Here is a 57,671-nt window from a genome sequence, read left to right on the forward strand (position 1 = left end):
GACACAGGCAGCGGCCGTGGGTCCGGATCGCCGTAGGGATCGTGGTCGTCGTCGGGCTCGTGGGCCCGTTCGCCCTGCCCTTCCTGGCGACGCTGGGGGGCTGACCGCCGGAACCCCGTCGTTCTCGCACTTGAGGTTTCGCGGCGTGTCGCGGGCCTCAGGGATGGGGCGGGCGTGAAGGTGGTGTGAACGTGAATACCCGCGAGCCCTCGCGTGTTGGCACGCGAGGGCGCACGGGGGAATGATCGACCGGACGTCCCGCCGGAACGCACGCGAGCCCGCGATGAGCGCGCGAACCGATTCGGCTCGCCCAACGTCCCATCCGACCCAGAACGAACGCCGAGGACATGACCGACCTGCTCTACGTGAACGGTGGCAACCCGCTTCAGGGGACGATCACCGTACGAGGTGCCAAGAACTTCGTCTCGAAGGCGATGGTGGCCTCGCTGCTCGGCGAGACGCCCAGCGTCCTGCGCAACGTGCCCCAGATCCGCGACGTCGCGGTGGTCTCGGGCCTTCTCGAGCTGCATGGCGTGAACGTGAAGTACGACAGCGACGCCGGCATCCTCGACCTCGACCCGTCCAACGTGGAGTCCGCGCACGTGGCGGACATCGACGCACATGCCGGTTCGAGCCGTATCCCCATCCTGTTCTGCGGGCCGCTGCTGCACCGGCTGGGCGAGGCGTTCATCCCCGACCTGGGCGGCTGCCGCATCGGCGACCGGCCCATCAACTACCACCTGGACATCCTGCGTCAGTTCGGTGCCGTGGTGGACAAGCGCCCCAACGGCATCCACCTGCGCGCCCCGCGCCGCCTGCAGGGCACCAAGATCGAGCTGCCCTACCCGTCGGTGGGCGCCACGGAGCAGCTGCTCCTCACGGCCGTCCGCGCCGAGGGCATCACGGAGCTCACGAACGCAGCCATCGAGCCCGAGATCATGGACCTCATCGCGGTGCTCCAGAAGATGGGCGCGATCATCTCGGTGGACACCGACCGGGTGATCCGCATCGAGGGCGTCGACCGCCTCGACGGCTACGCCCACACCGCGCTCGGCGACCGCATCGAGACCGCCTCCTGGGCCTCCGCTGCCCTCGCCACCGGCGGCGACATCACCGTCAAGGGCGCCACCCAGCCCGAGATGATGACGTTCCTCAACACGTTCCGGAAGGTGGGTGGCCGGTTCGACGTGCAGGACGACGGGATCCGGTTCTGGCACCCCGGCGGCGACCTGCACTCGATCGTCCTCGAGACGGACGTGCACCCCGGCTTCATGACGGACTGGCAGCAGCCGCTCGTCGTGGCGCTCACGCAGGCCAAGGGCCTGTCGATCGTGCACGAGACGGTCTACGAGAACCGCTTCGGGTTCGCCGACGCGCTCCGCAAGATGGGCGCCACCATCCAGGTCTACAAGGAGTGCCTCGGCGGGCGGGACTGCCGCTTCGGCCAGCGCAACTTCCACCACTCGGCCGTCATCTCCGGCCCCACCCCGCTGGACGCCGCGGACATCGAGGTCCCGGACCTGCGCGGTGGCTTCTCGCACCTGATCGCCGCGCTCGCCGCCAACGGCCGGTCGACGGTGCGTGGCATCGGCCTCATCGACCGTGGCTACGAGAACTTCCAGGAGAAGCTGGTCGCCCTGGGCGCGGACGTCGATCGCGGCTGACGCGGGCCGTGCGGCGGCGTCGTGCACCGGGCGAGGTGCGCGACGCCGCCGACGGTAGGCTGTGGGCTCGTGCCCATCGCGAGACCCGACTCCCGCGCGTACCGAGCCGTCGCCTGGCTCGTACGCCACCTGATGTTCTCCCTGTGCCGGTACGACTGGCGCGGCGGCGAGCACCTCCAGCAGCCGGGCGGCGTCATCGCCGCCGGCAACCACGTGACGGAGCTGGACGCGCTCTCGTTCGCGCACTTCCTCTTCGACCAGGGCGTGGAGCCCCGGATCCTCGCGAAGAAGGCCCTGTTCGACTCCCCGATCGGCTTCGCGCTCCGCGCGACCCGCATGATCCCCGTGGACCGGGGCTCGGTGGGCGCTGCGAGGTCGCTCGAGGCGGCGGGCGAGCAGCTGCAGCGCGGCGACTGCGTGGCGATCCTCCCCGAAGGCACCCTCACCCGCGACCCCGACCTCTGGCCGATGGTGGGCAAGACGGGCCTCGCGCGCATCGCGCTGGCGACCCGGCTCCCCGTGGTCCCGATCGCGCAGTGGGGCGTCACCGAGATCATGCCTCGCTACGGCCACGTGCTGAAGCCGTTCCCCCGGAAGAAGGTGTGGGTGTGGGCCGGCCCGCCGGTGGACCTGTCCGACCTCTACGACCGGCCCACGGACACGGCCGTGCTGCGTGAGGCCACCACGCGGGTCATGGACGCCATCACGGCCCTCCTCGAGGAGATCCGCGGCGAGAAGGCGCCCGAGCACCGGTTCGACCTGCGGCTCCACCCCGAGTACGAAAAGAAGCAGACCGTCTACCCGCCGGTGGAGCGCCCGTGAGCGCCGCGACGGGCGCGGCGCCCGGCAGCGCCGCACCGGTCCGCGCCGCCGTCCTCGGGTCGGGATCGTGGGGCACCACCTTCGCGATGGTGCTGGCCGACGCCGGGTGCGACGTCACGCTCTGGGGTCGCGACGAGGCTGTGGCCCGGTCGGTCGGCGACGACCGCCGCAACGAGAAGTACCTGCCGGGCGTGGAGCTGCCGGTCATGGCCGGCACCACCGACGCCGCGGAGGCCCTGGCCGGCGCGTCGCTCGTGGTCGTGGCGATCCCCTCGCAGGTCTCGCGGGCCACGCTCGAGGGGCTGGCGCACCTCGTCGAGCCGGACGCCGTCGTGGTGTCGCTCATGAAGGGCGTCGAGCTCACCACCGACAAGCGGATGAGCCAGGTCGTGTCCGAGGCCCTCGGGGTCCCGGCGGAACGCGTCGCGGTCGTCTCCGGGCCGAACCTCGCGCCGGAGATCGCCGCCCGCCAGCCCACGGCGACGGTCGTGGCGTCGACGAGCGACGAGACCGCGCGCTTCGTCGCGACAGCGTGCGCCAACGGGTACTTCCGGCCCTACACGAACGACGACGTCGTCGGCGTGGAGCTGTGCGGCGCGGTGAAGAACATCATCGCCCTGGCTGTCGGCATGGCCCAGGGCCGTGGTTTCGGCTGGAACACCACCGCAACGCTCATCACGCGAGGCCTCGTCGAGATCACGCGGCTCGGGCTGGCGCTGGGCGCCGAGGTGGAGACGTTCTCCGGCCTGGCCGGGATGGGCGACCTGGTGGCCACCTGCGCGTCACCGCTGTCGCGCAACCACACGCTCGGCAAGCACCTGGGCCAGGGGCTCTCCCTGGAGGAGGCGCTCAAGGTCACCGGCGGCACGGCGGAGGGCGTCAAGTCGTCACAGTCGGTCCTCGAGCTGGCCGGCAAGCACGGCATCGACATGCCGATCACCGCGGGCGTGGTGGGCGTCCTCAGCGGCGCGCTGCCGCTGAGCGAGCTCGCGGTCGCCCTGCTCTCGCGCCCGCAGAAGTCCGAGGGAGTCTACTGACGCGCGCAGCCCCGGTGCGACCGCGCGAACGGCGCACCGGGGCTGCTGCGCGCGTCAGTGCTGGACGTCGATCACGACGCGCACCGGGTCCTCGAGGAGGAAGGCCCGGAACGGCTTCTCCTCGCCGTCGACCCCGATGAACGCGTTGGTGTACCCCTCGAACCAGAACCGGTACACGACCTCGTCGACGGCCACCAGGTCGTCGCCCGGCAGACGGTCGCCCGAGAACTCCTCGACCCCGCTGTCCGTCGGCATGGCGGTTCCCGAGATCGTCACCTGCAGGACGGAGTCGCCGGCCACCTCGACGGGATTGCCGCTGCCGTCGTCGACCGCCTGGTCGACGTACTCGACGCGCCAGCCCGGCACGCCCTCACCGGTGCCGTCGAGCTCGAACACGACCCGGTCGTAACCCTCGTGGCGGCCCGTGCGGACGTCCGTCACCGTGAGGAGGGCGGACCCCGCCGGCTCGCTCGTGTCCGGCTCGGTGTTCGCCGTGAACGGCGGCGCAGCGGCGTCGTCGGCGTCGTCCGTCCCGTCGTCGGCGGGGCTCGCGCTGGGTGAGCTGGTCGCGCTGCCCGACGGCGACGGGGTCGCCTCCGCGCTCGTCCCCGCAGGGCTCGGCGTAGGGGCGTCGTTGATCCCGCTGGTGCAGCCGGCGACGGCGAGGGCCGCCGTGGCGAGGATCGCGAGCGACGCGGCACGTGCGGAGCGAGTTCTCATGCGCCGATCCTAGGGACGGACCCGGCCTCCCACGCGGTACGCGCGCGCGTCGTTGCCGGAAAGCGGCCCAACCGACACCGAAACGCCACCTCCGAGCAAGCGCTCAGAGCAGGGTGCGCAAGGCCTGGTCGAGGTCGGCCCACAGGTCCTCGACGTCCTCCACCCCGACGGACAGGCGCAGCAGGTCCTCCGGCACGGTGAGCGACTCCGTCGGGAAGCGGCGGCGGCGCTCCAGGCTGGACTCGACGCCGCCGAGCGACGTGGCCGGCACCCACAGGTCGAGGGCGGCGACGACGCCGTCGGCCCCCGCGGGACCGCCGGTGGGGCGCAGGCCGATGATGGCGCCGAACCCGTTCATCTGCCGGGCCGCGCGCTCATGGCCCGGGTCGGCGGGCAGCGACGGGTGGCGCACCTCGACGACGGCAGGGTGGTCGGCGAGCCGGGCGGCGATCTCGGCGGCGTTGGACTGCGCCCGCTCGACCCGCAGGGCCAGGGTGCGCAGCCCGCGGAGGGCGAGCCAGACCTCGAACGGGCCGGCGATGGACCCGTGGAGCGTCCGGTAGGCGCGCAGCTCGGCCTCGATCGCGGGGTCGTTCGTCACGGCGGCGCCGAGCACGACGTCGGAGTGCCCGGCGAGGTACTTGGTCACCGAGTGGAAGACGACGTCGGCGCCGTGGGTGAGGGGCTGCTGGCCGAGCGGGGTCGCGAACGTGTTGTCGACGACGGAGCGGACGCCGCGCTCGCGTGCGGCGGCGAGGATCGCGGGCAGGTCCGCGACCTCGAGCATGGGGTTGGTCGGTGACTCGACCAGCACCACGTCGGCACCGTCGAGGGCAGCCACCACCTGGTCGGTGTCCGCGATGTCCACGCGGCGTACCTCGACCCCGTGGCGGGAGGCGAGGTCGTCGGCGTAGCCGAGGCTCACCTGATAGGCGTGGCGGGGCACCACGAGGACGCCACCGTCGGGCACCGCCGAGAGGACCGCGGCGACGGCCGCCATGCCGGACCCGAAGACGACGCCCGGTCGCTCGGCGCCCTCCAGCGCGGCGAGCGCGCGCTCGAACGGCTCCCAGGTCTCCGTGCCGCTCCGCGTGTAGAGCAGCTCGCCCGGGCCGACGACGCCCTGCGAGACGTACGTGGAGCTGAGCACGAGCGGCGGGTTGACGGGCCCTCCCTGCACCTTGGGCGGCCGGCCGGCCGTGACAGCGACGGTGGCGGGGGAGAGGGGCTCGTGCGTGGCGCTCATGCTGGCGAGGATACGTCGCCGGTCAGCCCCCGCGCTCTGCCGTCCTGAGGACCTTCAGCAGGGCCCGCTCGTCGGCGTCCATCCAGCGGGACGAGCGGACGGCGTCGGCCCCGGAGCGCTCGATCAGGCGGTCGAGCTCCTTGCGGTCGTCGGCCAGGATCGCCGGGTGGACATAGCTCTTGCGGCACACCGCCGGGGTGTTGTGCAGGTGCGCCGCCGCGAGCCGCACGGCCTCCACGCGCTGGGCGTCGTGCTCGCGCTGCGTCGCGGGCTCCTGGCGGCGGAGGTGCCCGAGGACGAGGGCGCTCGCGCCCCAGGTGCGGAACGTCTTGGCGGTGTAGTCGGCCGACGTCGCCTCGCTCAGGTACGCGTTGACGTCACCGGACCCGACCTTCCGCACCTCGTCGCCGTCCACGTACTGCAGCAGCTGCTGGCCGGGCAGCTCCCGGCACCTGCGGACGATGTTCGCCACCCGCCGGTCCTCGACGACGACGTCGTGCGGCGTGCCCGACTTCCCGTTGAAGCGGAACCGGACCTCCGACCCGTCCACGCTCGCGTGCCGGTTCCGGAGGGTCGTCAGCCCGTACGACTCGCCGGTCCGCACGTACTCGTCGTTGCCGACGCGGACCAGCGTGCTGTCGAGCAGCCACACGGTGGTGGCGACGACCTTCTCGAAGGAGAGGCGCGGTGACCGCAGGTCCTCGTCGACCCGCTTGCGGAGGTCCACGAGCGCCTCGCCGAAGCCCACCAGCTCGTGGAACTTGGCGGCGTCGCGGTGCTCGCGCCAGCGGGGGTGGTACAGGTACTGCTTGCGGTTCTTCACGTCCCGGCCCGTCGCCTGGACGTGGCCGGTGGTGTCCACGCAGATCCAGACGTCGGTCCACGCGGGCGGGATCACGAGCGAGCGAATCCGGGCGAGCACGTCGGGATCGGTGACGCGGCGACCCTCGTGGTCGACGTAGGCGAACCCGCGGCCCTGGCGCTTGCGGCGGATGCCGGGGTCGGCGTCGCAGCTGTGGGTCAGGCCGTCCGGGGTGGGCATCCTGGCCCCCTCACCGCGCCAGGAGGAACGTGCGCCGGTACGACGTCGGCGTCGTGCCCAGGGTCTCCTGCATGCGCAGGCGCAGCGACTGGGCGGTGCCGAAGCCTGCCCGCGCCGCGACCTGCTCGACCGGCAGGTCGGAGGTCTCCAGCAGGGTGCACGCGCGCTCGATCCGCCGGCGTGCCAGCCAGGCTCCCGGGCTCTCGCCCGTCTCCTCGCGGAACCGGCGCGTGAACGTCCGGACGCTCATGGCGCACCGGTCCGCCAGGTCACGCAGGGGGAGCGGCTGGTCGAGGTGGTTCAGGGCCCACGCCCGCGCGGCGGCGGTGCCCGCCTCGCCGACGGCGGGGACAGCGCGCCGCACGTACTGGGCCTGGCCACCCTCCCGGTGCGGTTGGACGACGGTGCGCCGGGCCACGTCGTCCGCGACCGCCGCGCCGTGGTCCCGGCGCACGATGTGCAGGCAGAGGTCCAGGCCGGAGGCCACGCCGGCCGAGGTGAGGACGTCGCCGTCGTCCACGTAGAGCACGTCGGGATCGAGGAGGACCTTGGGGAAGAAGCGGCGGAAGTCGTCGGCGTCGGCCCAGTGCGTCGAGGCCGGGCGGCCGTCGAGCAGGCCGGCCGCCGCGAGCACGAAGCTGCCGACGCAGATGGAGACCAGGCGGGTGCCTGGGCGCACGTGGCCCAGGGCGACCGCCGCGGCGTCGGAGAGGCGCCCCTCCCGGAGCTCGGGCCCGTCGTCGAGAGCGGCGGGGACGATGACCGTGTCCGCCTCGGCCAGCGCCTCCGCGCCGCGCTCCACCAGGATCGTGACGTCGGTGTCCGACGGGACCGGGCCGGGCGTGGGCGTGCACGTGACCACCTCGTACAGCGCGTGGCCCGCGGCGTCGCGGGCGCGGCCCAGGATGCGGTGGGGGATACCGAGCTCGAGCGGGATGAAGCCAGGCCGGACGAGGACGGCGACCTTATGCGGTACGGGCGCGGGACCGGTCATGGCCTGATCCTATCGAACGATGGCGTTCGGGCCACTGGTGGCCGCGGGACTGCTCCACCATGCTTCCAGTCATGACCGGACTCACCACCCCGACGTCCCCGGAGCCCGCGACCACAGGAGAGGCGGGCGCCCCGCCCGAGGCGACCGGGCGCCGTCGTCGGGCACCGTTGCTGCACCGCGCCTGGCTCGTGGCCGCTGTCGGGTTCGTGGCCCTCATGGGTGCCGCGGCCTTCGGGTCCGCGCCCGGGCTGCTCATCGAACCGCTGAACTCCGAGCTGGGCTGGTCGCGGGCGACCATCGGCCTGGGCGTGTCGGTGCAGCTCGCGCTGTACGGGCTCACCGCGCCGTTCGCCGCCGCGCTGATGGACCGCATCGGGATGCGGCGCGTGCTGGCCGGCGCGCTGCTCGTGATCGCCGGCGGGGCCCTGCTCACCGTGAACATGACCGAGCCGTGGCACTTCGTCCTGTGCTGGGGCGTCCTCGTCGGTGTCGGCACCGGGTGCATCGCGCCGTCGTTCACCGCGACGCTGACCAGCCGCTGGTTCGTGGAGCGGCGCGGCCTGGTGACGGGGATCCTGACGGCGGGGGCGGCGTCGGGCCAGCTCGTGTTCCTGCCGCTGCTGTCGTGGCTGATCGAGAACCACGGCTGGCGGCCCGCGAGCGTCACGGTGGCGCTCTCTGCCGCCGTCGTGCTCCCGCTGGTGCTGCTGTTCCTCCGCGACCACCCGGCCGACGTCGGGCTCGCGCCCTACGGCGGGGACTTCGTGGCGAAGCCCGCGCCCCTGCGCGGCGCCGCCCTGCGGACCGTGACGGTGCTCGCGCGCGCCGCCCGGACCGGGCCGTTCTGGCTGCTCGCCGGGGCGTTCGCCATCTGCGGGGCGTCGACGAACGGCCTGATCAAGACCCACTTCGTGCCCGCCGTCCATGACCACGGGATGTCCATGACGGCCGGCGCCACGCTGCTTGCGGTGATCGGTGTGTTCGACATCATCGGCACGATCTTCTCCGGCTGGCTCACCGACCGGTTCAACGCCCGCGTGCTCCTGGGTGTCTACTACGTGCTCCGGGGGCTGGCGCTCATGGCGCTGCCGTCCCTCATGTCGGCCGAGGTGGAGCCGCCGATGGTGCTCTTCATCGTGTTCTACGGGCTCGACTGGGTCGCCACCGTGCCACCTACGCTCGCCCTCTGCCGAGAGCTGTGGGGCGACGACGGGCCCATCGTGTTCGGCTGGGTCCTCGCCTCGCACCAGGTCGGTGCGGCCGTCGTGGCCTGGGCCGGCGGCCTCGTGCGCGACCTCACGGGGACGTACGACGCGGTGTGGTTCGGGGCAGGGGCGCTGTGCGCCGCCGCCGCGGCGATGTCGCTGGTGGTGCGGAAGGCGACGCCGGTGTGACGGTCATGACTTCTCGCTGCCGCGCACACTGCCGGTGAGCGTGTCCTCGCGGGACTCGAGGAAGCAGAGGATCTCGGGCGACTGCGCCCGCCAGTCCAGCGCGAACTCGTCGGGTGCGGCAAACCACACTCTGTAGCGGGAGTCCTCGGTCCGCGCGCCCGTGAACCGCTCGAGCTCCTCCGCGCAGATGCCTGCGGCGAGCGTGCTCATGGCCTCCGCGCCGGGGTGCTTCCCGCCAGGGACGTCCGCACGCTCGAGGTAGCGCTTGGCGTACGCCTCGCCGCCGTGGGGTGTCGCGCACGGCACCACGGGAAGGGTGGCCACCTCGCTCGGCAGTCCGACGACGAGGTAGCAGGTGCCGAGGTTCACCGCCCGTGGGTCGGTGTCGACCACGAGATCGCCGGGGTCCTTGTCGGCCTGGGGCGCGGGAGGGGCGCTCGTGGTGTCGTCGGGCAGGGCCTCGGGTCCGTCGGCGAGCTCGTCGCCCCGTCCGCGGAGCGAGCCGATGACGTCGTAGCCGAGGTCCAGGTCGCACGCGACGTCCCGGTGGCCCACCTCCCAGGAGGCCGAAGTGGGGGAGATCGGCCACAGCGACGTGACCTCGCTGGTGTAGGTAGCCCCGGTGAAGTCCTCGAACTCCGGGATGCAGCGATTCCAGGCCGCGTCCTGGACGTCGTCCTCGCCTTGCCACGGTCCGTCGGGCAGCTCTGTGACCGCGATGATCTCGCCGCGGTGCGGCTCGGCGCAGGGCACGACGTCGAGGGTGTAGACCTCGCCCTCGCCTACCGCGAGGTGGCAGTCGCCCGCGAGCAGGTCCTCCCACCCGATACCGAAGCCACGGCCCGCGGGCTGGACGGCCGTGCGGAGCGGTTCCCCCTCGTCGTCCGCGTGCGTGCCGAGGGCGACGGCAGCGGCCACAGCCCCTGCGAGCCCGAGTGCGACGGCCCCCGCGATCACGAGCCTGTGCGGCGTGTGGCGTGCCGGGGGGTTGTCCGGCAGGGCCGACTTGTCGTGCGTCACAGGGTCCTCCGGTGCGGGTGGATCGTCGAGCATTTCTACCAGAGAAGCGAGGTGTCTTTGACACGCGGACTCGGCGTTGGCAAGAGAAATGAGCGGGTGAAAATGTGAATTGTTGACTGATTGTCAGTACCTGGAAATGCCGGTCCGGGCCATTGTGTGTCGGCGTGGAAATGATTGCCTGGGGTCGGGTGAAGTCCTGTGTGACATTCCGTCGGTGATATCTGGCTACACCTTCTCGACCTGCAAGCTCGCAAATGGAAACCAGTGCCGGCGGTTTGTCAAATCATTCGCCGGATGTGAGGGCGTCGAACGCGTCTACACAACCTGGGGCGGGCCAGATAGGCGCCATGGGCATTCCCAGCACCAGTTCGCGCTCGCGATCGGCTGTGCCTGTGGAGAAATAAGCAGGGGGTGTCCCACGCATGATCAGACGTCATCGCGCGGTCGCCGCCGTTGTCACAGCCGGGTTGATATCCGGCATCGTGACAACGGTGGTTGCGCCGGCGCAGGCGGAGACCGTGACGCATACAGCGTCGGTCGCGCTGCAGTCCTTTCCCGCCGTCCATGATGTCGAGCTTCAGCAGTTCGACGACCTCGGCGGCACATTGATCCTCGACAGCATCACGCTGAGCGGCTGGGTCTCGGGCACCGTCACGGGTGGCCTCGAGAACCTCAGCACGTACGAGGACAAGACGCTGACCGCCTCGGTCGACGCGAGCATCACCATCGACGGCCAGCTGGCCGAGTACACGGCAGAGGCCCACGACGCCCAGACCTTCACGCTGGCGCCGGGCGAGCAGATCAACTACGAGATCTCGGACGAGGGCACCACCTCGGCGACGACGACCGACCCTGGGGTGCTCGCCTCGTTCGTCGGTGATGGCTTCATCACGTACCCGGTCACGAGCGTGATCGAGACGACCGTGTCCGGGCCGGCGCCGTACGTGTCGACAGGTGTCGCCGTCGGCGAGGCCGAGGTGACGGTCTCGTACGAGTACCACCCGGCCCCCACGCAGACCATCGCGATCTACGTCTACGAGTGTGTGGACGGTCAGCAGTCGACGACGCCGGTGGTCTCGACGGTGGCTGATGCCACGGCGGGGATCTCGCAGGCGGGTCCGTTGCTGCCGACGCAGGTCGCGGCCGGGGTGCACGAGACCACTGCTGTGGTGGGCCCGGAGTGGGAGTTCGTGGAGTGTGGTCAGGCGGGGGTGACCATCACCGATGGTCAGCACGCCTCGCAGCCGGGCACGGTCCCGGTGGGTGGCCACACGGATCTGTACTACTACGTGACCCAGGCCATCTGCTACTGCGACGTCACTGAGTACACCTACAAGCGGCCGCTGACCGTGCGCGTGTGGAAGGAGATCCAGGGCTGGGCCTACGAGAGCGGCCAGTGGGTCGACAAGGGAGATGACGGCTGGTACTCGCTGCCGGAGTCGTTCGGTGCGTTCCACGACTGGGACGTCACCCACCTCGACGAGGGTCCGGCCTGGCTCCCGCCCGGCGTCTACGCCGGGAACCCGACCGCGACGTACCGCTACAAGGTGTCGGAGGGCACCCCGCTGACCTGGGAGTACTCGAACGTGTGGTCCGAGACCCCGCCGACGGAACCCGACCCGGCCCCGAACGGCTTCGGCTGGGTCGTCGACCAGACCCGCACGATTCAGGTGGAGGTGCCATGCGTGTGATGCGAACAGCTTCGGCCCTGGTCGCCGTCGGGGTGCTGAGCATCGCCGGCATCGGCCCGGCCGCGGCGGAGACGACGCCGGAGGAGACCGCGACCTTCGACCTGGGCGACCTCGACCTGTCGGGCGAGGGAACCTTCCAGCAGTTCGACCCTGCACTGGGGACGCTGCAGTCGGTGGTGATCACCGCCGACGTCACCATGGACTTCGACGTCTGCCTGACGAACCTGAGCCAGGAGGCGAGCACCATCCCGGCGGGATCGGTGTCCGGCCTGGCGCCGGTCACGTTCGCAGGCGACATCGTGGCCACCGCCACCGGGGCGATGGACGTGCCCGGCGGCGAGCTCACCGCCAGCACGGGCGCCGACGCGTGCTCGGACTGGCTCGAGACCGGGACGGTGCCGACGGCGTCGGACTCGTTCTACTACACGGAGACCGATGTGTCGCCGTTCAGCGAGACGCTGACCGACCCGGCACAGCTCGCCCTCTACACCGGGACGGGCACCGTGCCCTTCTCGTACGAGGCGTCGTCCATGTCGGATCTCGCCCAGCCGTCGGAGTGGACGATCATCTTCCTCGCCGGCGGTTCGGGCAGCGCGACGATCTCGTACGTCTACGAGCCCGCGCCGGTCCCCACGCCGTCTCCCACGCCGTCGGCCTCGCCGACTCCCAGCGTGACGCCGGTCGCGGTGGCCCAGCCGACACCCCCGGCGGTCCCGCTGCCGGTCACGGGTGGTGACGTCGCAAAGGTGGTCCTCGTCGCAGGACTTCTCCTGGCAGGCGGCACGGCGGCCCTCGTGGTGGGCCGCAAGGTCCAGGCCCGCAAGGGCTGACCGACCCCTCGGCCGGTGGGGACGCCTCGAGCGCCCCACCGGCCGAGGCATCTGGTGCGGCACACGGACCGCCTCGCCGGCCAGGTGGAACGCCGGGGCGGCGGCGAAGTAGGCGGGAACGCCGACCAGCCCTCGCCCGGACAAGGCAGAAGTCCGCCCCGTTCGCGGGAGGAGCGATAAGCCCAGGCTTTCGGGCGTCGACCCGGATGTCGATTTGCTCAAGTCTGGGTGGTATGTCCCTTTCGAGTCCGGAGACCTGGATATCACTCGACCGCCGTCCCGGTGAGACCCTGCGTCACGCGCTGCGCAGGACGCTGTGCGACGCGATCCGATCGGGCGCCTTGCGGCCGGGCGTGCGGCTCCCGGCGTCGCGTGTCCTCGCCGCCCACCTGGGTGTCTCACGGGGGGTGGTCAGCGATGCCTACGAACAGCTTCGGTCCGAGCGCTTCCTGGAGGTGCAGGGCCGGTCCGCCCCCGTCGTCGCAGGCCTCCGGGTGCAGGGCCGGCCGGGCGTCTCCGACCAGTCCCGGGCGCGGCCGCGGTACGACCTCGCGCCCGCGGTGCCGGACGCCGAGCTGTTCCCCTCAAAGCAGTGGCTCGGTGCCTACGAGGCCGCTGTGCGCGGAGACGCCGCGGTGGGGTGGAACCCGCCCGACCCGTGCGGAGAGCCCATCCTGCGGATCGAGCTCGCCGACTATCTCGGGCGGACGCGGGGGGTGATCGCCGACCCCGAGCTGATCATCATCACGCCGAGCTCGGCCCGGGGCGTCGAGCTCCTCCTCGCAGCCCTCGCCCGACGAGGGGTCCGCTCCGTGGCGGTCGAGGACCCGTCGCACATGGAGCGCCGCGAGCAGATCCGGGCGGCCGGTCTGCGGGTGGTGCCCCAGCCCGTCGACGCCGAGGGAGTGGTCGTCGACGGGCTGGAGGCCGACGCCCTCCTCGTCACCTCGGCCCACCAGTTCCCGACCGGTCTCCAGCTGAGCGAGGATCGGCGGCGCGAGGTGGTCCGGTGGGCGCACTGCACCGGAGCCTGGCTCCTGGAGCAGGGCAGCGGCTCCGAGCTCTCGGGCGGGGCTACGCCCGGCCGGGCGCTCCAGCACCAGGCCCCGGGACGGGTGGTCCATCTCGGCGCGACGTGCCACACGCTGGCGCCGTTGATCAGCCTCGGCTGGATGACCGTGCCGAGGTCGTTGGTCCGGGACGTCCACGATGTCCTCGCCTCCGCCGAGGCCTCCGGCAGGCTCGAGCAGCTGGCGCTGGCGCGTCTGATCTCGACCGGGGACTACGACCGCCACCTCCGTCGCGCCCGGGCCGTCTATCGCCGACGGCGGGACGCCCTGGTCACGGCCCTGAACGACCAGCTCCTGGACCTGGGGCTCAGGTTCGACCTCGTGGGCACCGACGCCGTCATCCACCTCCCTCCGCAGGCCGACGACCAGGCGATCGCCCGGGCGGCGACACGCGCTCGACTGAGGGTCGCGGCGCTGTCGACCTTCTACGCGTCGTCCGCCTCGCCGAAGGGCCTGGTGGTCGGCTCGGCACGGCTGCGGGTGCCCACCGCGGCGGCGGCCGTCAGCCTCCTCTGCCGGATCATCGCCCCTCACCTGTGACCGGGCCGGCCGTCCCAGCGGCTTCGAGGACGGCATGCGCGGCGCGCACGAGTGCGTCCTTGTCCGCCTTGGCCGCGTCGAACCCTGCCCGGTCCGCGTCGATCATCTCCGTCTGGATCTCCACGTCGACCGCGTGCCAGACGCCGATCAGACCTGTGGCGACCTTGCACTCCACGTCAGCAGTGGCCACGGCCGGCTCTTCGGGAGCTGGCGTGCCTTCCGTGAACCTCGGGTCGTTCGGCGGGTCCCACGGGTCGTCGTACGTGTACCCCCGGTCTGCCATGCAGTCGGACCACGCAGCGAAGACGCGGACGACACGCGGGTCCTCCATGGCCTTCGTGACGCTCTGGATGTCGACGTCCCGCGCGAGCTGCGAGCTCCCGAGGTCGCCGCCGAGGGCCGTGATCGCTTCGCCGGCGCAGCCACCGTCGGGAACCGGCCCGCTGCCGGCCGCCGGGGAGCCGGCCGCAGGAGGCTCACCGGAGAGGATCGCCTCCTCGGCCGGCGACAGCTCCGAGGAGTCCGCCTGCCTCCCGCGCTCCTCCACGTGATAGCCGCCCCTCGCGGCGAGCCCCGGGTCGGCGATGCCGTACCGGCGCTCGGTGTGCGAGAACGGCCGACCGGTCGGGACCGGGAGGTCGACGTCGAGGCCGAACCGGTGCGAGCACCGGTTCACCAGGAACGAGAAGGCTGTGCTGATCTCCCGGTGCTCGTCGTCCGAGAGGAGGTACGGCATGACGGGGAGCTCGAGGTCGGCCGCCGTCGGACCCGAGGATGCGACCGGGGCGCATGCGGCCAGCGCCGCGAGACAGGCGACGAGGACCGCGGGACGACGGGACAGTCCCCGCACGCCCCACCATGGCCCGCCGTGCGCCCGGACCCGGCCGGCCGAGGCCGAGCCGGGTCCGGACGCACGCTGGTGGCTCAGAAGAACCACTTGAAGCTCGCGTTGTCGTTCCAGGTCCGGACGAGGTTGCCCGAGCCGTAGGGCGGGAACTCGTCGTAGACCCCGGTGTAGTTCTCGTTGTAGTACACGCGCAGCGTGCCGTAGTCGTGGTTGCGCACCGAGGCCGAGTTGTTCTTCACGTACTGGCCGGCCCCGGCACCCGGCGAGAGGAACCGCAGGGTGCTGAAGTCGACCCGGGGGGAGTACAGGTCGATCTTCGCCCCTCCGAAGTTGCTGTCCCAGTAGAAGCACGCCTCACGGTGCTCGCACACGCCGTTGAGCTCCACTGCCTGTGCGGGTACCGCGGCACCGATGCCCAGACCGGCGGCCACGGCCGCGACGGCCACGAGCCTCTTCATGATTCGCATAACAGACCCCTTGTTCCGTGGTGATGTGTTCCGACGAGTTGTGATCAACCCGCCGAACCGATCGTCACATCGGCACATCCCGGATAAAAGGTCCACGAGCGCCCGCAGAAATGAGGCCAGCGGGAGATGCGGGCGGGGCCTACTCCAGGGGCCCCAGCAGCGACTGCGCGATCGTCGCGTGCGCCGACTCGTCGTCGGACGGGTGGAAGATCCCCGCCAGGACGTCGCGGTAGAGCCGTCCCAGCTCGGAGCCGCTGAAGTACGTCGACCCGCCCGAGGACCGCACCGCCTGGTCCACCACCAACCGCGCCACCTCCGTGGCGCGGACCTTGAGCCCGGCCGTGGCCCGGAACCAGCCGGCGCCCCGGTCCTCGCCCGCGTCGATCGCCCCGGTGAGGGCGTCGAGCTGGAGCCAGATCCCGTCGAGGGCCAGCGCGGCGTCGGCGATGCGCCACCGGATGTCCGGGTCCTGCGACAGCCGCTTGCCCGTCTTCATGGACGACCGCCGCTCCGCTGCCTCGACGGCGAGCTCGAGCGCCCGGTCCGCGATCCCCGTGTAGACGGACGCGAGCAGCAGCTCGAACGACGTGAAGATCCCGACGACGTACGGGTCGAGCGTCGGGCCGGGCGCGAGCCGCCGCAGCACGCGCGACGCCGGGGCGTGCGCTCCCTCCAGCACCGTCGTGCGCGACTGCGACGCGCGCATGCCGATCGTGTCCCAGTCGTCGAGGATGTCGAACCCGCCGCCGTCGCGTGTGACGAACGCGTGGACCAGGCGCGGCCCGTCCTCCGACGTGTCGTCGCGCCCCAGCACGCCGAGGCGTGTCCACGCGGGCGAGTTCGACGTGAAGATCTTCTTGCCGTAGAACGCGTAGCCTCCGGAGCCGTCGGGCCGCGCCTCGGTGCGCGAGCCCAGCAGGACCAGATCGTTGCCCGACTCGGAGTACCCGAACCCGAACACCTCGCCCGCGGCCGCCTCCTCCAGCAGCCAGTCGAGCGACGAGTCGCCGCGAGCGTGCAGGTAGCGGGCCACTCCCGTCCAGACGTGGTGCATGTTGACGGCCAGCGCCGTGGCGGGGGCAGCCGCCGCGAGCCGCGCCTGCTCGCGTGCGACGTCGCGCAGCGTCAGCCCGGGGCCCCCGAGCTGCGCCGGCACGAGCGCGGCGAGATAGCCGGCGGCCTTCAGGTCCTCGAGGTCCTCGGTGAAGAAGGAGTTCTCCCGGTCGTATCCCGCGGCCCGGCCGCGAACGGTGTCCAGCAGGTCGTCGGTCAGGATCTGCGTCATGCTCCCGACGCTACGCCGCACCCGGTGGGGGTCGCGCGGTGTCGTGCGTCACGCCGTCCCGTGCAGGCGGCGGGCGCGTACGGCGGCGTAGAGCTCGGCCGCGTCGCGCGGGTGGTTCACGTCCCGACCGGTCAGCTCCGTCACCCGTGCGAGCCGGTTGAGGACCGTGTTCCGGTGGCAGTGGAGCTCCTTCGCGGCGCGGGTGGACGATCCTCCGGCGTCGAACCAGGCTTCCAGGGTGCGCACGAGCAGCTCCTCGTCGCGCGCGTCTCGGCCGCTCAACCCGGCGAGGACGGAGGCGGCGAGCTCGCCGGCCCGGGCGACGTCGGAGACCAGGAGCGCGTCCAGCGGCGCCGACCCGTACCGGACCGTTCCCGTGGCGTGGGGCGACAGGCACTGCAGCGCAGTGCGGGCCTGGTCGAGCGCCGCCGACGCCTGCGCCAGGGTGGTGAACGGCCTGCTCAGCCCCGCCCGGCCGTCGCGTACGCAGGCCTCCGCGGCGGCGGCCGCCTCCTCGGCGGTAGCCGCCGCAACGAGACCGAGTCGCTCTCCGCCGTGGTCCACCCAGCGTGCGGCCAGGCCCCGGGCGGCCACCTCGCTCGCCGAGAGCGCGGGCCCCTGCTGCCCGATGCCGGCCGCTCGCCCAGGTGCACGGGCCCGGCCCGTCGTCGGGCGCGGAACCGGACCTGTCCGGCGCGCCGGGTGGGTCCGGGGTCCAGGTCCTGGCCCGGGAGCGGGGCGCGGGCCGGCGTCCGCAGCCACCACGACGAACACGCCCCGCTCCGGCAGCCGCAGCGTGCGGCGCGCGGCCTCACGGTGCGGGTCGGACCCGTCGAGGATCCCGAGGAGCGCAGCCTCCCGGGCTGCGCGGACGCCCGCCGCGCGCTCGGCAGCGGCCCAGCGGTAGGCGTCGGTGGCCGCGCTCGAATAGCGGTCGATCGCCGCCCAGACCCGCGACGAGAGGCTGACCAGCGCCGACGGGTCCGGACTGAGCGTCGCGCGTGCGGTGAGCTCGTCCCAGAGGAGCATGCCGGCGACCCGGTAGGCGCGCAGCACGTTCTCCAGGGGAGCCCCGGCGAGGGCTGCGGCCTGCCCCGCCCGCCGAGCGGGCGCGAGCGACTCGGGGTCGCCCGCCAGGCCCGCGAGCAGCTCGACCAGGTTGGCCCGGGCGAGCCCGCGGACCTGGTCCGGCGTGATCGTCGGGTCACCGTCGAGGGCGCCGGGCGGCAGGGCGCCCTGGGTCACCAGATCCGTCAGCTGGTCGACCTGCTCGCGCAGGTCGTGCAGCGCCGGGCAGGTAGGGCGGGCCGGTTCCCGAACCGCAATGTCCGACATGGGGGGAGACTACCCACGAGGGACCGATTGTGCATTCGCACAGAAATTGTCAACCAACGGAGTGCCGGGGACCCTGGCGCTGAGACCACGTATCACGCCACACTGAGGGGCGGTGGCCCCCTCGCAGGGGGACGGGGCCGCTACCGTTCCGACGATCGAGGGAGATCTGCGATGAGCGTGACGGACGCCCGCGCCCTGACGAGCCACGAGCTCGACGACGCGATCGACCGGCTCGCCGTCGGGGCCGAGCGCTGGGCCCACCTGCCGCACGACGGCAGGGCCCGGCTGCTCCGTGAGGTCGGCGCCGCGGTGGCCGGCGTCGCCGAGCGATGGATGGCTGCGGCCTGCCGCGCCAAGTCGGTCCCGGTCGGTTCCGAGCTCGAGGGCGAGGAGTGGCTCACCGGGCCCTACGCCGCCCTCACCGCGGTGGCCGGCTACGCCAGGGCCTACGACGCCGTCGCGGCGGGCGGGTCGACGCTCGCGGGCTCGCGGCTGCAGGCGGCGCCCGGCGGGCGGGTCGCCGTCCGCGTCCTGCCCGAGAACGCCCAAGAAGGGCTGATGTTCCACGGCTTCCACGCCGAGGTCTGGATGCCGCCGGGTGTGACGGCGGAGCAGGTGCGGCGCGACGCCGGCCCGCCGGCCCCGACCTCGGCTGACCGCGGCGGAGTGTGCCTCGTCCTCGGCGCGGGCAACATCTCGTCGATCGCCCCGCTGGACGCCCTGTACGAGCTGGTGGCGCACGACCGGGCGTCGATCGTGAAGCTCAACCCCACGTTCACGGACCTCCTGCCCGTGTACGAGGAGGCGTTCGCGCCGCTCGTCGCCGCCGGGGTGCTGCGGTTCGTGACCGGTGGCGCCGAGACGGGCGCCCGGCTGACCGCGCACGACGGGATCGCGAAGGTGCACATCACCGGCTCCGTCCGGACCCACGACGCGATCGTGTGGGGTACGGGAGAGGAGGCACGACGTCGTCGGGCGGAGGACGACCCCCGGCTGACCGTGCCCATCACGAGCGAGCTGGGCGGCGTGGCGCCCGTCATCGTGGTGCCTGGCCGGTGGAGCCGGGCGGACCTGAGGTTCCAGGCGGAGCACGTCGCCACCATGCGGCTGCACAACGCGGGCCACAACTGCATCGCCGGGCAGGTGCTCGTCCTGTCCGCCGGCTGGCCGCAGAAGGACGCGTTCCTCGACGAGGTCCGGGCCGTGCTCGCGCGGCTGCCCGCCCGCGCCCCCTGGTACCCCGGGGCGGCTGCGACGATGGCCCGCGTGGCCGCTGACCACGCGGGCGCCGAGGAGGTCAACGGGCGGCTGCTCGTGCGGGTGGAGCCCGGCGACGCCGCGTGCGCCGACGAGTACTTCGCGCCCGTCCTGGCCTGGACCGAGCTGCCGGGGGAGGGCGCGTCGTACCTGCGCGCCGCCGTCGGCCTCGCCAACGACGGCCTCGCCGGCACCCTCGGCGCCAACATGATCGTGCGGCCGGCGGACCGGCGGGCCCTCGGCGCGGCCTTCGACCAGGCGGTCGCGGACCTCCGCTACGGCACCGTGGCGATCAACGCCTGGACGGGCATGGGCTTCCTCCTGCCCCGTGCCACCTGGGGTGCGTTCCCGGGGCACACCCGGGACGGCTCCGGCAGCGGGACCGGCGTGGTGCACAACGGCCACCTCCTGCGCGACCCGGAGCGGACCGTCCTCACCGGGCCGTTCCGGCCGTTCCCCCGGTCGGTCCTGCACGGCGAGCCGTCGCTCTTCCCCAAGCCGCCGTGGTTCGTCGGCGCCCGCAGCGGCGTCCGGACCGCGCGCGCCCTCACCGCCTACGCGGCGGCACCGTCGTGGGGCAGGCTGGCCACGGTGCTGGTGCACGCGTTCCGCGCCTGAGCCGCCCCGGCCGCCTGAGGGCCCCGCCGCCTGAGCCGCCCCCGCCGCCGGCGGGGCGCACCATCGAGGAGAGGAGACCAACGGTGGTCATCCGCAGCACATACCCCGACGTCGAGGTGCCGGACGTGTCGGTCCACGACTTCCTGTTCGCAGGCCTCACCGACGAGGACCTGGACCGGGTCGCCGTGGTGGACGGCCCCACGGGCGCCGCGACCACGTACCGCGCGCTCGTGGCGCAGGTCGACGCGATCGCCGGGGCGGTCGCCGCCCGCGGACTCGGCGTGGGCGACGTCGTGGCCCTGCACGCCCCCAACGTCCCGGCCTACGTGACCGTGTTCCACGGCCTCCTCCGGGCAGGCGTCACCGTCACCACCGTCAACGCCCTCTCGAGCGGCGAGGAGATCGCCCGGCAGCTCGCCGACTCCCGGGCCGTCCTGCTGCTCACCGTGTCGCCGCTCCTGGCCGGCGCGGCGGCGGGCGCGGCAGAGGCCGGCCTCGGTGACGAGCAGGTGATCGTCCTCGACGGCGCCGAGGGCTACGGCTCCCTCCCGGACCTGCTGGCCGAGCCGAACCAGCCGCCGTCGGTCACCTTCGACCCGGCGACGCACCTGGCCGTGCTGCCGTACTCGTCCGGGACCACCGGCCGGCCCAAGGGCGTGATGCTCACGCACCGCAACCTCGTGGCGAACGTGCTGCAGTGCGCGGCGATCGGCGTCGAGCGGGACGACGTGGTCCCCGCCGTGCTCCCGTTCTTCCACATCTACGGGATGACCGTGCTCCTCAACCTGGCCCTCTACAAGCGCGCGCGGCTGGTGACCCTCCCGCGCTTCGACCTCGCGCAGTACCTCGGCGTGGTCCAGGAGCACCGGGCCACGTTCCTGTTCGTGGCCCCGCCCATCGCCCTGGCGCTCGCCAAGCACCCGCTCGTCGGCGACCACGACCTGTCGTCGGTCAAGGCGGTGCTCTCGGGTGCGGCTCCCTTCGACGCCGCGCTCGGCGCAGCCGTCGAGGCACGGCTGGGCTGCCGGGTGCTGCAGGGCTACGGGATGTCCGAGATGAGCCCGGTGTCGCACGTCATCCCGATCGAGCGCGACGACATCTCGCCCGGCTCCATCGGGCTGCTCGTGCCGAGCATGGAGGCGCGGATCGTCGACCCGGCCACCGGTGCGGAGGTCGACCAGCCGGCCGAGGGCGTGTCCGCAGCCGGCGAGCTGCTCTGCCGGGGCCCGAACGTCATGGTGGGCTACCTCGGCAACGCGCAGGCCACGGCCGACACGATCGACCCGGACGGCTTCCTGCACACGGGCGACATCGTGACCGTCGACGCGGAGGGCGTGTTCCACGTCGTCGACCGCCTCAAGGAGCTCATCAAGTACAAGGGCTACCAGGTGCCGCCCGCCGAGCTGGAGGCGCTCCTCGTCTCGCACCCGTCCGTGGCGGACGCGGCGGTGATCGGCGTGCCCGACGACGAGGCCGGCGAGATCCCGAAGGCGTTCGTGGTTCCCGCTCCCGGCGCGTCCCCGACCGCCGAGGAGCTCATGGCCTTCGTCGCCGAGCACGTGGCGCCCTACAAGCGCGTGCGCCAGGTCGAGCTCATCGAGGTGGTGCCGAGGTCCGCGTCCGGGAAGATCCTGCGCAAGGACCTCAAGCGCTGATCGCCGGGGACGGGTCGGGTAGGGTCAGGCCGATGTCGCACCACAGCCCCAACCCTGAGCCCACGCCCGAGCCGGCCCCCGTGGCGGCCCTGCCGGACGGCCGAGCGCGCAAGCCGCGCGTCGTGATCCTGTTCGGCGGTCGCTCCGGCGAGCACGCCGTCTCCGTGGCGACGGCCGGTGGCGTGCTCGGCGCGATCGACCGCGACAAGTACGACGTGATCCCGGTCGGCATCACACGCCAGGGCCAGTGGGTCCTGGCAGAGGACACGCCCGGCCGCTGGGCCATCACCGACGGCCGCCTGCCCGAGGTGACCGCGGGTGGCGGCGAGGTCGTGCTCCCGCTGGCCGTCGGCGAGCGGGCGCTGCGCGTGCTCGCCCCGGGCCAGGTGCCCGAGGTGCTGGGCGACGTCGACGTCGTCTTCCCGCTCCTGCACGGCCCGTTCGGCGAGGACGGCACGCTGCAGGGCCTGCTCGAGCTCGCCGACGTGCACTACGTCGGCGCGGGCGTGCTCGCCTCCGCCGTGGGCATGGACAAGCACTTCATGAAGCTCGTCCTGGCCGGCCAGGGCCTGCCCGTCGGCCCGTACGCCGTGATCCGGCCGGGCGAGTGGGACACCCGCCGCGACGTGTGCGTCCAGACCGTCGAGACGCTCGGCCTGCCGCTGTTCGTCAAGCCGGCCCGTGCGGGCTCGTCGCTCGGCATCAGCCGGGTGGACGACCTTGCGGACCTGCCCGCGGCCGTCGAGGAGGCACGCAGGCACGATCCCAAGGTGATCGTCGAGGCGGGGATCACCGGCCGCGAGATCGAGTGCGCGGTGCTCGGCGGGCGGGCCGGCGCCCGGCCGCGGGCGTCGCTGCCCGGCGAGATCGTCGTCACCGGCGGCGAGCACACCTTCTACGACTACGAGGCGAAGTACCTCGACGAGGCGAACGTCCGGCTCTCCTGCCCGGCCGACCTGCCGGAGAACCTCATCAAGGAGATCCAGGAGGTCGCGGTCCGCACCTTCGAGGCCGTGGGCGCCGAAGGCCTGTCGCGGGTGGACGTGTTCGTCACCGACGACGATCAGGTGATCGTCAACGAGATCAACACGATGCCGGGCTTCACGCCGTTCTCGATGTACCCGCGCATGTGGCAGGCGTCGGGCATGACGTACGCCGAGCTCGTCGACGAGCTGGTCCAGCTGGCGCTGGACCGCCCCACGGGCCTGCGCTGACCGCCGGGTTCACCCGGTACAGGTGTCACGAGCGGGGTGCCGCGCGCTCTTGAGCGGCGACACCCCCGGCCCGGTCTCGACCGGGCCCTCGTCACGAGGAGACCTGTGCCTTCCATGCACCACCGGCCCGGCGCCCTGCGCCGGGCCGTCGCCCTGTCCGCCGCCCTCTCGACGGCGTTCCTGCTCGCCGCGTGCGACGACCTCAGCCCCACCGTCCCGGACGGGTTCGACCAGCCCGGCCCCAGCCCGTCGTCGGACCCCGCTCCGGCCGACGACGACCTCGGCCTCACCTGGGGGCCCGACGGCGTCGCGACGCTCGGCTCCGGCGCGGTGCTGGACCGCGCCACCGGCCACGTCGAGCTGCCCTCCGACCGCTACCTGGAGTCCTGGGAAGAGGTGCAGACGCTGGAGATGGCGCGCAACGCGGCGGTCGCGGCGTGCGCCCGGCTCTCCGGGCTGGACGTCCAGGCGGTGCGCTGGGAGATCGACCCGCTCTCCGGGTGAGCCAGCCGTTCGGTGCCTGGTCGCGCGAGGTGGCGGAGCAGTACGCGTTCGCCGTCGGCCCGGTCGACCCGTACCTGGCGGCCGGGGACGTGGGTGAGGAGGGGCTGCCGGTGGCGTTCGCCGGGGCGTCGGTGGGCCCGGACGGGTTCGCGCCCGACCCGGAGGACCAGGCGGTGATCGACGCGTGCTACCTGGAGGCCGACGCGCAACGGTTCGACCTCGTGACCGTGACCTCGGGCGGGACCGCGCAGTGGCGTGTCGAGCTCGAGCAGGTCTGGATCGGGTGGCAGACCTACCCGGAGGCCGAGGCGGTCGAGGCCGAGTACGCGTCCTGCCTCACGGACGTGGGCGCCGAGCCGAACCCCGACCTGTGGGGCGGCGCGTCGGGCATGGACCTCCGGTCGGCCTCGCAGCCCCAGATCGACCTCGCCCTGCTGGTGGTCGGCTGCAAGGAGCAGGTGCGCTACGTGCCCCGGCTCGCGGACGTCGTGGCCGCGCACCAGGCGCCCGTGCTGGAGACGTACGCCGCGGAGCTCGGCGCGTACCGGGCCGACGTCGACCTCGTGGTCGAGGCGGCACGCGAGGTGCTGGAGCTCAACGCGGACGTGATGGTCCAGGGCTGAACGAGCCTCAGGGCACGAGGTCCGGGGCGTCGGGGTTCCAGGCGATCTCCCAGCGGAACCCGTCCGGGTCGGCGAAGTAGCCGCTGTAGCCGCCCCAGGCGCGGTCCTGGGCGTCCCGGACCTCGGCGCCCGCCGCGCGCGCCGTGCTCAGCACGGCGTCCACGTCCTCCCGGGAGGCGACGTTGTGCGCGAGCGTGAGGGGCGGGACGCCGGTGCCGCGGGCGATCGGGCCCACCTCTTCCTCGAACGCCGCGGCGTCCCAGAGGGACAGCAGCAGGCGCTCGCCCACCTGGAACATGAGCACCTCGTCCGGCGCCTCGAAGCGCGGGCGCCAGCCCAGGCCGTCCACGTAGAAGCGGCGGGCGGCCTCGAGGTCGCGCACGGGCAGGGTCACGAAGCTGATGCGTTGGTCCATAGGTCCAGCGTGCCACCCGGCCCCGACGCTCGACCGCCGGGCCGGCGTCACCTCAGGTCGGGGCTGACCTCGAGGTTGAGGTAGGTCAGGATCGACACCATCATGTCGTCGAACAGCTCCACGTGGCCCTGGTACGCGAACTCCAGGTGCCCGTACGCGGCCATGCTGAGCAGGCCGACGACCTGCCGCCATCCGGTCGACATCAGGTAGGCCACGCCGAGCGGGAGGTCCGGGGACAGGGCGTCCCGGTGGCGCTCGATCGCGGGACGCAGGGCTGCCGGGACCTCGTCGTCCGTCGGGTACGGGAGGCCCGCCCGGACGTACTCCTCGAAGAGGCCCACGTACACGGTGCCGATCTCGAGCACGAAGAAGCGGTCCACGGCGGGGTCCAGCTCGTAGGCGCCCCGGAAGCCGGAGCCCATGAGGAGGTCGAACTCCGGGCGGTTCGCGGTGGTCCAGCGGAAGATCGCGCGCGTCGCTGCGTGGATCTTGGCGCTCAGGTCATCGGGGTCCTGGAGAGCGACGTCGTGCCGCATCGCCTGGAGGAGGTCGTCCATGGACGCCTCGTAGACGGCGCGGATGAGCTCACCACGCCCGTCGAAGTACCGGTACAGGGCGGGGGCGGTGACGCCGACCGCCTTGGCCACGGCCGCCATGGTCACGCCCTGGATGCCGCCGGTCTGGGAGAGGATCGCGCGTGCCTCACGAAGCACGTCCCGCTGCAGCTCCTGCTGGAGCCGATCGCGCCGCGACCCGACGGGTGCCGCAATGTCGGTCAACACGGTATTCCTTCCGTTGCGGTGCCCAGTCCGCCGGGGACCCCTGGCACGGTGTCGAAGAACCTTCGACAGGAAGATTCGCACGTTCGCGTCACGAGCAGTGCTTCTTGGCACTAACCTGCCGTACGGCCGGAGCCAGGTCCGAGACGAAGGACGAGGACCTGGCCTCGCTCACGGCGGGCGGCACCACGACCTCCACCGCGGGGTCGCGGCCGTAGGTGGTGAACCACCAGGTGCCCTCGCCGTCGGTCAGCACGATCCAGTCCACGACGGTGCCGTCGGCGGACTCGACCCGCTGGCAGTCCGCGGCGACGTCCGGCGGCGTGACGCCGCAGCGCATGGTCACGGCGGCGCCCGGCTCGCCCCACGCCGCCGTCGCCTGGGAGTTCGTCCGCACCTTGGGCAGGCCCTCGCCGAGGGTTTTCGGCACGGCGAGCATCACCTCGGCGCACACGGGGTCGGCCGCATCCTCGGCCACCTCGACGCCGATCGTCGGTGCGCAGCCGGCCAGCAGGGCGGTCAGGACCAGTGCTCCGGGGGCCGCCACTGCGGTACGTGCGAGTGCCACCCGGCAACGTTACCGGTCGCCGGGAACGCATAGGGTCGGAGCGTGACCGAACTCGTCCGCGACCTCACCGAGGAACAGCTCCTGGCCCTCATCTTCCCGCTGCTGCCCACGGGCGGCGCGACGGTGCTGGGGCCGGGGGACGACGCCGCCGTGGTCGCCGCCGCGGACGGGCGGTTCGTGGTCTCCACCGACGTGCTCGTCGAGGACCGGCACTTCCGCGCCCGGTGGTCGACGGGCTACGACGTCGGGCGGCGTGCCGCGGCGCAGAACCTGGCGGACATCGCCGCGATGGGGGCTCGCCCCACGGCACTGGTGGTGTCGCTCGTCGTCCCCGGCGCCACGCCGGTCGAATGGGTCACAGACCTCGCCCGTGGCCTGGCCGACGCGTGCGCGCCCGTCGGCGCAGGGGTGGTCGGAGGCGACCTCTCGGGCGGCGACGCGCTCGTCGTCGCGGTCACGGTGCACGGCGACCTGGAGGGCCGGTCACCGGTCCTGCGGTCCGGCGCCCGTGCCGGCGAGCTGGTCGCGTACGCCGGGGTGCGCGGGTGCTCGTCCGCCGGGCTCGCGCTGCTCGAGGCGGACCTCGCGGGCGGCGGGGCCTTCGAGGCTGCCGTCGCGGGGTACCTCCGGCCGGACCCGCCGCTCGCCGCGGGGCCTCAGGCTGCCGACGCCGGGGCCACCGCGATGCTCGACGTGTCGGACGGCCTGCTGCGGGACGCCGCCCGCGTCGCCCGCGCCTCCGGGGTGCGGATCGACCTCGACCCCGGCGCGTTCGCCGCCGACCGGGACGCCCTACGGCCGGCCGCGGAGGCGGTCGCCGCGGGCGCGGTCGAGAAGGTGCTCGACCAGTGGGTGTACGGCGGCGGAGAGGACCACGGCCTGCTCGCCACCTTCCCGGGCGACGCGGTGCTCCCGGCCGGGTGGTCCGTCGTCGGGCGCGTGCTCGACGACGCCCCGGGTGAGGTCACGGTGGGCGGCCTCGCGCCGGGCGTGGGGTCGGGCTGGGACCACTTCGGGGCGTAGCCCGGGCCTCAGCGAGCGGCGCGGCGGTAGCGGACCTGCGTCAGCGGCTGGCCCCCGATGGTGTCGAGGCGCTCGACGCCGTCCGGCTGGAACCCGTGGCGCCGGTAGAAGTGCTGTGCGCGCTCGTTCCCCTCGAGGATCCAGAGGGTCACGGGGGTGCCGGGCTTCACGTCCGCGAGGACGGACCGCATGAGGTCGCGGGCGACGCCGCTGCCCCACGCACGGGGGTGCAGGTAGATCGCGTAGATCTCCAGGTCGCCCGGTTCCGCGTCCTCGTCCCGTGAGGGGCCCACGCTGGTGAACCCGACGGTGCCCGACCCGTCCTCGGCGACGAGGACCTTCGCGCCGTTGGCGGTGAGGGCTTTCTGCCACTCACCTGCCCGGTCGTGCACGTCCAGGGACGCGAGGTAGGCGTCCGAGAGCAGCTCGGAGTACGCGCCGCGCCAGGAGGCGATATCTACCTGAGCGATCTTCTCGGCGTCTGCCGCCGTGGCCGGCCGGATGGTCACGTCGTCGATCTGGGCCGTCATGCCCTCACAGTGTCATGGCCCGTCGAGCCTCGGCAACACGCCGAGGCAACGATCCGGGAACAGCACGACGCCCGCAGGGTGACCCTGCGGGCGTCGTGAGAAAACTTGCGCGGCGGCCGGATCACCGGCCGCGCGGCGGCAGCGTCAGGCCGAGACCTTGCGCGTGACCTTGCCGGCCTTGAGGCACGAGGTGCACACGTTCACGCGCTTGGGCGTGCCGGCCACGATCGCGCGGACGCGCTGGATGTTCGGGTTCCAGCGGCGCTTCGTGCGGATGTGGGAGTGCGAGATGCTGTGCCCGAAGCCCGGGCCCTTGCCGCAGACGTCGCAGTTGGCAGCCACGGTGGTCTCCTGAGGTTGGTCGTGCACGTCCGTGCACGACTGCAGGACGTGAGTGGTCGAGGGGGCGCCCGGAGAAACTCTCCCGGGCAACCACGACAGCGTACCTGATGCGGCGACAGGCCCTCAAACGAGGGGCAAGGCTGGTGCATCACACCGTCGGGGCCAGCCTACCCGCGGTAGGAGGTGGGGCGGTCCGGCGAAGTACGGTGGAGGCCGACCGGACCGACCGCAGGAGGCCTCAGCGTGACCGACGTCACGGACAGCGCGCCGCACGTCCCGGCGCGGACACCCGCCGCGCCGTCGGCCGAGGCTCTCGATCCCCGGCTCGTCCGGGCCTGGGCAGGCCTGGCGGCGCGGTCGGTGGGGCGCGAGCGGGTCGCCCTGGACCGCGTCAACGTGTTCCCCGTGGCCGACGCCGACACCGGGACCAACCTCTACCTCACCCTCCGCGAGGGTGAGCGTGCGGTGCGCGCGGCCGCGCCGTCGGCCACGGGCACGCAGCTGCTCGGCGCGTTCGCGCGCGGGGCCCTGCTCGGGGCGCGCGGCAACTCCGGCGTGATCCTCAGCGAGTGGCTGCGGGGCCTCGCCGTCGCCGCGCGGCGCGGCGGCGGGCCCGCCGACCTGCTGGCCCAGGCCGCCCGGTCGGCGCGGGCCGCGGTGGCGGACCCGGCGGAGGGGACCATCCTCACGGCGGCGGACGAAGCGGCGGAGGGAGCGCGGGGAGCCCGCGTGGAGGGCGCGACGACCGGCGTGGCCGACGGGCCTGCGGCCCTGCTCGCCGCCGTCCGTGCGGGGGCCGACGCCGCGCGCGAGGCCGCCCGGGCCAGCGTCCGCACGCTCGACGCGCTGAGCCGCGCCGGGGTGCTCGACGCCGGGGCGTGCGGCCTCGTGCTCGTGCTGGACTCGCTGGTGGCGGTGGTGTCGGCGGGAGTGTCAGAGGCGGGCGGCACCATGGAGCCCGTGACGATCGGCATCGAGCTCGACCTGCCGCGCGCCGGGGAGCCCGGGCGCAGCGGGCTCGGTGCGCCCGTGGTCGTCGGGGCGGTCAGCGCGCCCGAGCCCTGGCTGACGTCCGCCGGCCACGAGCCGCTGGGCGCCGGGTCGCTGGAGCTCATGTTCGTGCTCACGCGGCCCGGCGCCACCGCCGAGGGCGTGGCCGAGGGCCTGCGGGCTCGGCTCGGCGAGGTCGGCGACTCCGTGGTCGTGGTGGGGGGCGACTCGGGCGGGGGAGACGCCGTCTGGCAGGGGCACGTCCACACGGACGACCTCGCAGCGGCCCTGGCGGTCGCCTCGGCCTTCCTGGCCGACGACGGCACGCTCGCCCAGGTCCACGTGCGCCACCTGGAGGCTGCGCCGCAGCACGAGTGGGGCGTCGTGGTCGCGACTGCCGCTCCGGCGCTCGCCGCCGAGCTCGCCCTGGCCGGCGCCGTGGTGCTGCTGACCGGAGGGTTCGGGGGCGCCGTCGAGCCGCTCAGCGCCGCCGACGTGCACCGCGCCGCGGCGAGCACCGGCGCCCGCCGTGCGCTCGTGCTGCCGGGGGACGCGCGGGCCGCCGCCGCGGACGCCGCCCGCAGCGCCACGTCCGGGGACACCGCCGACCTCGACGAGGTGGTGGTGCTCGACGCCGCCACGGACGTGCACGCGGTCGTCGCCCTCGCCGCGCTCGGGACGCTGCTGCCGGTCGACGACACGTACACCGCCGACGCCTCGGGGGTCGCCGCGGAGGTGCAGGAGGCGCTGGCCGGGCTCCGGGTCGTCGTCGTACCGGGGGCGGAGGCGGAGGGCGAGCTCGAGCGACTCCTGGCGAGCCTCCCGGACGCGGAGGTGGTCACGGCCCTGCTGGACGACGACGTCCCGCCCGGGCTGGCGGAGCGCCTCGCCGGTGTCGTGGCACGGCTCGCGCCCGACGCGGAGCTGGTGGCGCGGGCCACCGGGCGGCCGGGCGGGTCGGTGCAGCTGGGCGCGGAGGACGTGGACGGACCGCCGGACGAGGAGGAGTGAGCCGATGGCCGGAACGACCGCGCGGCGCGAGGACGAGAAGCTGTCCCGCGCCGTGGGACCCAGGAGCGCGAACGCGCTCGCCAAGCTGGGCCTGGAGACGGTGGGCGACCTGCTGGGGCACTACCCCCGCCGCTACGCCGACCCGGGACGGCTGACCGACCTGGGCTCCCTCGAGATCGGGGAGCACGCCACGGTGATGGCGCGCGTGGAGTGGGCGACGGTCCGCACCATGCGGGCCCGGAGCGGCGCGCTGCTGGAGGCCACGATCACGGACGGGCGGCACAAGCTCTCGCTGACCTTCTTCGGCAAGCACAAGGGCGGGCTGTACGGGTTCGAGCAGCGGCTCAAGCCTGGCTCGTCGGGCCTGTTCTCCGGCACGGTCGGCGTCTACAAGGGCGTGCGGCAGCTCGCCCACCCGGACTTCATCATGCTGGGGGAGCAGGACCTCGACAGCGACGAGGCGCTGCTGGAGCACGCGAGCAGGCCCATCCCGATCTATCCGGCGTCGGCGTCGATCTCGAGCTGGAAGATCCAGCAGGCGGCCCGCGTCGTCGTCGACACCCTGACGGACGACGACGTGGTGGACCCCCTCCCGGCCGAGGTGCGGTCCCGCCTGCGCCTGCCCGGCAGGGTGGCGGCACTGCGCATGGTGCACCGGCCCGAGTCGATGGAGGCGGTCCGGGTGGGGCAGCACCGGCTCCGGTTCGAGGAGGCGTTCGTGCTGCAGGCGGCGCTCGCCCAGCGACGGGCGCGTGCAGCCCAGGAGGACGCGACCGCCCGGCCGCACCGCGCGCCGGGGGCGCCCAGCATCCTCGCCGACTTCGACGCGTCCCTGCCGTTCGAGCTCACCGAGGGGCAGCGCTGGGTGGGCGAGGAGATCGCGGCGGAGCTGGCGTCGCCGCGGCCCATGCAGCGGCTGCTGCAGGGCGAGGTGGGTTCCGGCAAGACGGTCGTCGCTCTGCGCGCGATGCTCCAGGTGGTCGACGCGGGCGGGCAGGCGGCCCTCCTCGCCCCCACCGAGGTGCTGGCCGCGCAGCACGCGCGCACCCTGCGCATCCTGCTCGGGCCGCTCGCCGAGGGCGGGCTCCTCGGCGGCGCGGACCACGGCACCCGGATCGCCCTGCTGACGGGGTCGCTGGGCGCCGCGGCGCGCAAGAAGGCGCTGCTGCAGGCCGCGAGCGGCGAGGCCGGGATCGTCGTGGGGACGCACGCGCTCCTCGGCGAGCACGTGCAGTTCGCCGACCTGGGCCTCGTCGTGGTGGACGAGCAGCACCGGTTCGGCGTCGAGCAGCGGGACGCGCTCCGGGCCAAGGGGCGCGTGTCGCCGCACCTCCTCGTCATGACCGCGACGCCGATCCCGCGGACCGTCGCGATGACGGTCTTCGGCGACCTCGAGACGTCGTCGCTCACCCAGGTCCCCGCCGGCCGTGCGGGCGTCACCACGCACATGGTCCCCGCCGGGAACGTCGCCTGGGTGGACCGCACGTGGCAGCGGGTCCGCGAGGAGGTGGAGAAGGGGCACCGCGCCTACGTGGTGTGCCCGCGCATCCACCCCGACGAGGACCTGCCGGCGGGCGGAGCCGCCGCCGCGGCGGACTTCGACACCGTCCCCGAGTTCCTCGCGCTCGCCGGGCCGGGCGGCCGCGGTGGCGGGCCGGGCGGCGACGACGCCGGCGGGTCGGACCGCCCGCCCCTGCGGGCCGTGCTGGAGGTCGCGGACGAGCTGCGCGAGCGGCCCCAGCTCGCCGGGTTGCAGATCGGTGTGCTGCACGGGCAGCTGGCCCCGCCGGACAAGGACGCCGCCATGGCCCGGTTCTCCTCCGGCGAGACGCCGGTGCTCGTGGCCACCACCGTGGTCGAGGTCGGTGTCGACGTGCCGGAGGCCACCGTCATGGTGATCTTCGACGCCGACCGCTTCGGCATCTCGCAGCTCCACCAGCTGCGCGGCCGGGTGGGCCGCGGGGCCGACCCCGGGCTGTGCCTCCTCGTCTCCGACGCCGAGCCCGGCACGCCCGCCGCCGCCCGGCTCGAGGCGATGGTCCGCACCACCGACGGCTTCGAGCTGGCGAACCTCGACCTGGAGCAGCGGAGCGAGGGCGACGTGCTCGGCGCCGCCCAGTCGGGGCGGTCCAGCTCCCTGCGCCTCCTGCGCGTGGTCAAGGACGCCGACCTCATCGAGCTCGCCCGGCGTGAGGCCGGCCCGATCGTCGCCGCTGACCCCGACCTGACCGGGCTACCGGACCTGGCCGCCGCCATCGCCGCACAGCTGGACGAACAGCAGGAGGAGTTCCTGGAACGAGCCTGAGGCGTTCCCTGGGCGGGAGAGTTCCGCTAAGGTCCGGGCCCGTGAGCACCGACGCGAAGCACGTCCCGGCCGAGGCTCGGCCGCGCAAGTCGGCGTGGCAGCGTGGCCGGTTCCTCGCCTTCCTCGCCGTGGTGTCCGCGCTGCTGATCGTCCTCCACGAGCACATACCGAACCGCTGGGTGGGGCTCGGGAGCCTGGTGCAGACGTTCGCGCCGTGGCTCGGCCTGGCCGTGCCGATCCTCATCGTGCTCTCTCTCGTACGCCGCTCCGCCACGGCCGTCCTCTTCGTGCTCCTCCCGCTCGCGGCGTGGCTCTGGCAGTTCGGTCCCCAGCTGCTCCCCGAGGACCGGGTCACCTACGACCTCGTCGTGGTGCAGCACAACCTCAGCGACGAGAACGCGGACGTCGCCGGGACGCTCGCCGACCTGCTCGCCGAGGACCCGGACCTCATCGCGCTGGAGGAGGTCACGCCCGAGCTGCTGCCCGAGGTCGAGGCCGCGCTCACGACGGCCTACCCGCACCACGCCGTGCAGGGCACGGTCGGCCTGTGGTCGCGCCTGCCGCTGGCCGAGGCCACGCCGGTGGACCTCCGTCCCGCCGGCGTCGACGCCTCGTGGGACCGCGGGCTGCGCGTCGTGGCGCAGGCGCCGCAGGGACCGGTCGCGGTGTACGTGGCGCACCTGCCCTCGGCCCGTGTCGGGCTCCGGGGCCTCGACGCCGGCGCGCGGAACGCGAGCATCGGGCTTCTCGCCGCTGCGCTCGCTGCCGAGCCGGTCGGCACGGTGGTCCTCGCCGGCGACCTCAACTCCGAGCTGCGCGACCGCGCGCTCGACCCGGTCCTGGAGCACGTCGGCGGGTCGGTGCACGGGTTCGACCTGACGTTCCCCGCGCGCTTCCCCGTGGTCCGGGTCGACCAGGTGCTGACCCGTGAGGCCGAGGTGGTGCGCACCTGGACCCTCGGCCCCACGGGCAGCGACCACCGCCCGGTCGTGGCCTACGTGTCGCTGCCCGACCCGGCGTAGACCCGGGGCCGGGCGGAGCCCGCGTTAGGCTCGGGCCCGTGACGAGGATCGTGGCCGGCTCGGTCGGCGGGCGCACCATCGCGGTGCCGGCCAAGGGCACCCGCCCCACCAGCGACAGGGTGCGGGAGGCGATCTTCTCCCGGCTGGAGCACTTCGACGTGCTCGACGGCGCCCGCGTGCTCGACCTCTACGCCGGCTCCGGAGCGCTCGGCCTGGAGGCGGCGAGCCGCGGGGCGGCGTCGGTCACCCTTGTGGACAGCGCCCGTGGCGCCGCCGACGTCGCCCGCCGCAACGTCACCACCCTCGGGCTCACCGGGGTCCGCGTGGTCACCGACAGCGCGGAGCGCTACGCCGGGTCCCTGGTGCCCGACGGCGCCCGGGTCGCCCGGGTGGACCACGCCGGGCCGGAGAAGGTACACCCGGGCGAGCCGCCGGCGTCGGGCAGCCTGGACCTCGTGTTCCTCGACCCGCCCTACGACCTGGCCGAGACCGAGCTGACGGCGGTGCTCGCCCACCTGGCCGCGCCCGGGGTGCTCGCGCCCGGTGCCGTCGTGGTCGTGGAGCGCTCGACGCGCAGTCCCGAGCCCGCGTGGCCCGCCGGCCTCGGGCCGTTCGCGCGCAAGGACTACGGCGAGACCGCCGTGCACTACGCCGAGCCCGCTAGCGTGTGACGTCATGACCACCGTCGTCTGCCCCGGCTCGTTCGACCCCTTCACCCTCGGCCACCTCGATGTGCTCCGCCGCACACGCGCGATGTTCGACGACGTCGTGGTGGGCGTCGCGAAGAACGCCGGGAAGTCGGGCCTCCTCGACCCGGAGGTCCGCGCCGGGCTGGCGCGCGCGGCGCTCGCCGCCGACCCCGCCACCGCCGACGTCCGGGTCGCCCTCGTACCGGGCCTGCTCGTCGACTTCTGCCGGGACATCGGCGCCGTCGCCGTGGTGAAGGGACTGCGCGGCGGGGCGGACTTCGACTCGGAGGCCCCGATGGCGCTCATGAACCGGCACCTCACCGGCCTGGAGACGGTGTTCGTCGTCGGTGACCCGGCGTACGCGCACATCGCGTCGTCGCTGGTGAAGGACGTGGCCCGGTACGGCGGCCGGATCGAGGACCTGGTGCCCGCGGGCGTGGCGGAGGCCGTGCGCGCGGCGTTCGCGTAGCGGCCCGGCCCCCGGCTCACGTCACATCCCTCTCCTGTAGGGCAACCGTCGCGCGTGCCGTAGACTGGTGCGCTGGCCCGCACTTCGTCGCAGGGCCGCCTCCCTCACCGGACACACACCCTTTTTGGAGCCTGTCATCACCCTCCACCCGCGCTCGCCGCTCGTGCTCGACACGCACGAGCTGTCTCGGCGTCCCGGCAGCATGCGCACGGTCTCCCGGACCGTGCAGGCGCCGTCGGACCTGGGCACGGTCGTCATCGGCATCCCCGAGGGGACCGAGATCGCGCTCGACCTGCGCATGGAGGCCGTGATGGAAGGTGTCCTGGTGTCGGGTACGGTGAGCGGCGTGGCGGTGGGCGAGTGTGTCCGCTGCCTCGACACGATCACTGAACCTGTCACGGTGGACCTCACGGAGCTCTTCGCCTACCCGGAGCGCGCACGCGCCTCGGAGGCTGCGGGTGACGAGGAGGCGGAGGACGAGGAGTCGCTCCTCGAGGACGATCTCGCGGACCTGGAACCCCCGCTGAGGGATTCCGTCGTTACTGCGCTACCATTTCAACCGCTGTGCTCGCCGGACTGCCCGGGCTTGTGCTCCGAGTGCGGAGCGCGCCTGGCCGACGACCCCGGCCACCACCATGACGTTGTCGACCCTCGTTGGTCGGCGCTGCAAAGCATGCTCGGATCTACGAGCGTGTCGGACGAGACGAAAGAGAGCTAGCCGTGGCTGTTCCGAAGCGCAAGATGTCGCGCAGCAACACCCGTGCGCGTCGCTCGCAGTGGAAGACCACCGCAGCGACCCTCACCACCTGCCCCGCGTGCAAGGCCGACAAGCTGTCGCACACGGCCTGCCCCACGTGCGGCACCTACAAGGGTCGTCAGTACGCCCAGGCCGTGAAGCCCGTCTTCGCCGGCTGACGTGGTCAAGGACGGCGCACCGGCACGGCCGGAGCCGACCGCACTTCTCGAGAAGCTCGGGGTCCATCTGGATCCCGAGCTTCTCGTGCTCGCGCTGACGCACCGGTCGTTCGCGCACGAGGCGGGCGGGATCCCCACGAACGAGCGGCTCGAGTTCCTGGGCGACACGGTGCTGGGGCTGGTGGTCACGGAGGCGCTGTACCGGCGTCACCCCGACCTGTCCGAGGGCGACCTCGCGCGCATGCGGGCGGCCACCGTGTCGCAGCGCTCGCTCGCGCAGATCGCCCGGCGGCTGGACCTGGGCCGGTACGTGCTGCTGGGCAAGGGTGAGCTGCGCACGCGCGGCTTCGACAAGGACTCGATCCTGTCGGACACGGTGGAGGCCCTGATCGGCGCCACCTACCTCAGCCACGGCCTCGAGGTGTCGCGCGCCCTGGTGCACCGCCTCGCGGACCCGCAGCTGGCGGTCGCCGCGCGCCTCGGCGCCGGGCTCGACTGGAAGACGTCGCTGCAGGAGGCCGCTGCTGAGCGCGGCCTGCCCGCACCCGAGTACCTCGCCAACGCCGAGGGGCCGGAGCACGCCCGGATCTTCCACTCCCGCGTGGTGATCGACGGCATCAACTACGGCACCGGGTCGGGCACCGCCAAGAAGCACGCCGAGCAGGGCGCGGCCGAGGAGGCCTACCACGCGCTGCACGAGGCGTTCCCGCTCCCGGGCGACGACGTCGTCGCCCCCGCGGACCCCGTTCCCGGCGCCTCCGCCGAGAGCGCGAATGCCTGAGCTCCCCGAGGTCGAGACCGTCCGAGACGGTCTCGACCGGTTCGTGGTGGGAGCGGTGGTCCGGGAGGTCGAGGTCTTCCGCGACTACAGCGTCCGCCGGCACGACGGCGGAGCGGTCGCCCTCCGCGGTCAGCTCACCGGGCAGCGGCTCGCCGCCGCGGTGCGGCGAGGCAAGTTCCTGTGGCTCCCGCTCTCCGGCGCGGCGCCGGACGGGGGGCGGCCTGCGGCCGCGCTGCTCGCGCACCTCGGCATGTCCGGGCAGCTGCTGGTCCGGGCGGGGGAGCCCGCCGACGACTTCCAGCATCCCCACCTCCGCGTCCGGCTCCACCTGAACGGCGCGCCCTCCGGCGCCCGGTACCTCGACTTCGTGGACCAGCGCACGTTCGGCCACCTCAGCGTGGTGGACCTCCAGCCGGTGCCCGACGACGTCGCGGCGGGCCTGGGCAGCGACCTCGCCCTGATCCCGGGACCCGTCGCGCACATCGCCCGCGACCTGCTCGACCCGCACCTGGGGCGGGACGACCTCGTGGCGCGGGTGCGGCGTCGTCGGACCGGTGTCAAGCGGGCGCTGCTGGACCAGACCGTGGTGTCCGGCGTAGGCAATATCTACGCCGACGAGGCGCTGTGGCGCGCGAGGCTGCACTGGGCGCGGCCCACGGACAAGCTCCGGGTTGCCGACGTGCACCGCGTGCTCGACGCGGCCGAGGAGGTCATGCGCGAGGCGCTCGTCCAGGGTGGCACGAGCTTCGACGCGCTGTACGTGAACGTCAACGGCCAGTCGGGATACTTCGAGCGGTCGCTGAACGTCTATGGCCGGGCGGGCGAGCCGTGCCGCCGCTGTGAGGCGGTGATCCGCCGGGACGCGTTCATGAACCGGTCGTCGTTCACGTGCCCGGTGTGCCAGCCGGCCCCGCGGGGCCGGTAGGGCACGGGCTCTACCGCGCCACCACGTTGCGCAGGGCCTCCGCCCCGCCCGACCGCCAGGCCGTGAGCTGTTCCGCCAGGAACTGGGCTGCCCGGCGCGGCCGTCCGCCCGCCACGTGAGGTGTGAGGATCAGGTTCGGCGCGTCCCACAGCGGGGAGTCCGCGGGGAGCGGCTCGGTCTCCATGACGTCGAGCGCCGCGCCTGCGAGCCGCCCGGAACCCAGGGCGTCGAGGAGCGCCGCCTCGTCCACCGTGGCGCCGCGCCCCGCGTTCACGAACCGCGCGTGCGGCGGGAGGAGCGCCAGGGTGGCGGCGTCGAGGGCGTGGCGGGTGGCGTCCGTGGCGGGCAGCAGAGAGATCAGCACGTCGGTGCACGGCAGCACCTCCGGCAGGTCGGCGGCGGTCACCACCGGGACCCCGGCCCGCTCGCCCGCCGAGCCCGCGACCCCGGTGACCTCCGCGCCGAGCGCGGCCAGCAGCGGCGCGAGCCGCAGCGCGATGGACCCGAAGCCCCAGATCGTCACGCGGGCGCCGTCGAGCGTGTAGTGCGCCTCGGTGGCGGGGTCGGCCTGGGCGAACGCGATCGCCCGTTCCCACCGGTGCTCGCGCTGGGCGGTCAGCGCCACGTCGATCCGCCGCACGGTCGCGAGCACGAGGGCCAGGGCGTGCTCGGCGACGGTGTCGTCGTGCAGCGAGCGGCCCGACGCGATCACGACACCCGGGGCGAAGCCCGCGGCTAGGGCGACGTCGGGCCCAGCGGACAGCGTCTGCACCCAGCGCAGCCGGGTCAGGCGGCGCGCGGCGTCGGCCACGACCCGCGGCGGGCTGGACCACGTCACCAGCACGTCGGCGTCGACGTGCTCCTCGGGGACCGGGTCCTTCATCCCGTAGGCCACCACCGTGTCGGTGCCGCCCGGGCCGAAGGAGGCCCCGCCGTCGGGCAGACGGGCGGGGAAGTCGAGGTCGAACGGGACGTCCGGGACGAGGATCTTCACCCGCCGGACGTTACCTGACGCCCTGGGCCGCCCCAGCGGCCCAGGGCGTCAGGAGTGTCACGCGATCGGGTAATCGCGTGAGACCTGCGCTCCGCTGCGGGCGCGTGCCTCGTTCCTCGGCCCGCACCCTTCGCTGCGCTCCGGTCTCACGCGACCCGGACGATGATCGGGTTGTCCTGCCACATCTCGACGTACCGGACGGGCGTGCCGGGCTGGTTGGCCTCGACGACCATCCCGTTGCCGGCGTAGAGGGCGACGTGCCCGGAGGTCCACACGATGTCGCCGGGCCGGGCGTCGGCGAGCGACACCTGCGTGCCCGCGTACCGGAGCTCGGACGACGTGCGCGGCAGGCTCACGCCCAGCTGCCGGTACACGTACCAGATGAGCCCGGAGCAGTCGAAGCCGGTCGACGGCGACTCCTCACCCCAGGCGTAGGGCGTGCCGACGAGCTCCAGGGCCAGGTTGACGGCCTGCTGGCCCACCGCGGAGCTGGTGGTCGTGGCCGCTGCGACCACGGTCTGCGCGGCGGCGGCCTCGGCGGCTGCCGCGGCCTCTGCTGCGGCACGGGCCTCGGCGGCGGCGCGAGCCTCTGCCTCGGCGCGGGCACGTGCTTCCGCCTCGGCCTTCGCGCGGGCCTCGGCCTCCGCCTTGGCGCGGGCCTCGGCGATGCCGGCCTCGGTCTGGGCATAGGGCAGCACGGGGGCCGGAGCCTGCTCGACGGTGAAGGTCGACTCCGGGGCCACGGTCACCACGGGCACCAGCTGGAGGGTGGCGCCGGGGACCGTGCTGCGGTCCAGGCTGTGCTCCGTGATCCCGTTGGTGGCGGGAGCAGCGGTGGCCGTCGGTGCGAAGACCGACGCCAGCAGGCTCGAGGACACGACGGCGATCGCTCCCGTGCGGGCGGCGACGGACATGTTCTCGGCGGCAGCCTGGGTGAACGTGGACAGGGGGGTGACGGCCCGTCCGTCGGCCCGGTGGCGGGCACGGTTCGAACCGATCACGGACTGTTCGGGCATCTCGGTAAGAGTTGGCACGATGGGTCTCCTCGACGCCTGCGAGGTGAGCTGTCGGGTTCGGATGGGGAGTCACCCGGCCCCGCACTTTCGTGCAGGGCTTCACCCCAAGGACGCAGTAGCGTCCGGCTTACCTGGTTCCCCCGTCCCCGCCACGTCGTTGCTGGTCAGGACCGGTGGCGGGGCTCGGCGTCCGGTACTGGGCCCCGTCTGGAGGGCGAGGCGATGACGACCGTACCGGTCTTCCCCGGAAATGTCACGAAAGGATCACGGGCCGGAATTCGTGGGCCACGTGGCAGCATGTCGCCATGCAGGAGCACCTCGCCGCCCGGTACGACGTCGTCGTCGTCGGCGCGGGCCACAACGGCCTCGTCACCGCGGCCTACCTCGCCCGCTCCGGACGCTCCGTCCTCGTCCTCGAGCGCCTCGACCACGTGGGTGGCGCCTCCGTCTCGGCCCGCCCGTTCGCCGGCGTGGACGCGCGCCTCTCCCGGTACTCGTACCTGGTGTCGCTGCTGCCCCGGCAGATCATCGACGAGCTCGGCCTCGACGTGCGCCTCCTGCGACGGCGCTACTCGTCGTACACCCCGGTCGGCGAGGGCGGACTCCTCGTGGACACGGGGTCCGACGACGTCACGCGCGCCTCGTTCCGTCGCCTCACCGGCGGCGACGCGGACTTCGAGGCCTGGCGGCGGTTCTACGACCTGACCGGCTCCGTGGCCCGGCGCCTCTTCCCGACGGTCACGCAGCCGCTGCTGACGCGCGCCGAGGCGCGGGCGGCGGTCGGCGACGACGAGGCCTGGCGCGCCCTGTTCGAGGAGCCGCTGGGCGCCGTGCTGCGCCGCACGTTCGCGGACGACGTGGTGCGCGGCGTCGCCGCCACGGACGGCCTCATCGGCACGTTCGCCGACCTCGACGAGGACTCCCTGCGCCAGAACCGGTGCTTCCTCTACCACGTGATCGGCAACGGGACCGGCGACTGGGACGTGCCCGTGGGCGGCATGGGAGCGGTCAGCGGCGCCCTGCGCGACGCGGCGCTCGCGGCGGGAGCGACGATCCTCACCCAGGCCGACGTGACGGCGGTCGCACCGGGCGGCCGCGGGGGCCCCGGCGCGGGGGCTCCCGGTGCGGGGGACGCGGAGGTCGCGTGGACCGACGCCGACGGGAACGTCCGCGGCGTGGGCGCCGGCCACGTCCTCGCGGGCTGTGCTCCGGCGACGCTCGACCGGCTGCTCGCTGCGAGCGGCGCCGGGCCGGTGGCTGCCTCGGCGGCCGACGCCGACGGGGACGCGGTGCGCCCGGGTGCGGCCGTGCCGCCGTCGGGCACCGCTCCCGAAGGCGCTCAGCTCAAGGTCAACCTGCTGCTCACGCGGCTGCCGCGGCTGCGCGACGGGGTGGATCCCGTGGCGGCGTTCAGCGGCACGTTCCACGTCAACGAGTCGATGACGCAGCTGCAGGCCGCGTACGCACAGGCCGCCTCGGGCCAGATCCCGGACCTGCCCCCGTGCGAGATCTACTGCCACACGCTGACCGACCCGTCGATCCTCGGGCCGGAGCTGCGCGCCGCCGGGGCCCAGACCATCACCCTGTTCGGGCTGCATATGCCGGCGCGGCTGTTCCGGGACGACCCGGAAGGCACCCGGTCGCGGGCCCTGGCGGCGACCCTGCGGTCGCTGGACTCGGTCCTCGCGGAGCCGATCGAGGACTGCCTGGCGGTCGACGCCGACGGCGCGCCCTGCCTGGAGGTGCGCACCCCCGTGGACCTCGAGGGCGACGTGGGCCTGCCCGGCGGGCACATCTTCCACCGCGACCTCGCGTGGCCGTTCGCCGACGACCCCGCCGACGCCGGTCGCTGGGGCGTGGAGACCGATCACCCCCGCGTGCTGCTCGCGGGAGCCGGCGCACGGCGCGGCGGGGGAGTGAGCGGGATCCCGGGCCGCGCCGCGGCGATGGCGGTCCTCGAGACAGTGCCGAGGTAGTCACTCCGTCGGACGAGGTGACTACCTCGGCGAGAGGACGCTGCCCAGGTAGTCACTCCGTCCGGCTCGACGCGCCTTCCTGGGCCGCCGACCAGGCGTAGGCCTCGTCGTGGAGCAGCTCCTCGTGGGTGCCGCGCGCGCGAACCGTCGCGGGCTCGCCCGGGCCGAGCACCAGCACCTCGTCCACGTCCGCGAGCGGGGTGAGCCGGTGCGTGGCGACGAGCACCGCCCGCCCGGTCGAGCGCGCGTGCTCCGCGAGGGTCCGCACGAGCGCGTCCGCGGTGGCGGCGTCGAGATGCTCGGCCGGCTCGTCGACGAGGAGCACGCGGGCCGGGGCGAGGAGGGCGCGGGCCACCAGCAGCCTGCGGCGCTCGCCGCCCGAGATCGCGGCGGCGTCCGAGCCGAGGACCGTGCCCAGGCCGTCGGGCAGGGCGTCCAGCCACCCGCCGAGGCCCACGGCGAGCAGCGCCTCCCGGGCCTCGTCCGGCGTGACCTCGCCGCGGGCGACCCGGAGGTTCTCCAGCACCGTCGTGTCGAACACGTGCCCGTCCTCGGCGACCAGGAGGGCCGACGGCGACGCGACCGTCCCGGACACCGGCGGGATCAGGCCCGCTGCCGTGGCCAGCAGCGTGGTCTTGCCGACGCCCGACGGCCCGGCCAGGGCCACGACCGAACCCGGTCCCAGGGTGAGCGAGATCCCTGCGACGACGACCCGGTCGCCCCACCCGGCGGTGACGTCGGTGAGCTGGAGCAGGGGCGCGCCGTGATCGGGCTCGCCGTCATCGGGCCGCGCGTGATCGGTAGTTCGTCGCATGATCGGTAGTTCGAGCTGCCGATCATGCGACGAACTACCGATCACGTCGGAGCCGCCAGCGCCCAGCAGCGACAGCAGCCTCCCCGCCGCCGCCCGCGACCGGTGGAGCTGGACCGCCGCCGCCGGCAGCCCGGCCGTCGCCTCGAAGACCGCGAGGGGGGTCAGCACGACGACCGTCAGCTCCTCCGGCGTCAGGCGCCCCTCGAGCACCGCCGGGACCCCGAGCGCGATCGCCGCCACGACGGCGAGCCCCTGGGCGAGCGCCCCGATCAGGGCGGAGAGCCCGGTGGTGCGGGCGCCGGCGTCGGCGACGGAGGTGAGGCGGTCGTCGGCGCGCGCGAGGGCGGCGAGCCGGTCGTCGAACCGCCCGGCCACCCGCAGCGGGGCGGCGTCCTCCAGGAGCTCGAGCGTCAGCGCCGTCACCTCGCCCCGCGCGGCGGCGCCCTGCACCTCGACGGTCGCGGCGGCCCGCGCGGCGAGCCACGGCGCCGCGACCCCCGCGAGCAGGAGGCACGCGGCCAGGGTCGCCCCGGCCGCCGGCAGGAAGGCCCCGATCAGCACGACGGACGCCAGCCCGACCACGAGCGCCACCCCCGCGGGGACGAGCGCGCGGACCACCACGTCGCCCACGTCGTCGACGTCCGCCCCGAGCCGGGCGAGCAGGTCCCCACGGCGCACGGTCAGGGGAGCGCTGCTGCGGGCCAGGGCCTCGTACACGTTGGCGCGCAGCGCCGCCATGCCGCGCAGCGCCACGTCGTGCGACGCCAGGCGCTCGCAGTAGCGCAGCACCCCCCGCCCGATGCCGAACGCCCGCACCGACACCACCGCGACCGACAGCGTCAGCACCGGTGGCATCTGCGACGCCCGAGCGACGAGCCACGCGGCCGCAGCCGCCAGCCCGATGGCGCAGACGAGCGCCAGGGTCCCCAGCGCGATCGCCGCCGCGACCTTCCCGGGCCGCACCTCGAGCAGCGGCAGCACGCGTCGCAACGGGTCGCCGCTCCGGCGGAGGGCGCCCGACGCCGGACCCCGTGTCGCGCTCATGCCTCACCTCCGGCCGAGGGTGTGGTCATGGCGGGGGCTGGGGCCGACGACACGTCGACGACCTGGTCGGCCAGTGCCAGGAGCGACGCCCGGTGGGCCACCACCAGGACGGTGCGACCCTCGTCGCGCCAGGTCGACACCGTGTCCAGCACGGCCTGCTCGCCCCGCGCGTCGAGGTGCGCGGTGGGCTCGTCGAGGATGACGAGGGGCCGGGCGGCAGCGTCGTCCAGGAGCGCTGCGGTGAGTGCGACCCGCTGCCGCTGCCCGACGCTCAGCCCCACCCCGCCGAGCCCCACGACGGTGTCCCAGCCCAGCGGCAGGTCCGCCACGACGGTGTCGAGGCCGGTGCGTCGGGCGGCGGCCTCCAGGTCGGGGCCGACGCCGGAGCCCGCCGGGCCGCCCGCCGTGCCCGTGCCCCGAGGTGAGCCGTCCGCCCGGCCGGCCAGGACGACGTCGTGCACCGTGCCCGGCGGGAGCGTGGGGCGCTGGGGCACCCAGGTGAGCTGCGCCCACCAGGAGCCGAGGTCGACGTCGGCGAGGTCCACCGGGCCGGTGGCGTCGCGGGGCGCGAGCCGGATGCGCCCGCTGTGGGGCCGCAGGAGGCCGAGGAGAGCGAGGACCGTCGTGGACTTCCCGGCGCCGCTGGGCCCGCGCAGGGCGACGACGCGGCCGGTGCCGGGCGTGCCGTCGCCGAGCGGGATGCGAGCCGAGAGGCAGGCGGGGGCGAGCACGGCGCGGCCGCCGGCGCGGACGGAGACGTCGTCGAGGAGGATCGTTCCGCCCGCCGCCCGGACCGCCCCTTCCGAGGGCCTGGCGGCGACCAGACGTGCACCCACAGCGCGGAAGGCCTGGTCCGCGGCCGCGAGCCCGTCCGTGGACGCGTGGAACTCGGCGCCCACACGCCGCAGCGGCAGGTAGACCTCGGGCGCGAGCATGAGCACGGCGATGGCGGGCTCGAGCGGCATCGCCCCCTCCACGAGCCGGAGCCCCACGCCGACCGCCACGATCGCGACCGACAGCGTGGTCAGCAGCTCGAGCACCATCGAGGAGAGGAACGCGACGCGGAGCGTCCCCATCGTGGCGTGGCGGGAGGCCTCGCCGAGCTCCCGGACGCGGGCTCCCGGACCGAGCGCGCGGCCGAACGCGCGGAGCGTCGGCAGGCCCGCGACGAGGTCGAGCACCTGGGCGCCGAGCCGCTGCACGGTGGCCAGACGCCGCTCGGACGTGCCCGCCGTGAGGCGCCCGACCAGCACCATGAACAGCGGCACCAGGGGCAGCGTCACGACCACGACCAGCGCCGACACCCAGTCCAGCGTCCATACGACCACCACGAGAGCGGGCGTGAGAATCGCCGTGAGGACGAGCTGGGGAAGGTACCGCACGAGGTAGGGCTCGAGCGCGTCGAGGCCGCGCGTGGCGAGGGTCGCCACGTCGGCCTCGCGGCTGACGTCGGACCGCGGGGACCGCGTCGCCCAGGCCTTGACCACCGCGGCGCGCAGCTCGGCGACGGTCCGGGCGGCGGCGCGCAGGGCGTACCGGTCCTGCGCCCAGGCGACCCCGGCGCGGGCGCCCACCACGAGCAGCAGCGCGCCGAAGGGCCAGGCGACGACAGGCCCGGACGTGCCGGTCCCGGACACCACGGGGGTCAGGATCCGGGCGACCAGGAGCGCCTGGCCCACCACGAGCGTGGCCGAGAGCGTGCCGAGGACCACCGTCAGGACCAAGTAGGCGCGCGCGGCCGGGCTCTGCGCCAGACGAGGGTCGAAGGGCTTCACGAGCCCATCCTCGCGTGCGCGCTCAGAAGGCCGCGTCCCTGATCCGCTGCCAGGTGAGCCCGGCGGGCGCGGGGATGTGCTCCACGCTGAGCCGACGGCGGAACACCCAGTACGTCCACGCCTGGTAGGCGATGACGAGCGGCGTGAGGAAGGCGGCCACCCAGGTCATCACGGTGAGGGTGTACGGGGTGGAGGCCGCCTCCGCGACGGACAGCGACGCGCCGCCGTCCAGGCCCGGCATGACGTCCGGGAACATGGAGCCGAAGATGAGCACCGCCGTCGCCACGATCGACACCGCCGAGAGCGTGAAGGCCCAGCCCTCGCGGCCCGCCCCGTTGGTCACGACCACGCCCAGCAGCGCGGCGCCGGCCACGGCCACCGCCACCCAGGTCCAGCCCGTGGAGAAGGCGACCTGGGCCCAGACGGCCCAGCCGCCCGCCACGACGACGGCCGCTACGGACAGCCCACCGGCGAGCCGGCGGGCACGGTGCCGGATGTCGCCGTCGGTCTTGAGCGCAACGAACACCGTGCCGTGGAGCAGGAAGAGCACGAGCGTCGTGAGGCCGCCGAGGAGCGCGAAGGGGTTGAGCAGCGCCCAGAAGCCGCCGACGTACTGGTGCGCCTCGTCGAGGTGCACCCCGCGGACGAGGTTGGCGAACGCGACGCCCCACAGCACGGCGGGCAGCCACGACCCCACCTGGATCGCCACGTCGCAGCGGCGGGCCCAGGCGGCGTCGGCGATCTTGCCGCGGTACTCGAAGGCGACCCCGCGCACGATCAGGGCCACGAGGATCAGCAGTAGCGGGATGTAGAACCCCGAGAAGAGGGTGGCGTACCACTCGGGGAAGGCGGCGAAGGTGGCGCCGCCCGCGGTGATCAGCCACACCTCGTTGCCGTCCCACACCGGCCCGATCGTGTTGACCAGGAGCCGGCGCTCCTTCTCGCGCGCCGCGGCGTCGCCGCGGGGGAGCAGCGACGCGAGCATACCGACGCCGAAGTCGAAGCCCTCGAGCACGAGGTACCCGGTCCACAGGACCGCGATAAGGACGAACCAGACGATCGTGAGATCCATATCTCTTCCTGTCGAAGAACTGAAAGGCGAGCGGCAGCGGCCGAGCCCGGCGGCTCGGGATCAATAGGCGAAGGAGAGGGGACGGTCCGCGTCGTCGTCGGCCCGGGCCTCCGGCGAGTCGTCGTGGACGACGCGCGGCACGCCCTCGACCGCGTAGCGGTGCATGAGGCGGAACCAGACCACGGCGAGCCCGCCATAGAGCAGCGTGAAGACGATCATCGAGGCGAGCACCATCCCGGGGCTCACCACCGTCGAGACGCCTCGCTCGGTCAGGAGGCGCACCATGTCGATGCCGGTCGGGTTCGGCACGACGACCCACGGTTGCCGGCCCGTCTCGGTGAAGATCCAGCCGAACGACGACGCCAGGAACGGCGTGGGGATCGCGGCGATCCCGAGGCGGGCCAGCCAGGGGTTGCCGCTGACCCGCCCGCCCCGGGTGAACCAGAGCGCGGCGAGGGCGAGGGCCACCGAGCCGGCCGCGAAGCCGATCATGAGCCGGAAGCTCCAGTACGTGAGCGCGAGGTTCGGGGTGTAGACGACCGGGTCGCCCGCCGCGTCCGTGTCGCCGTAGCGCGCGGTGTACTCCTCCTGGACGTCCTCGACGCCCGGCAGGTAGCTCTCCTCGCCGGAGAAGTGCCCGGTGCCGAGGTAGCTGGACAGGCCGGGCACCTCGATGAGGTGCCGCACGCCCTCGCAGGAGTTGGTCAGGTCCCCGATCGTGAGGATCGAGAAGGCCGCGGCCTCGGTGCCTTCGCAGAGGGCCTCGGCCGACGCCATCTTGGCCGGCTGCTGCTCGAACATCAGCTTCGCCTGGAGGTCGCCCGAGGCGGCGACGCCGATCCCGGCCACGAGCATCGTGACCGTGCCGAGGATGACGGCGGGCCGGTAGACCGTGCGCGCCAGCTCGACGTTGTCGGGGGTGCGGGTGCGTACGAGGCGCACCATCCACCAGGCGGCGATGCCCGCGACGAACGTGCCCGCCGTGAGGAAGGCCGCGGTGACGGTGTGCGGGTAGGCCGCCCACAGGGTGTTGTTGCCGAGGATCGCCCAGATGGACTCCATCTCGGCGCGGCCGGTCTCCGGGTTGAACCGGGTGCCGACGGGGTGCTGCATCCACGAGTTGGCCGCGAGGATGAAGAAGGCCGACAGGTTGACCGCGACCGCGACGGCCCAGATGCAGGCCAGGTGCACGCGCTTGCTCAGCCGGTCCCAGCCGAAGATCCAGAGGCCGAGGAAGGTGGACTCGACGAAGAACGCGGCCAGGGCCTCCATGGCGAGCGGGGCGCCGAAGACGTCACCCACGAACCGGGAGTACTCGCTCCAGTTCATGCCGAACTGGAACTCCTGCACGATCCCGGTCACGACACCGAGCGCGAAGTTGATGAGGAAGAGCTTGCCGAAGAACTTGGTCAGCCGGAGCCAGCGCTCGTTCCCGGTGCGGACCCAGGCGGTCTGCATGATCGCCACGAGCGGTGCGAGGCCGATGGTGAGCGGCACGAAGACGAAGTGGTAGACGGTGACGATGGCGAACTGCCACCGGGCGAGGTCGAGGGCGTCCACAGGGGGCTCCGTTCTTCAGAGCCAGGGCTCTGCGGGTGCGGTCGAGATGCTTGTGAAGGCGTTCACAAGACGGTACCGGCGCTCGCGTGCTCGGCGCGCGCCTCAGCGGGTGACATCGACCACAACCGGACCCAGCGGCCCGCGGCGGCGGCTCCGGACCGGCGTGGCGCGCGGGGCGCGCCGGTGCTGCTCGCTCCTCGGGCGGGGGTGACCTGCTGTGCGATACTTGACGTAGCTGTGCTGGGCCCCACACCCCCGCACGGCCTGACGAGCCAGCAGCTCCGCGATCCGCACGCGGTGCCGCGACGAAGGACTGTGAAGGGGTCCGGTGTCGCAGGCGTCCGCGAAGACGTGGCAGAGGTGGCCGCAGCCGAGACTTCCGTCCCGGCACTCGCTGAGACGCGACGTGCCCCAGGGCGACCGACCGCCTGGCGGTCCGCGGGTGTGGGGCGGACCCTGGGTCACAGGAGAACAGCACGTGACGCCTCGCAGCACCACAGATTCAACCCTCGGGTCACAGAACGATCACGACGCTCCCGGCGGGAGCGCCGGGACGGGGCAGGGCGAGGAGGTGCAGGCCACGTCCGGCGGGCGTCCTACGCGCCGCCGAGCTGTCCGCCCCACCGCTGCGCCCGCTCCTGCCGTCGTGCCGATCGTGGTGGCCTCGCCCACCACGGACGCCCCGGCCGCCGGCGAGCAGGCTGCCCCCTCGGCGTTCGTCGTGACGTCCGCCGACGCGCCCGAGGCACCGCGCAAGCGGTCCCGGCGCGCCATGCGCGACACGGCCGCGCCGCCCGCAGTGGTCCCGCCTGCCACGACCGGTGACCTCACCACGCCGGTGGCCGACGACGAGCCCACGCCCGTCGAGGAGGTCGTCGAGCCCGGCGACCTGTCGCTCGACGACCGGTCCGCGGAGACCGACCCGGCCGAGGTCGAGGTCGAGGAGCCGGTCACGGCCGCGAAGGACCTGTTCGCCGGCCTCCGCCTTCCCGAGCGCGCGGTGGAGCAGCAGCAGGCCGCCCCCGCGGGCGGGATCCGGAGCCTGGACGACATCGTGCTGCCCGGCGGCCCCACCGCCCGCGCAGAGGCCCCCGCCGCGCCCGCCGAGGAGCCCGCGGCCGAGGAGCCCAAGGCTCCCCGTGCGCGTCGCCGCACCAAGGCCGAGCCCGCCGAGACCCCGGCTGTGACGGAGGACGTGGAGCCGGCGCCCAAGGCGCGCTCGCGCCGTCGCGCCACCACGGCCGCCACCACGCCGGCCCCGGAGGACCTCGGCATCGTGCTGCCTGAGGCGTCTGCGACACCCGCTCCGGCAGAGCAGGCCGAGCCGGCCTCGGTCGAGCCCGCGCCCGCCCCGGCGGCGGCCGCGGAGCCCGCCGCCGAGAAGCCTGCCCGCGCCCGCCGCACCACGCGGCGCCGCGGCGCCGACGAGGCCGACGCGCCGGCCCAGGCGTCCACCGCACCGGCTGCCGCCGCGGCGGAGGCCCCGGCCCGGGCGGAGTCGCCCGCCGGCACGACCGGCGGATCGCGCACGCCTCGCCTCGCCACGACGGCGCTGCTCTTCCAGGCGCCGGACCTGTCCGCCGCCCGCCGCCCGCGTCGCGCTCAGGCGCCCGCAGGCCCGCCGCGCCCCCACGAGGCCGAGCAGGAGGCCGCGGAGCCCGCGCGCGAGGCCCCGGCACAGCGTGAACCGGCACAGCGTGAGTCGGCACAGCGTGCGATGGCCGGCGCAGAGGCCGCGCCGGTTGCCGAGACCCGTCCGTCCGGCCGTCGTCGCCGCGCGGCGACCCGGCCCGCCGCGTCGCCGGACGCGCACGTGGCGCCCGTCGCCGAGCGCGCCGCCGAGCCCGCCGGGACCATGGCCGCCGAGCCGACCGCCGAGCCGGCAGCGACCGAACCGGCAGCCGCTGCTGCGACCACCGCCGCGCCGCACGAGGTCGTGCCTGCCGACGTCGACGAGACGTTCGCCACCGGCGCCGTGGAGCCCGTCACGGACGCGACCCCGCAGTTCCTCGCGGCCGAGCTCAGCGAGGACGACGCCGCGGCGGCCGAGGAGGTCGGGCTCATCGAGTCCGAGCTGCTCGCCGAGGGTGTCGAGCTCGCGGACCTCGCTCCTGAGGACTTCGAGGAGCTCGAGGAGGAGGACGAGGACGACCTGCGGCCGGTGCGCCGCCGTCGCCGCCGAGGTGGCCGTGGCCGCCGCGGTGGCCGGGTCCGCGACGGGTACGACGACGAGTCGGACGAGGACGCCGACGAGCGTGAGGAGTCCGACGAGCCCGGGTCCGCTGACGAGGAGGCGACGGCCGAGGACGAGGCCGCTCCGACGTCGGCCGACGAGGACGAGGACGAGGGCGACGACGAGAGCGGGAGCCGCCGTCGGCGCCGCCGTCGCCGCGGCACGCGCGGCGAGCGCGCGGAGGCGGCTGCGAGCCGCACCCGCGAGCGGGCCGTAGGCCCGGTCTCCGACGAGGTGACCGCGCTGAAGGGCTCCACGCGGCTCGAGGCCAAGCGCCAGCGCCGCCGCGAGGGCCGCGACGCCGGGCGTCGCCGCCAGATCATCACGGAGGCCGAGTTCCTGGCCCGCCGCGAGTCGGTCATGCGCTCGATGGTGGTGCGCGAGAAGGACGGCCGCACGCAGATCGCGGTGCTCGAGGACGGCGTGCTCGTGGAGCACTACGTCTCGCAGCAGTCGCAGACGTCGATGGCCGGCAACGTGTACCTGGGCCGCGTCCAGAACGTCCTGCCCAGCATGGAGGCCGCGTTCGTCGACATCGGCAAGGGCCGCAACGCCGTGCTGTACGCGGGCGAGGTCAACTGGGACGCCGCGGGCCTCGAGGGCCAGCCGCGCCGGATCGAGCAGGCGCTGAAGTCCGGCGACTCGGTGCTGGTGCAGGTCACCAAGGACCCGATCGGCCACAAGGGTGCGCGACTGACCAGCCAGGTCACGCTCGCGGGCCGCTACCTCGTGTTCGTCCCCGGTGGCGGCATGACCGGCATCAGCCGCAAGCTGCCCGACACGGAGCGCAACCGCCTCAAGAAGATCCTGCGCGAGGTGGTCCCCGAGGGGGCCGGCGTCATCGTCCGTACCGCGGCCGAGGGCGCGAGCGAGGACGAGCTCCGGGCCGACGTGGAGCGCCTGCAGAACCAGTGGACCCAGATCGAGAAGAAGTCGAAGACCGCGAACGCCCCGGCCCTGCTCCAGGGCGAGCCGGACCTGGCGATCCGCGTGGTCCGTGACATCTTCAACGACGACTTCTCGTCGCTCGTGGTGCAGGGCGACGGGGCGTGGGACGAGATCTCGTCGTACGTCGACGAGCTCGCGCCGGACCTGCGGGAGCGGGTCTCGAAGTGGGCCGAGAACACGGACGTCTTCGTGGTGCACCGGGTGGACGAGCAGCTCGCCAAGGGTATGGACCGCAAGGTCTGGCTGCCGTCGGGCGGCTCGCTGGTCATCGACCGTACCGAGGCCATGACCGTCGTCGACGTCAACACCGGCAAGTTCACCGGTGCGGGCGGCACGCTCGAGGAGACCGTCACGCGGAACAACCTCGAGGCGGCCGAGGAGATCGTGCGGCAGCTCCGGCTCCGCGACATCGGCGGCATCATCGTGATCGACTTCATCGACATGGTGCTCGAGTCCAACCGTGACCTGGTGCTCCGTCGCCTGGTCGAGTGCCTGGGCCGGGACCGGACCAAGCACCAGGTCGCCGAGGTGACGTCGCTGGGCCTGGTCCAGATGACGCGCAAGCGCGTGGGCCAGGGCCTGGTCGAGGCGTTCTCCGAGACGTGCGAGCACTGCCACGGGCGTGGGTTCATCGTGCACGAGGAGCCGATCGAGCGCGGCGGGTCCTCCGGCTCCACGGGCTCGCAGGGCGCCGCCGCGCCGGTGGCGCACGGCTCCCAGGTCAACGGGGCGGTCCCGGAGGAGGGGCGCGGCAAGCGTCGCAAGCGCGGCGCCGCCACCCCGGTCAAGGAGGCGGCGGCCGCGTCGGCCGTGCCCGTCCTGCCGGACGAGCGGTCCGAGGCACGTGAGGCCGTGAAGGCCACGCTCGCCACGATCGCGGCAGCTGCCGCGCACGCGCACGAGACGCGGGACCACGAGCACGCGTCCGACTCCGGGCACGCGGCCTCAGCGGACCCGTCGCACCTCGCGGCGCTCGCCGAGGCCGTGGGCGGCACGCCCGTCGAGGAGCCGGCAGACCTGGTGGTCCAGGCCTCGACGGTCGACGCCGACGCGACGGAGGCCTTCGTCGAGGACGCGGTCGCCACGCAGACCGGTGCTGAGTCCGAGGCCGAGGCTGAGGTGACGGACGCGCCGGAGGCGGGGTCCGACGTCGGGCAGGGTGGCGAGCCGCCCAAAGGAGCTGGCGACGAGGTCGCCTAAGCGAGGGTTCTGGCAGCGGCTGATGGGCCGCTGAGGCAGGGCTGAACAGATCGGGACGCCGAGGTAGTTCCCTCGTCCGAGTCTCCCAGGATGAACGTGCCTGGGATCGGGGACGAGGAAACTACCTCGGCGTCCCGATCCGCATGTCCCGCCTAGGCTCGGTCCGTGAACCCCGAGATCTACGCCACAGGCCCGCAGGTCACCCTGCGGGGCTGGACCCCGCGTGACCTGGCTGTCTTCCGCGAGTGGATGCGGCCCGGGCACGACTGGCACCGCTGGGACGGGCCGTACTACCCCGTGCCGTCCGACGCCGAGGCGGACGCCGCGGTCGAGGCCCTGGCCCGGGCTGCCGGGGTCGTCTCCGCGCCCGCGCCCGGACCTGCGCCCGGGTCCGACGGGCTGCCGCCCCGCCGCCTCGTGATCGACGTTGGCGGCGAGCTGGTCGGCACCGTGGCCTGGTACTGGGAGTCCCGCGAGACGGCCTGGGTCCGGACCGGCATCACGGTCTACGACCCGGAGGTGCGCGGTCGGGGGATCGGGCGCGAGGCGCTCGGGCTGTGGGTGTCGTACCTGTTCGCGGCCACGGACTGGGTGCGGCTCGACTTCGCGACGTGGTCCGGGAACCACGCCATGCTGGCGGTCGGGCGCGCGCTGGGGTTCACCGAGGAGGGCCGGTTCCGGCAGGCCCGCGAGGTGGACGGACGGCGGTACGACTCGGTGGTCATGGGAGTTCTGCGCGAGGAGTGGCCGGGCTGAGCCCCGGTGGTTGACTGGACCCATGGACGACGGCTTCCGGTCCGGCCGGCTCGAGGTGATCGCCGGCCCCATGTTCGCGGGAAAGTCCGAGGAGCTGGTGCGCCGGGTGCGGCGCGCGCAGATCGCCCGGCGCGGGGTGCTCGTCGTGAGCCACGCGATGGACACGCGGCGGGGTTCCGGCGTGGTGGCGTCGCACTCAGGGCTCGAGGTGGAGTCGGTGGTGGCGTCGTCGGCGGAGGAGATCCCGGCGCTCGTGACGCCCGCGACGGAGCTGGTGGCCGTCGACGAGGCGCAGTTCTTCGGTGTGGCGCTCGTGCCCGTGGCGACGGTCCTCGCGGACTCTGGGCTCGTGGTCGTCGTGGCCGGGCTGTCGGTCACGTTCGACGCGCGCCCCTTCGAGCCGCTGCCCGCGCTGATGGCGCTGGCCGAGTCGGTCGTGAAGCTCACGGCGGTGTGCGCGGTGTGCGGCGCGGACGCGGCGTTCCACGTCAGGACGGCACCCCTCCCGGTGGACGACGACGGCCCGGCCGGCTCCGGCTCGTCCCTCACGCCGGTCCCGGCGCACGTGGGCGGCGCCGACCTGTACGAGGCGCGCTGCCGGCGGCACCGGGCCTGACGCCCGCCTCCGCCTCAGTCCTCGAATGTGGAGGACCGAGTCTGCGGTTCCGCTCCGCGCGGGTCCTTGCTCCGCTGCGGCCCCACGCTGCGCTGCACCTCCGCCTCAGTCCTCGATCAAGGGGACGAACTGGTAGGCGCCATGGTCCGTGGTGCGGATGCTCCCGTCGGGTAGCCGTTCGACGAGGTACATGGTGGTGCGCACCGGGATGACCATGCGGCCCCCGTAGCCGATCTGGTCCACGAGCTCCTGCGGCATCTCGGTGGCCGACGCCGAGACGAGGACCCGGTCCCAGCCGCCCGGTCGCGGGACGCCGAGCACGTCAGGCTGAGCCGGGACCACCCGCGCCCACGGCATCCCGGCGGCCTGGACGTTGCGGGCGCCCCACTCCGCGAGGGCGGGCTCACGCTCGACCCCCAGCACCTCGCCCGACGGGCCCACGAGGGCCGCCAGGAGGGCGGTGGTCCAGCCGGAGCCGGAACCGACGTCGAGGACCCGGGCGCCGACCGGCACCTTGAGCAGACGGAGCATCGCCGCCACCGTGGTCGGCTGTGAGGACGTCTGGCCGCCCCCGATCGGCAACGGTCGGTCGTGCCCGGCGAACGGCTGCTGGGAGCGGGGCAGGAAGCCGCGCCGGGCGACGGCACGCATCGCCCTGCCGACCGCGTCCTCACGGCCGTCCTGGAACTGGTGTGCGCTCGACCTCATCGCATGTCTCCTCCTGACACTGTAAGCACAGCCGATGAGGGCTCGCCGGTCCGGCGGCTGCGATGGCGAACCCCGGTCCGTCGGGTCATGGTGGAGGCATCGGTCGGCGCGGACCTGCGCCGACCCCGACGAGGGGAGCACCTATGGCTGGGACGGTCGCACGGATCACGGAGATCAGCGCGCGCTCGGACACGAGCTTCGAGGACGCCATCCGCGTCGGCGTCGACCGCGCCAACGAGACGCTGCGCAACGTGAGCGGAGCGTGGGTCAAGGAGCAGAAGGTCGAGATCGAGAACGGCTCCATCGTGGCCTGGCAGGTGGCCATGCAGATCACGTTCATCCTGGACTGACACCACCTCACCCCCGGGTGCACGGGTCGCCGGCCGGAGGGCCGGCGGACCGTGCACCCGGCATGTCCGGGCCCGGGCGGGCGGCGGGAGACCCGTATGCGCGTGGGCCCGGATACGTGGTTGCCCTGATTGCCGCGGCGTGGGGGACCGGCCTACGGTCGAAAAGTTAGGAAAGAGAACAATTCCTGACCAGACCGTCCGGCGCCCGAACGAGGGCGCCGGTTCCCGTACCGGAAGGGCCCGCCATGATCCGCAAGAAGCTGGCCGCCGTCGTCGCCTCGGCGGCGGTGGCGGTCTCGGGCGTGGGGATCGGCATCGCTGCCGCCACCTCCGCTGCCGCCGCGACCCCCATCCCGCCGCAGGTGTTCGCCCCCTATTACGAGATGTGGCTCGGCGACGACATGTCGACCCTGAGCCAGCAGTCCGGCGCCGACTACCTCACCCTCGCGTTCCTCCAGACCGCCACCCCCGGGTCCTGCACCCTGCTCTGGAACGGCGACACCGCCGTCAGCCAGGCAGCGTGGGGTGGCGAGATCGCCGCCGTCCGTGCGCAGGGCGGCGACGTCATCCCGTCCCTCGGCGGCTACACCGCCGGCACCACGGGCACCGAGCTCGCCGACAGCTGCAGCAACGTGAGCTCCATCGCGACCGCCATCCAGAACCTCGTCACCACCTACGACGTGACCCGCCTGGACTTCGACGTCGAGTCCACCTCGCTCGGCAACACCGAGGGCATCGACCGCCGCAACAAGGCGCTCAAGCTGGTCCAGGACTGGGCCGCCGCCAACGGACGCACCCTCGAGATCCAGTACACGCTCCCGACCAGCACGAGCGGCCTCTCGGCGGCGGGGATGGCGCTGCTGCGCAACGCCATCTCCAACGGCACCCGGGTCGACCTGGTCAACATCATGACCTTCGACTACTACGACGGCCGCACGCACGACATGGGGCAGAGCACCATCTCCGCCGGGACCGGCCTGTTCAACCAGCTCAAGACGCTGTACCCCGGCAAGACGGACGCCCAGCTGTGGCGCATGGTCGGCATCACCGAGATGGTCGGCATCGACGACTACGGTCCCGGCGAGACCTTCACGCAGCAGGACGCGGGCGAGGTGCTGCAGTGGGCTACTGGCCGCATCGGCTTCCTGTCCTTCTGGGCCCTGCAGCGCGACAACGGCGGCTGCCCCGGGACGGTGGGCGCGGGCACCTGCTCCGGCATCGTCCAGCCCACGTGGTTCTTCAGCCAGGCCTTCGCGCCCTTCACGTCGGGCGGCTCGACGAACCCGACGCCCACCCCCACGCCGACACCGTCGCAGCCGGGTACGTGCACCGCCACGCCGTGGAGCTCGTCGGCCGTGTACACGGGCGGGGCGCTCGTCTCCCACGCGGGCCGCACCTGGTACGCCAAGTGGTGGACCCAGGGGGAGACGCCCGGCACCGCGGCGGTCTGGGAGGACCGGGGCGCCTGCGCCGGCACGACGCCGAGGCCGACGCCGACCGTCACTCCTACCCCGACTCCGACCCCGACCCCGACCCCGACGCCCACCGCGCCCGCCGCGGCCCCGTGGAACGCGACCACCGCGTACACGGGCAGCTCCCGGGTCACCCACGGCGGCCACCTGTGGCGCGCCAAGTGGTGGACCCAGGGCGACGTCCCCGGCGCGGCCCAGTGGGGCCCGTGGGAGGACCTCGGCGTCGCCTGACGCGCGCCGAGCCATGACACCAGGCGGGACGTGGCCCATCCCACGTCCCGCCTGGTTTGAGTACGCACGTACCGTCACGTACTCTTGTGTGTCGGTGCGCTGTCTGCGTACCAGTCCCGCGTGCCCATGGCGCATCGCACTCGACCGCCGCGGCGGTCCGAGTCTCAGCCAAGCCGGTGAACTCCGTCGTGCGAGCACGCAAAGACTAGAGAGATGAGTTGCAACGTGGTGTACGCGATCGTCAAGGCCGGCGGCCGTCAGGAGAAGGTGTCCGTCGGGGACATCGTCGTCATGGACCGTGTCCAGGCGGCACCCGGTGAGAGCATCGAGCTCGCTGCCCTCCTGCTCGTGGACGGGGAGAAGGTGACCACCGACGCCGCAACGCTGGCGAAGGTGAAGGTCACCGCCGAGGTCGTTCGGGACGAGAAGGGTCCGAAGATCGTGATCCTCAAGTTCAAGAACAAGACCGGTTACCGCAAGCGCCAGGGTCACCGCCAGAAGCTGACCCGCGTGAAGGTCACCGGCATCAAGTGACGTCGGTGGGGCTGCAGCCCCCCGGATTCCCCCCGTTCTTCGGCACGAAAGCAGGATGAGATGGCACACAAGAAGGGCGCGAGCTCCTCGCGCAACGGTCGTGACTCCAACGCCCAGCGCCTCGGCGTCAAGCGCTTCGGCGGGCAGGTCGTGAAGGCCGGCGAGATCATCGTCCGCCAGCGCGGCACCCACTTCCACCCGGGCGCCAACGTCGGTCGCGGTGGCGACGACACGCTGTTCGCCCTCACCCCGGGCGCCGTGCAGTTCGGCACGCGTCGTGGCCGCAAGGTCATCGACATCGTGGCCGTCGAGGCCTGAGCCTTCGACACAGTCTTCGGGAGGGGCGCACCGACGCGGTGCGCCCCTCCTGCTTTGCCCCAGCAGTGAGAGGATCAGAACATGGCCAGCTTCGTCGATCGCGTCGTGCTTCACGTCGCAGGCGGTGACGGCGGGAACGGCTGCGCCTCGATCCGCCGGGAAAAGTTCAAGCCGCTCGCCGGCCCGGACGGCGGCAACGGCGGTGACGGCGGCAGCGTCCGCCTCGTCGTCGACCGCCAGACCACCACGCTCCTCGAGTACCACCACTCGCCGCACCGGTACGCCCCGAGCGGCACGCAGGGCCAGGGCGACGACAAGGACGGCGCCAAGGGCGGCGACCTGGTGCTGACCGTCCCCGAGGGCACCGTCGTCAAGGACACCGACGGCAAGGTGATCGCCGACCTCGTGGGCGTGGGCGCCGAGTACGTGGCTGCGGCCGGCGGCAAGGGCGGCCTGGGCAACCGGGACCTCGCGTCCGCCAAGCGCAAGGCCCCGGGCTTCGCGCTGCTCGGCGAGCCGGGCGAGACGGCCGAGCTGGTCCTGGAGCTCAAGACCATCGCCGACGTGGCGCTCGTGGGCTACCCGAGCGCCGGCAAGTCGTCGCTCGTGGCGGCCATCTCGGCGGCGCGCCCCAAGATCGCGGACTACCCGTTCACCACCCTCGTGCCCAACCTGGGCGTGGTGCAGGCCGGCGACTCCCGCTACACGGTGGCCGACGTCCCGGGTCTGATCCCCGGCGCCTCGGAGGGCAAGGGCCTCGGCCTGGAGTTCCTCCGCCACATCGAGCGCACCGCCATGATCGTGCACGTCCTCGACTGCGCCACGCTCGAGCCGGACCGTGACCCGATCAGCGACCTCGACGTGATCGAGAACGAGCTGGCGACCTACGCGGGCGACCTCGGGATCGAGGGCGGTCGCGTGCCGCTCATGGAGCGCCCGCGCCTCGTGGTGCTGAACAAGATCGACGTTCCCGAGGCGCGCGACCTGGCCGAGATGGTGCGTCCCGAGCTGGAGGCGCGCGGCCTGCGGGTCTTCGAGGTGTCGACCGCGAGCCACGAGGGTCTCCGCGCGCTGACCTTCGCGCTCGGCGAGATCGTCGAGAAGGCGCGTGCCGAGGCACCCGCGCCCGAGCCCGCCCGCATCGTGCTGCGGCCTCGCGCCGTGAACGACGGCGGGTACACCGTGCGCCGCCTCGGCGGGGCCGAGAGCTACTGGTTCGAGGTGCGTGGCGTGAAGCCCGAGCGCTGGGTGCGCCAGACCGACTTCAACAACGACGAGGCCGTCGGCTTCCTCGCCGACCGGCTCGCGAAGCTGGGCGTCGAGGACGGCCTGCTCAAGGCCGGTGCCGTGGCAGGCGACGAGGTGCGCATCGGCGACCCGCGCAACTCGGTCGTGTTCGACTGGGAGCCCACCTT

General features: G+C 73.6%; 52 protein-coding genes and 1 riboswitch (1 of these 53 cut by a window edge). Of the genes, 31 read left to right on the top strand and 21 right to left on the bottom strand.

The window, feature by feature from the left end; all coding sequences use genetic code 11:
* Positions 1–347: 347 nt before the first annotated feature.
* From murA to D1350_RS18580, 3 genes are all read left to right on the top strand, one after another.
* Entirely contained in the window at positions 348–1,664 is a 1,317-nt protein-coding gene (gene murA / locus D1350_RS18570) for a UDP-N-acetylglucosamine 1-carboxyvinyltransferase (protein WP_125777533.1), read from the top strand.
* A 69-nt stretch (positions 1,665–1,733) separates the two neighbouring features.
* The gene (locus tag D1350_RS18575) at positions 1,734–2,486 is read left to right on the top strand and encodes a lysophospholipid acyltransferase family protein (RefSeq protein WP_125777534.1); all 753 of its coding nucleotides are present in this window, start codon (positions 1,734–1,736) and stop codon (positions 2,484–2,486) included.
* Positions 2,483–3,523: an NAD(P)H-dependent glycerol-3-phosphate dehydrogenase gene (locus D1350_RS18580; protein ID WP_276313772.1), complete on the top strand. Its 1,041-nt coding sequence runs from the start codon at positions 2,483–2,485 to the stop codon at positions 3,521–3,523. Before D1350_RS18575 ends, D1350_RS18580 begins: the two co-directional genes overlap by 4 nt.
* Before the next feature lie 54 nt (positions 3,524–3,577).
* Here D1350_RS18580 and D1350_RS18585 read toward each other — a convergent pair whose 3' ends face one another.
* From D1350_RS18585 to D1350_RS18600, 4 genes are all read right to left on the bottom strand, one after another.
* Positions 3,578–4,243, bottom strand: coding sequence for an AMIN-like domain-containing (lipo)protein (locus D1350_RS18585; protein WP_125777535.1), 666 nt, complete (start codon positions 4,241–4,243; stop codon positions 3,578–3,580).
* Between the two features lie 103 nt (positions 4,244–4,346).
* Positions 4,347–5,489, bottom strand: coding sequence for a trans-sulfuration enzyme family protein (locus tag D1350_RS18590; RefSeq protein WP_125777536.1), 1,143 nt, complete (start codon positions 5,487–5,489; stop codon positions 4,347–4,349).
* A gap of 22 nt (positions 5,490–5,511) precedes the next feature.
* Positions 5,512–6,531, bottom strand: a complete 1,020-nt coding sequence (locus D1350_RS18595) for a DNA topoisomerase IB (RefSeq protein ID WP_125777537.1) — start codon at positions 6,529–6,531, stop codon at positions 5,512–5,514.
* A 10-nt stretch (positions 6,532–6,541) separates the two neighbouring features.
* Positions 6,542–7,525, bottom strand: a complete 984-nt coding sequence (locus D1350_RS18600) for a GlxA family transcriptional regulator (protein ID WP_125777538.1) — start codon at positions 7,523–7,525, stop codon at positions 6,542–6,544.
* Positions 7,526–7,596: 71 nt separating this feature from the next.
* Here D1350_RS18600 and D1350_RS18605 point away from each other — a divergent pair, with 71 nt between their 5' ends.
* The gene (locus D1350_RS18605) at positions 7,597–8,919 is read left to right on the top strand and encodes an MFS transporter (RefSeq protein WP_125777539.1); all 1,323 of its coding nucleotides are present in this window, start codon (positions 7,597–7,599) and stop codon (positions 8,917–8,919) included.
* 3 nt (positions 8,920–8,922) lie between these two features.
* Here the strand turns inward: D1350_RS18605 and D1350_RS18610 are convergent, their stop codons facing one another.
* Positions 8,923–9,972 (bottom strand): septum formation family protein, encoded by a 1,050-nt coding sequence (locus D1350_RS18610; protein ID WP_125777540.1) that lies wholly within the window; start codon positions 9,970–9,972, stop codon positions 8,923–8,925.
* 485 nt (positions 9,973–10,457) lie between these two features.
* Between D1350_RS18610 and D1350_RS18615 the strand changes: the two genes are divergently transcribed.
* The 3 genes from D1350_RS18615 (at position 10,458) to D1350_RS18625 (ending at position 14,070) form a co-directional block, all read left to right on the top strand.
* Entirely contained in the window at positions 10,458–11,630 is a 1,173-nt protein-coding gene (locus tag D1350_RS18615; RefSeq protein ID WP_164545227.1) for a choice-of-anchor E domain-containing protein, read from the top strand.
* Entirely contained in the window at positions 11,630–12,460 is an 831-nt protein-coding gene (locus D1350_RS18620) for a choice-of-anchor E domain-containing protein (protein ID WP_164545228.1), read from the top strand. The genes D1350_RS18615 and D1350_RS18620 overlap by 1 nt, the downstream gene beginning before the upstream one ends.
* A 233-nt stretch (positions 12,461–12,693) precedes the next feature.
* The gene (locus tag D1350_RS18625) at positions 12,694–14,070 is read left to right on the top strand and encodes an aminotransferase-like domain-containing protein (protein WP_164545229.1); all 1,377 of its coding nucleotides are present in this window, start codon (positions 12,694–12,696) and stop codon (positions 14,068–14,070) included.
* On the opposite strand, the gene D1350_RS18630 is transcribed toward D1350_RS18625, so the two are convergent.
* The 4 genes from D1350_RS18630 to D1350_RS18645 form a co-directional block, all read right to left on the bottom strand.
* Complete coding sequence (locus D1350_RS18630) at positions 14,051–15,007, bottom strand: hypothetical protein (protein ID WP_125777544.1); 957 nt, start codon at positions 15,005–15,007, stop codon at positions 14,051–14,053. The genes D1350_RS18625 and D1350_RS18630 overlap by 20 nt on opposite strands.
* Positions 14,995–15,375, bottom strand: coding sequence for a peptidase inhibitor family I36 protein (locus D1350_RS18635; protein WP_164545230.1), 381 nt, complete (start codon positions 15,373–15,375; stop codon positions 14,995–14,997). Before D1350_RS18635 ends, D1350_RS18630 begins: the two co-directional genes overlap by 13 nt.
* Before the next feature lie 148 nt (positions 15,376–15,523).
* Positions 15,524–16,669 carry an acyl-CoA dehydrogenase family protein gene (locus D1350_RS18640; protein ID WP_125777546.1) on the bottom strand — a complete coding sequence of 382 codons (1,146 nt, stop codon included), beginning with the start codon at positions 16,667–16,669 and terminating at the stop codon, positions 15,524–15,526.
* Positions 16,670–16,717: 48 nt separating this feature from the next.
* A complete protein-coding gene (locus D1350_RS18645) occupies positions 16,718–18,004 on the bottom strand; it encodes a PucR family transcriptional regulator (protein WP_125777547.1) in 1,287 nt (428 codons plus the stop codon).
* 171 nt (positions 18,005–18,175) lie between these two features.
* Between D1350_RS18645 and D1350_RS18650 the strand changes: the two genes are divergently transcribed.
* The 5 genes from D1350_RS18650 to D1350_RS18670 all read left to right on the top strand — a co-directional run bounded on the left by D1350_RS18650 (position 18,176) and on the right by D1350_RS18670 (position 23,875).
* On the top strand, positions 18,176–19,879 hold the full coding sequence (locus D1350_RS18650) for an aldehyde dehydrogenase family protein (RefSeq protein WP_125777548.1): 1,704 nt from the start codon (positions 18,176–18,178) through the stop codon (positions 19,877–19,879).
* A gap of 83 nt (positions 19,880–19,962) precedes the next feature.
* Positions 19,963–21,534: an AMP-binding protein gene (locus D1350_RS18655; RefSeq protein WP_125777549.1), complete on the top strand. Its 1,572-nt coding sequence runs from the start codon at positions 19,963–19,965 to the stop codon at positions 21,532–21,534.
* A gap of 32 nt (positions 21,535–21,566) precedes the next feature.
* Positions 21,567–22,748: a D-alanine--D-alanine ligase family protein gene (locus D1350_RS18660; RefSeq protein WP_125777550.1), complete on the top strand. Its 1,182-nt coding sequence runs from the start codon at positions 21,567–21,569 to the stop codon at positions 22,746–22,748.
* 105 nt (positions 22,749–22,853) lie between these two features.
* The gene (locus tag D1350_RS18665; protein WP_125777551.1) at positions 22,854–23,252 is read left to right on the top strand and encodes a hypothetical protein; all 399 of its coding nucleotides are present in this window, start codon (positions 22,854–22,856) and stop codon (positions 23,250–23,252) included.
* Complete coding sequence (locus D1350_RS18670) at positions 23,249–23,875, top strand: hypothetical protein (RefSeq protein WP_125777552.1); 627 nt, start codon at positions 23,249–23,251, stop codon at positions 23,873–23,875. The genes D1350_RS18665 and D1350_RS18670 overlap by 4 nt, the downstream gene beginning before the upstream one ends.
* A gap of 7 nt (positions 23,876–23,882) precedes the next feature.
* On the opposite strand, the gene D1350_RS18675 is transcribed toward D1350_RS18670, so the two are convergent.
* From D1350_RS18675 to D1350_RS18685, 3 genes are all read right to left on the bottom strand, one after another.
* Positions 23,883–24,290: a VOC family protein gene (locus D1350_RS18675; RefSeq protein ID WP_125777553.1), complete on the bottom strand. Its 408-nt coding sequence runs from the start codon at positions 24,288–24,290 to the stop codon at positions 23,883–23,885.
* A 47-nt stretch (positions 24,291–24,337) separates the two neighbouring features.
* A complete protein-coding gene (locus D1350_RS18680; RefSeq protein WP_125777554.1) occupies positions 24,338–25,069 on the bottom strand; it encodes a TetR/AcrR family transcriptional regulator in 732 nt (243 codons plus the stop codon).
* Positions 25,070–25,160: 91 nt separating this feature from the next.
* A complete protein-coding gene (locus D1350_RS18685) occupies positions 25,161–25,637 on the bottom strand; it encodes a DUF3515 family protein (protein WP_240644196.1) in 477 nt (158 codons plus the stop codon).
* Positions 25,638–25,679: 42 nt separating this feature from the next.
* On the opposite strand from D1350_RS18685, the gene D1350_RS18690 reads away from it, so the two are divergent.
* The gene (locus D1350_RS18690; RefSeq protein WP_125777555.1) at positions 25,680–26,660 is read left to right on the top strand and encodes a thiamine-phosphate kinase; all 981 of its coding nucleotides are present in this window, start codon (positions 25,680–25,682) and stop codon (positions 26,658–26,660) included.
* Between the two features lie 8 nt (positions 26,661–26,668).
* On the opposite strand, the gene D1350_RS18695 is transcribed toward D1350_RS18690, so the two are convergent.
* Entirely contained in the window at positions 26,669–27,190 is a 522-nt protein-coding gene (locus D1350_RS18695; RefSeq protein ID WP_125777556.1) for a GNAT family N-acetyltransferase, read from the bottom strand.
* Between the two features lie 144 nt (positions 27,191–27,334).
* Positions 27,335–27,532 (bottom strand): 50S ribosomal protein L28, encoded by a 198-nt coding sequence (gene rpmB, locus D1350_RS18700; protein ID WP_125777557.1) that lies wholly within the window; start codon positions 27,530–27,532, stop codon positions 27,335–27,337.
* Positions 27,533–27,775: 243 nt separating this feature from the next.
* Between rpmB and D1350_RS18705 the strand changes: the two genes are divergently transcribed.
* The 9 genes from D1350_RS18705 to mutM all read left to right on the top strand — a co-directional run bounded on the left by D1350_RS18705 (position 27,776) and on the right by mutM (position 36,639).
* Positions 27,776–29,533 (top strand): DAK2 domain-containing protein, encoded by a 1,758-nt coding sequence (locus D1350_RS18705; protein ID WP_164545231.1) that lies wholly within the window; start codon positions 27,776–27,778, stop codon positions 29,531–29,533.
* 4 nt (positions 29,534–29,537) lie between these two features.
* Entirely contained in the window at positions 29,538–31,838 is a 2,301-nt protein-coding gene (locus D1350_RS18710; RefSeq protein WP_125777559.1) for an ATP-dependent DNA helicase RecG, read from the top strand.
* Between the two features lie 41 nt (positions 31,839–31,879).
* Entirely contained in the window at positions 31,880–32,860 is a 981-nt protein-coding gene (locus D1350_RS18715; protein ID WP_125777560.1) for an endonuclease/exonuclease/phosphatase family protein, read from the top strand.
* A gap of 38 nt (positions 32,861–32,898) precedes the next feature.
* Positions 32,899–33,531 carry an RsmD family RNA methyltransferase gene (locus tag D1350_RS18720; RefSeq protein WP_125777561.1) on the top strand — a complete coding sequence of 211 codons (633 nt, stop codon included), beginning with the start codon at positions 32,899–32,901 and terminating at the stop codon, positions 33,529–33,531.
* Positions 33,532–33,535: 4 nt separating this feature from the next.
* Positions 33,536–34,018 carry a pantetheine-phosphate adenylyltransferase gene (coaD, locus tag D1350_RS18725; RefSeq protein WP_125777562.1) on the top strand — a complete coding sequence of 161 codons (483 nt, stop codon included), beginning with the start codon at positions 33,536–33,538 and terminating at the stop codon, positions 34,016–34,018.
* Between the two features lie 124 nt (positions 34,019–34,142).
* Positions 34,143–34,736, top strand: a complete 594-nt coding sequence (locus D1350_RS18730; RefSeq protein ID WP_125777563.1) for a YceD family protein — start codon at positions 34,143–34,145, stop codon at positions 34,734–34,736.
* Between the two features lie 2 nt (positions 34,737–34,738).
* Positions 34,739–34,933 carry a 50S ribosomal protein L32 gene (gene rpmF / locus D1350_RS18735; protein WP_125777564.1) on the top strand — a complete coding sequence of 65 codons (195 nt, stop codon included), beginning with the start codon at positions 34,739–34,741 and terminating at the stop codon, positions 34,931–34,933.
* 1 nt (position 34,934) lies between these two features.
* Complete coding sequence (rnc, locus tag D1350_RS18740; RefSeq protein ID WP_125777565.1) at positions 34,935–35,714, top strand: ribonuclease III; 780 nt, start codon at positions 34,935–34,937, stop codon at positions 35,712–35,714.
* Positions 35,707–36,639, top strand: a complete 933-nt coding sequence (mutM, locus tag D1350_RS18745) for a bifunctional DNA-formamidopyrimidine glycosylase/DNA-(apurinic or apyrimidinic site) lyase (protein WP_125777566.1) — start codon at positions 35,707–35,709, stop codon at positions 36,637–36,639. Before rnc ends, mutM begins: the two co-directional genes overlap by 8 nt.
* A 10-nt stretch (positions 36,640–36,649) precedes the next feature.
* On the opposite strand, the gene D1350_RS18750 is transcribed toward mutM, so the two are convergent.
* Together D1350_RS18750 and D1350_RS24195 are read right to left on the bottom strand one after the other, a co-directional pair.
* On the bottom strand, positions 36,650–37,633 hold the full coding sequence (locus D1350_RS18750) for an NAD(P)-dependent oxidoreductase (protein ID WP_206074601.1): 984 nt from the start codon (positions 37,631–37,633) through the stop codon (positions 36,650–36,652).
* Between the two features lie 146 nt (positions 37,634–37,779).
* The gene (locus tag D1350_RS24195) at positions 37,780–38,667 is read right to left on the bottom strand and encodes a C40 family peptidase (protein ID WP_125777567.1); all 888 of its coding nucleotides are present in this window, start codon (positions 38,665–38,667) and stop codon (positions 37,780–37,782) included.
* Positions 38,668–38,848, bottom strand: a riboswitch (cyclic di-AMP (ydaO/yuaA leader).
* 106 nt (positions 38,849–38,954) lie between these two features.
* Between D1350_RS24195 and D1350_RS18760 the strand changes: the two genes are divergently transcribed.
* On the top strand, positions 38,955–40,625 hold the full coding sequence (locus tag D1350_RS18760; protein WP_125777568.1) for a phytoene desaturase family protein: 1,671 nt from the start codon (positions 38,955–38,957) through the stop codon (positions 40,623–40,625).
* Between the two features lie 52 nt (positions 40,626–40,677).
* Here the strand turns inward: D1350_RS18760 and cydC are convergent, their stop codons facing one another.
* The 4 genes from cydC to D1350_RS18780 are packed head-to-tail and all read right to left on the bottom strand — an operon-like array spanning position 40,678 to position 46,890.
* A complete protein-coding gene (cydC, locus tag D1350_RS18765; RefSeq protein ID WP_125777569.1) occupies positions 40,678–42,483 on the bottom strand; it encodes a thiol reductant ABC exporter subunit CydC in 1,806 nt (601 codons plus the stop codon).
* Positions 42,480–44,258 carry a thiol reductant ABC exporter subunit CydD gene (gene cydD, locus D1350_RS18770; RefSeq protein ID WP_125777570.1) on the bottom strand — a complete coding sequence of 593 codons (1,779 nt, stop codon included), beginning with the start codon at positions 44,256–44,258 and terminating at the stop codon, positions 42,480–42,482. The genes cydC and cydD overlap by 4 nt, the downstream gene beginning before the upstream one ends.
* A 22-nt stretch (positions 44,259–44,280) precedes the next feature.
* The gene (cydB, locus tag D1350_RS18775; protein ID WP_125777571.1) at positions 44,281–45,330 is read right to left on the bottom strand and encodes a cytochrome d ubiquinol oxidase subunit II; all 1,050 of its coding nucleotides are present in this window, start codon (positions 45,328–45,330) and stop codon (positions 44,281–44,283) included.
* A gap of 60 nt (positions 45,331–45,390) precedes the next feature.
* Positions 45,391–46,890, bottom strand: coding sequence for a cytochrome ubiquinol oxidase subunit I (locus D1350_RS18780; protein WP_125777572.1), 1,500 nt, complete (start codon positions 46,888–46,890; stop codon positions 45,391–45,393).
* A gap of 478 nt (positions 46,891–47,368) precedes the next feature.
* On the opposite strand from D1350_RS18780, the gene D1350_RS18785 reads away from it, so the two are divergent.
* The 3 genes from D1350_RS18785 (at position 47,369) to D1350_RS18795 (ending at position 52,643) form a co-directional block, all read left to right on the top strand.
* Complete coding sequence (locus D1350_RS18785; RefSeq protein ID WP_338068187.1) at positions 47,369–51,271, top strand: Rne/Rng family ribonuclease; 3,903 nt, start codon at positions 47,369–47,371, stop codon at positions 51,269–51,271.
* A gap of 165 nt (positions 51,272–51,436) precedes the next feature.
* Entirely contained in the window at positions 51,437–52,027 is a 591-nt protein-coding gene (locus tag D1350_RS18790) for a GNAT family N-acetyltransferase (RefSeq protein WP_240644197.1), read from the top strand.
* Positions 52,028–52,049: 22 nt separating this feature from the next.
* The gene (locus D1350_RS18795) at positions 52,050–52,643 is read left to right on the top strand and encodes a thymidine kinase (RefSeq protein WP_125777573.1); all 594 of its coding nucleotides are present in this window, start codon (positions 52,050–52,052) and stop codon (positions 52,641–52,643) included.
* A 105-nt stretch (positions 52,644–52,748) separates the two neighbouring features.
* Here the strand turns inward: D1350_RS18795 and D1350_RS18800 are convergent, their stop codons facing one another.
* A complete protein-coding gene (locus tag D1350_RS18800) occupies positions 52,749–53,351 on the bottom strand; it encodes a protein-L-isoaspartate O-methyltransferase family protein (protein WP_125777574.1) in 603 nt (200 codons plus the stop codon).
* 143 nt (positions 53,352–53,494) lie between these two features.
* Between D1350_RS18800 and D1350_RS18805 the strand changes: the two genes are divergently transcribed.
* The 5 genes from D1350_RS18805 to obgE form a co-directional block, all read left to right on the top strand.
* Complete coding sequence (locus tag D1350_RS18805; RefSeq protein ID WP_125777575.1) at positions 53,495–53,701, top strand: dodecin family protein; 207 nt, start codon at positions 53,495–53,497, stop codon at positions 53,699–53,701.
* A gap of 245 nt (positions 53,702–53,946) precedes the next feature.
* Positions 53,947–55,404: a chitinase gene (locus D1350_RS18810; RefSeq protein WP_125777576.1), complete on the top strand. Its 1,458-nt coding sequence runs from the start codon at positions 53,947–53,949 to the stop codon at positions 55,402–55,404.
* Between the two features lie 225 nt (positions 55,405–55,629).
* The gene (gene rplU, locus D1350_RS18815; RefSeq protein WP_206074607.1) at positions 55,630–55,938 is read left to right on the top strand and encodes a 50S ribosomal protein L21; all 309 of its coding nucleotides are present in this window, start codon (positions 55,630–55,632) and stop codon (positions 55,936–55,938) included.
* Between the two features lie 60 nt (positions 55,939–55,998).
* Entirely contained in the window at positions 55,999–56,256 is a 258-nt protein-coding gene (gene rpmA / locus D1350_RS18820) for a 50S ribosomal protein L27 (RefSeq protein ID WP_125777578.1), read from the top strand.
* 81 nt (positions 56,257–56,337) lie between these two features.
* Positions 56,338–57,671, top strand: partial view of a GTPase ObgE gene (obgE, locus tag D1350_RS18825; RefSeq protein ID WP_125777579.1) — the 5' portion only. It continues 184 nt past the right edge of the window; the window shows 1,334 of its 1,518 coding nt (coding positions 1–1,334); its start codon is at positions 56,338–56,340; its stop codon lies off the right edge, out of view.

Source organism: Antribacter gilvus (assembly GCF_003946865.1).
Taxonomy (GTDB): domain Bacteria; phylum Actinomycetota; class Actinomycetes; order Actinomycetales; family Cellulomonadaceae; genus Antribacter; species Antribacter gilvus.

Bases quoted from the DNA above. Each gene is read 5' to 3' on its own strand.
- murA (WP_125777533.1), top strand. From the start codon at position 348: ATGACCGACCTGCTCTACGTGAACGGTGGCAACCCGCTTCAGGGGACG.
- D1350_RS18585 (WP_125777535.1), bottom strand. From the start codon at position 4,243: ATGAGAACTCGCTCCGCACGTGCCGCGTCGCTCGCGATCCTCGCCACG.
- D1350_RS18590 (WP_125777536.1), bottom strand. From the start codon at position 5,489: ATGAGCGCCACGCACGAGCCCCTCTCCCCCGCCACCGTCGCTGTCACG.
- D1350_RS18595 (WP_125777537.1), bottom strand. From the start codon at position 6,531: ATGCCCACCCCGGACGGCCTGACCCACAGCTGCGACGCCGACCCCGGC.
- D1350_RS18600 (WP_125777538.1), bottom strand. From the start codon at position 7,525: ATGACCGGTCCCGCGCCCGTACCGCATAAGGTCGCCGTCCTCGTCCGG.
- D1350_RS18605 (WP_125777539.1), top strand. From the start codon at position 7,597: ATGACCGGACTCACCACCCCGACGTCCCCGGAGCCCGCGACCACAGGA.
- D1350_RS18610 (WP_125777540.1), bottom strand. From the start codon at position 9,972: ATGCTCGACGATCCACCCGCACCGGAGGACCCTGTGACGCACGACAAG.
- D1350_RS18620 (WP_164545228.1), top strand. From the start codon at position 11,630: ATGCGAACAGCTTCGGCCCTGGTCGCCGTCGGGGTGCTGAGCATCGCC.
- D1350_RS18625 (WP_164545229.1), top strand. From the start codon at position 12,694: ATGTCCCTTTCGAGTCCGGAGACCTGGATATCACTCGACCGCCGTCCC.
- D1350_RS18635 (WP_164545230.1), bottom strand. From the start codon at position 15,375: ATGAAGAGGCTCGTGGCCGTCGCGGCCGTGGCCGCCGGTCTGGGCATC.
- D1350_RS18640 (WP_125777546.1), bottom strand. From the start codon at position 16,669: ATGACGCAGATCCTGACCGACGACCTGCTGGACACCGTTCGCGGCCGG.
- D1350_RS18645 (WP_125777547.1), bottom strand. From the start codon at position 18,004: ATGTCGGACATTGCGGTTCGGGAACCGGCCCGCCCTACCTGCCCGGCG.
- D1350_RS18650 (WP_125777548.1), top strand. From the start codon at position 18,176: ATGAGCGTGACGGACGCCCGCGCCCTGACGAGCCACGAGCTCGACGAC.
- D1350_RS18660 (WP_125777550.1), top strand. From the start codon at position 21,567: ATGTCGCACCACAGCCCCAACCCTGAGCCCACGCCCGAGCCGGCCCCC.
- D1350_RS18675 (WP_125777553.1), bottom strand. From the start codon at position 24,290: ATGGACCAACGCATCAGCTTCGTGACCCTGCCCGTGCGCGACCTCGAG.
- D1350_RS18695 (WP_125777556.1), bottom strand. From the start codon at position 27,190: ATGACGGCCCAGATCGACGACGTGACCATCCGGCCGGCCACGGCGGCA.
- D1350_RS18710 (WP_125777559.1), top strand. From the start codon at position 29,538: ATGGCCGGAACGACCGCGCGGCGCGAGGACGAGAAGCTGTCCCGCGCC.
- coaD (WP_125777562.1), top strand. From the start codon at position 33,536: ATGACCACCGTCGTCTGCCCCGGCTCGTTCGACCCCTTCACCCTCGGC.
- mutM (WP_125777566.1), top strand. From the start codon at position 35,707: ATGCCTGAGCTCCCCGAGGTCGAGACCGTCCGAGACGGTCTCGACCGG.
- D1350_RS18760 (WP_125777568.1), top strand. From the start codon at position 38,955: ATGCAGGAGCACCTCGCCGCCCGGTACGACGTCGTCGTCGTCGGCGCG.
- cydC (WP_125777569.1), bottom strand. From the start codon at position 42,483: ATGAGCGCGACACGGGGTCCGGCGTCGGGCGCCCTCCGCCGGAGCGGC.
- cydB (WP_125777571.1), bottom strand. From the start codon at position 45,330: ATGGATCTCACGATCGTCTGGTTCGTCCTTATCGCGGTCCTGTGGACC.
- D1350_RS18795 (WP_125777573.1), top strand. From the start codon at position 52,050: ATGGACGACGGCTTCCGGTCCGGCCGGCTCGAGGTGATCGCCGGCCCC.
- D1350_RS18800 (WP_125777574.1), bottom strand. From the start codon at position 53,351: ATGAGGTCGAGCGCACACCAGTTCCAGGACGGCCGTGAGGACGCGGTC.
- D1350_RS18805 (WP_125777575.1), top strand. From the start codon at position 53,495: ATGGCTGGGACGGTCGCACGGATCACGGAGATCAGCGCGCGCTCGGAC.
- D1350_RS18810 (WP_125777576.1), top strand. From the start codon at position 53,947: ATGATCCGCAAGAAGCTGGCCGCCGTCGTCGCCTCGGCGGCGGTGGCG.
- rpmA (WP_125777578.1), top strand. From the start codon at position 55,999: ATGGCACACAAGAAGGGCGCGAGCTCCTCGCGCAACGGTCGTGACTCC.